Source organism: Halorubrum sp. F4 (assembly GCF_027257195.1).
In the GTDB taxonomy this organism is placed as follows: domain Archaea; phylum Halobacteriota; class Halobacteria; order Halobacteriales; family Haloferacaceae; genus Halorubrum.
In genome coordinates this window covers 409,085-457,017 of record NZ_JAPDFS010000003.1, presented here as the reverse complement: position 1 = coordinate 457,017, position 47,933 = coordinate 409,085, and the positions used below count along the sequence as shown (strand labels likewise).

The window sequence follows — 47,933 nt, the reverse complement described above, 5'->3', positions numbered from 1 at the left end:
CCGACGGAGCCGTCGAAGACGGCGGAGTCGGCTTTTTCCCTCCAGGGTTTTCGAGGAGTGATTCTCGAAGCGAACCCAGTGAGCGAGAGAACCCGACGTTCACGAGAGCAGAGCTCTCGTGCAGCCCATCAGAAATCGGAGATTTCTGAGGACGAGAAAAAGGTGGATATGCAGGCGGACTCCGACGGACGATTCACCGAAGTGGGCCCAGGAACGAACCGCTCGCGAATCTCTCGAAAACGGTCACGCCGTCGTGGACGAAACGAGATATGATCCGGCTCGACGGACCCGTATCAGGCGGTCTCCATCTCGCGTTCGAGGTCGCGGAGCCGCTCGATCCGCTTCTCCGTCGGCGGGTGCGTGGAGGCGACCCGGCTCAGGAATCCCGCACGGATCGGGATGATGAAGAAGGCGTTCATCTCGGCGCTGCCGTCGCGGAGGTCCTGATCCGGAACGCGGTCCATCCGACCGTCGATGCTGATCAGTGCGGACGCCAGCGCACCGGGCTGGCCGGTGATGACCGCCGCGCCGCGGTCGGCGGAGTACTCGCGGTACCGCGAGAGGGCGCGGATGAGCAGGAACGAGACGATCCAGACGACGATCGACACCGCGATGGCGACGATCACTGGCGCGCCGCCCTGTCGGTTGTTCCCGCCGAAGAGCCACCCCCACCGCACGATGAAGAAGGCGATGGTCGAGAGGAACGACGCGATGGTCATCACCATCACGTCGCGGTTCTTCACGTGGGCGAGCTCGTGGGCGAGCACGCCGTCGAGTTCGTCGGAGTCGAGGGTGCGGAGCAGGCCGGTCGTCACCGCGACGGTCGCGTTCTTCTTGTTCCGGCCGGTGGCGAACGCGTTCGGCACCTGCGTGTCGGAGACGGCCACCGTCGGCTTCGGCAGGTCCGCCTGCTGGGAGAGCCGCTCGATCCGGCGGTGGAGCTCGGGGTACTCCTCGGCGCTCACCTCGCGCGCGCCCATCCCCCGGAGCGCGAGCTTGTCGCTGAAGAAGTACTGGGCGATCGCGAACCCGCCGAGCATGATCAACGGGAACAGCCCACCCTCGAAGTAGAGGGTGAGGAAGCCGACGAACACGAGATAGAGGGCGAACAGGAGGAACATCGTGAACGCCATCCGTCCACGTAGTCCCCAGTCGGTGTCCCACTGCATACCCGCGAGTAACCGCTCGGCGCGTTAAAGGCTACCGGAGGCGGGCGGTTCCGGACGTCGAACCGCTCCCGATTCGGTCGCCCCGGACACCGTCGTCCTTTAGTCCGCCTCGATCGAGATTCCGCCATGGCAACGGTCCTGGTCACAGGTGGACGCGGGGCGTCGGGGCGATGGGTGGTGGACCGACTCGCCGGCGACCACGAGGTCGTCGTCGTCGACCGCGAGCATCCCGGGCTCGACGCCGATCCCGCGCCGAGCGTCTCGTTTCGGGCGGCCGACCTCGCGGATCGCGGCGAGGCGCTCGACGTCGTGAGTGCGGTCGATCCCGACGCGGTCGTCCACTGGGCCGCGATCCCCGTCGCGGGAACCCACCCGGAGGGGCGCGTCTTCGAGACGAACGCACTCGCCGCCCACAACGTCCTGACGGCGGCGGGCCGTGCGGACGCGCCGGTCGTCCAGGCGTCGAGCGACGGCGCGTACGGCTTCTTCTTCGCCGATCCCACCCCACTCCCGGACGAGCTCCCGGTGACGGAGGCGCACCCGCTGCGGCCCGAGGACCCCTACGGGCTCTCGAAGGTGACCGCGGAGGAGACCGCCGCGGCGGTCGCCCGCCGACACGCGGTCCCCGCGGTCTCGATCCGTCCCTCGTGGATCCAGTACCCCGGCGCGTACGCCTGCCGGGAGCCGGGGTACGTCGAGGACCTCGCGGCCGGCGCGGGCAACTTCTGGTCGTACGTCGACGTCCGGGACGTCGCCGACCTCGTCGCATGCGCGGTCGCCGACCTCTTCGGCGACGATCCGGCCGTGGAGCCGGGGACCCACGAGGCGGTAAACTGCGTCGCCGCCGACAACGCGCTCGGCCGTCCCCTCCTCGATCTCCTGCGGGAGGAATACGGCGAGACCCCCGACGACAACGCGGTGGAGGAGGGCGACGACCGGGGCGCGTACGCGATCTCGAAGGCGAACCGGCTGTTCGGCTGGACGCCCTCGCGCTCGTGGCGGGAGGAGGCCGACGCGACCGGCGTCACCGGTCCGGTCCTGTTCGAACGGTGACGACCGGGCGGTACCGAGGGGGAACGTTGATTTGTCATCGGGGAAAGATCACGCCACATGCCCTCCAGACGACAGCTGCTCGCCGCCGTCAGCGCCGCGACCGTCGCCGGCTTCGCCGGCTGTAGCGGGTCGGAGTCGGGCGGTTCCGACACGGTCGACTGCCACACGAGCGCCGTCGAACACGGTGAGGGGGGCGTTCTCGACGGCGGCGCGCAGGGGACGGTCGAGTCCGGCACCGTCCGGCTGGCGGTTCCGCTGTCCGTCGACGACGTCCGGGAGAACGATGTCGACGCGCTCGAGGTGTACGATGCGGCGGACGACCTCGCGCACGTGATCCCCGTGTCGCCGGCCGACGCCGGAGTGATGGCGAACAAGGTCGGGGTCGCCGAGGGGAATCTGCTGTACGAGCAGTCGCTCGGCGACCGGCCGTTACACGGTCGATACCGGGTCGCTGCGGTGACCGAGACCGGCGTCACCGTCGACTCCGTCACCGTCGAGTTCAACTGCTTTACCGACGTGAGCGACTGACCGCACGTCCCGCATCCGGACGGACGGCCTCCGGTGGCAGCGCGGTCGTCCGCCCGCGCTCAGATCGACAGGATCGCGTTCACGAGCGTCCGGGTCGCGACCGCGGTGGCCGCCCCGAGCCACGTCAGCAGGACGAAGTGGATGTAGCCGTTCGCCGGGTTGCCGCCGTCGATCTTGCGGATCATCTGCGAGGAGAGCGCGGCGTTGAACAACACCACCGTGAGAAGCAGGTACTCGATGAGCGGGATGTCGTACGCGCCGGGGTAGACGATCTGGCCGATGTCCATCTGGTCGATCTCGAAGTCGGCGGTCAACTCGGCGAGGATGGCGACGATCTCCAGCCCGATGAAGAAGGCGAACGTCGCCGCCGCCGTGATCCCGTAGAGGAGCCCGATGAACGTCACCGCCGACTGCCGGCGCTGCTCGCGGAGCTGGTTGACGGTGTTCATGTTCGTCGAGATCAGCTCGCCGAGCAGCTTCGGGTCGCCGCCCATCCGCCGGCCGACGAGGTACATCTCGGAGAACTTCTGGATGAGATACGACCGCGTGTCACGCGAGAACGCCCGCCACGCGCCCTCCGTGCTGATACGCATGTTGAGACGGCGGTAGAGCCGCTCGATCGACGGCGAGAGCGCGCCGAAGTCCTTGTCGCGAAGCGTCGTCAACACGTCCGAGGTCGTCGACTGCTTCGCGCTCTCGGTCGCGCCGAGCGCCCTGACGAACGAGGGGAACTCTCCGTCGCGGGCGGTGATCGCCCCCTCCTCGGCCCGGAGGATGACCCCGGTGAGAAAGAGCGGGGTGATCGGGACCGCGAGGTACAGCGGGAGCCGGACGTCGTCGAGGAAGAAGAGGAGGCCGGGTAGTCCCGGGCCGTACCCGAACATCCCGGCCGCCGTGAATCCGATGAGCAGAAGCGAGAGCCCGGCACCGACCCCGAGCGACGCCCACAGCTTGCGGTCGCCGGGCGCGCGCTCCTCGGGGTGATACCAGATCGGGTCGTACGGGGAGGTCGCTCGGATCATCGCGTAGAAACCGAGCTGAACGAAGACGAAGAGGACGATCACGGCCGAGACCGTCGCGGTCGGGTCGTTGCCCGTCAGGATGGGGAGCACGATGGCGAACACCAACGCGAACGTCATCGAGAGGATCATCGACATGTACAGGTCCTTCATCACCTCCAGGTTCGACAGCGACGACTCGTAGAGCGTCTCGTACTTCGCCAGCATCACGTCCTGCTCGGAGACGAGGAAGTCCTCGAGCGACTGACCGGCCCCGAGGGTGTAGCCGAGCCGGTCGAAGAAGTCGGCCATCGCGTCCGAGGGGACCTCCTTGGCGCGCCGGCGACACGCGTCGTCGAGGCTCTGATTCCAGGTGTCCACGAGGTGGACGACCCGGCCGATCTCCTCGGCTGCGGCCCCGTACTCCTCCTCTCTCGCCAGCGTCCGGAACACCTCCATGCGGTCGATGTTCGTCGTCGACAGCACGGTCATGTGCGTCATCACGAGGTGGAGCTGGTTGTCGATCCGGTTCTCGACGCCGCTGAGGTAGATCTTGGGATAGACGACCGCCGAGATCAGCGTGAGCGCGCCGAAGAGCGGGATCGGTGCCCGCGCCGCGGGCGGCAGCGGCAGCACGAACGCGCCGACGACGGTGACCGCGAACACCGCCACCGCCGGGAGGAGGACGTAGCCGACGTACTGCCGCTTGGTGATGTCGAGCTTCTCGTAGGAGTCGAGCACCTCCTCGGTCAGCCGCATCGCGACCGCGAGTCCGTCCCCCGCCGCTTTCACGTTCATCGGGGCACCCGGTTCATGGTCGTGTACTCGCCTGGCTCATGGTCGTGGACTCACCTGACGTTTCGGTGCATCTCGAAGGGAAGCCCCTCGACGCCGTCGCGCTGGAAGGCGTCTATCGCCTGGTTCACCTCGTGATAGCCCAGGATTCCCTCCCCGATCATCCGCTCTATCAGCTCCGCGCGGAAGTCGAGGTCGTCGTAGATGTCGCGGGTGTCCGCGTACCCCAGGAGCGTCGCGATCTGCTCCTCCAACACGTACGAGTTGTTCATCCCCTGAAAGACGATGTCGTCCTCGACGGGATCCCAGCTGAACACCTCGCGGGTGACGACGCCCTCCATCTCCTTCGAGTAGCCCTCGATCTCCTGGACGCTCGTCACCCGCCGGAGCACGTCGTCGCCCTGTTTCACCCGGTTCTGGAACAGCGCCACGTCGGCGTTGTCCATGAACGTCTCCGGGACGTTGATCGGCTCGGAGGTGAACCGCTGGATCATCGAGACGATGTCGGAGGCGTGGAACGTCAACATGACGGGGTGACCCGTCTGGGCCGCCTGGAACGCCATGCGACCCTCGGCGCCCCGAACCTCGCCCACGATGATGTAGTCGGGTCGCGACCGCAACGCGGCGGCGACCAGATCGAACATGTCGACGTCCGAGGACCCCTCTCCGCCGCCCTCCCGAGTGAGGAGCTGCTGCCAGGTGTTGTGCGGCGGGATCACCTCGGCGGTGTCCTCCGCGGTGTATATCTTCGAGTCCTGTGGAATGTACGAGAGGATCGCGTTCAGCGTCGTCGTCTTCCCCGAGGCCGTCTCCCCGACGACGAAGACGGTCTGTTCGTTCTCCAGACAGAGCCAGAGGTACGCAGCCAACTGCGGCGAGAGCGTTCCCCAGTTCGTGATCTGGTTGATCGAGAGGGGAACCTCCTCGCCCTGACGGATCGTGAGCGAGGACCCCTTGAGCGAGACGTCGTCCGAGTAGATGATGTTGATACGCGAGCCGTCGGGGAGCGTCGAGTCGACGATGGGGTCGGAGTCCGAGAGCGGGTCGCCGATCCGCTCGCCCATGTTGCGCAGCCAGTTGTCGAACTCCTTCGGGGTGCCGAAGTCGACGGTCGTCTCGAGCATCCCGAACGTGCCGTGGTCGACGTGGCACTCGTGGGGGCCGATCACGTGGATGTCCTCGTTGGCCGGGTCGCGCATCACGGGCTCGAGCGGCCCGAGTCCGACGATGTCGCGATTGAGCCGGTACCGGATGCTCTCGTAGGTCTCCTCGGTGACGGAGAGCTTGCCGACGTTGAGGAGCTTCGAGGCGGTCGCCTTCCAGCCGGTTCGTCCGTTCTGGATGTGTGTAACGTCCTCGAGCAGCTCCTCGATGAGGTCGTCGTACTCCGCCTCGGAGTCCGGCGCGGTGTGGCCGCCGCTGGCGGCGAGCAGCTTGTTCTTCACCTCGTTGAGGACGGTCGCCTGCGGCCCGGACATCTCCGGCTCGATGGCGTAGTACTTCGTCTCCTGGCCGAGGTCGCCGTACACGTGGCAGTAGATCGGCCCGCCGACCGGATAGAGCACGTTGGGGCGGGCCGACTCGTACTCGTCCTTCGGCTCCTCGATGAAGAGCGGGAACTCGCCCGTGATCTGTTTGAACTCCTTGAGGTGTTCCCTGAGGTGGGGCCGGCGCATGGCGGCCTTCCGGAGCTCGTCGGACGGTTTCGCTGTGCCGTGTTCGGTCATCGTTCGTGTCTCGTGCCGTCTCGTTCGTGTCTGGTGGTCTCGATCCTCGCCGAAGGCGTTCCCTCGGCGGTCGCCTCAGGCGACACTCCGGCTCTCGATGACGATCCCCGTCCCCGAGCGGACGGAGAAGCCGATGGTGTCGCCGACCTGTTCGCCCATGCCCGCGAAGCGTTTCACGTTGATCTGTCGGCGGATGTCGTTGCCGACCTCGATCATCTCGAGTTGAATGAAGACGTCGGCGATCGACCGGAACGGCCCGATCGCGTCGTCGTCGACCGCCGAGGGGTCGACGGTGAGCACGACGACCTTCCCCTGGGAGATGATCTCCCGGAAGAACGAGATGATCTCGAGTGCCGCCTGTCGTTCCTCGTTCTTCCGGACGAGCGCCTCGAACGTCGGGTCGTTCCGGAAGATCGCGTCGAACGTATCGAGGAAGATCACGTCCGACCGCCACATCGCGTCGGCGTTCATCAGCCGCTTGAGCAGCTCCTTTCGCTCGCCGTCGTCGTCGGAGAACGCCCCCCCGGAGTCGAAGTCGGCGTGTAAGAAGAGCAGCTCCTCGTTCAAGAGCGGCTTCACCATGTCGTACTCCAGCGAGTGCATCTGGTCGATGAAGCCGCGGACGGTGAGCTCCGTCGACATCAGCGTCACGGACGCCCCTTCCTCGACGAGTCCGTAGGAGAACCGCTGGGATATCGCGCTCTTCCCCGCGCCGTAATCGCCCTCGATGAGCACGATGCTCCCGCGGGGGATCCCGCCGCCGAGCTCCTTGTTCAGCCGGTCGCGCTCGCCCAGCCCGAGCGACAGCAGGTTGTCGGCGCGGGGCATCTACGCCTCCACCCGGAACCGGAAGGTCTCCTCGTCCCCGTTGACCGTGAGGTACACCCGGTGGTCCGTGGTCTCTCCGTCGCCGAGGCTCCCGACGTCGTCGACCGCGTCGAGGTCGATCGTGAGCTCGAGGACGTCGCCGCGGCTCCAGGCGGTCGCGCCGTCGACGGAGACGACCTCGCCGGTCGTCGCGTCCGGCCGGACGAACCGCCCGTCGAAGACGACGTCGAGGCCGGAACCGTCCGGAGCGAGCCGCTGGGTGCCGGTGTTCTTCACGAGAAGGGTCACGTTGTTCTCGGTTCCGTTGTACACCCCGCCGTTGGGGTCGGAGATCACCGTCACGTCCGTCCGGAGCTGTTGGGTCGCGTCGAGGCTGCCGTCCTCGACGGCCGCGCTCACCCGGTCGACGCCGGTGGTGACCGTGCCGACGACGCCGGCGGCGATCACGAGGCTGGCGACGAACAGGATGAGGTGGGAGACCGGAACGCTCGCCATTCAGGCGGTCACCTCCGCGGCGTCGCGAACGCCCGACTCAGTCACGACGACGACGCGGCCCGCGTTCGCGAGGTCGGCGTCGACCGACGCGTCCGGGATCGCGATCGAGAGGGTCTCGCCGTCGAGCCAGAGATCTGTGTCGGCCGTGCCGTCGACGCTCGTCCACGACTCGTCGGCCGCGATATCGACGTACTCGTTGTCGACGACGAGGGTCGTGTCGCTCACGACGAGTCCGACCGAGCCCCCGTTGGTCGCGTTCACGACGAGCTCGTCGTTCCCGCTCGCGTTGAACGTCGCGGAGTCGACGGTGACCGCCGTGTTCTGGCGTTCGAGCGCCCCCTCGTGGAGGTCGCGTTCGCCCTCGGTGACGCGCTCGAACCCGTTCGCCGCGACGGGGTAGAAGGCGGTGAACGCGAAGAACATCCCCGCGACGATGACCGCCGTCGACGCCGAGACGCTAACGCCCATCTCCCCACCCTCCGTCCGCCGGGTCGGCGCGGTCGGGCTGCGGATCCGGGTCGTTCATCGGACGGGGTGAGCTGCCGTTCCGGCCGTTACCGGCGTCGGATCGCGGGCGGCGGTCGCGACCGTCCCGTTGAGTCCCCCCGTTCGGCCGCTCGTGGGCGTGTTCGTCGTTCCCGTCGGACCGGGAGTTCCGTCGGCCGTGGCCGCGGTCGTGGGGGCCTCGAGCGGATGCCGGGGGTTCGCCGCCGACCAGCGACCCGCCGGCGAGGTCCTCCCACCGGTCTAGGAGGACGAGGTGCCCGCCCGTGCCGTTGAGCTGCGTGATGTACCGCAGACTCCGCGTGTGATGCTCCCGGACCAGTCGATCGGTTCCCGGACGGTCGACGAGGTTGCGGTCGATCGTCCCGAATCCCGAGAGGAAGTCTCGGAGCCGCGCGGCGGCGTCGGGACCGATCCACTCGATCCGCTCGTAGTAGTTCACCGCGCGCACCGCGTCGGTGACGTCGCTCTCGGCGACCAGGAACTCCAGCCACTCCATCACGAGCAGGTCGCCGACGTAGTCGCCGGGCAGCTCGGTGAGGTACGGCTTGCCGCGCCGACCCGCGAGGTCGTCGCGCCCGACGTACTCGAAGCCGTCCCCGTTCGCTTCGGCCGGATCGCCGCCGGGTGTCGGTCCCGGTTCCCCGGCCATGGGGGCCGGATCCGGCTCCTCGTGGTCGTTCCCCGTCGGGGCGGCAGCCGCCCCGACGGGGTCGTCCTCGAACCCCTCGCCGCCGGCACCGACGGCGTCATCGGGGCCGTCGCCGAGACCGTCATCGAAGGCGTCGTTCCCGAGCTCATCGTCGAGATCGTCGTCGAACGGCTCCGTTCCGTCCTCGAAGGCACCCCCCTCGGGTGCCGTCTCGTCGCCGGCGTCGTCGGCCCAGTCGGCCTCCCCGGCGTCGTACTCCTCTTTGAGTTCGCTGAAGCTCTTTCCGTCGTCGTTCATGTCGTCGTCTTCCGCCGCCGATTCGGTCTCGGACGCGGCGTCGGCGGGGTCGCCGTCGTCCGGTTCGTCGTTCGGTTCGTTCCCGTCGTCCGCCTCCTCGAGGTCGTCGAAGTCGTCGAGGCCCTCGTCGTCGAGTCCGTCCTCGTCGAGCAACTCCTCGTCGAAGAAGCCGTCCGCGTCCGCGCTCGCGACGTCGTCGTCGAGTTCCGCCTCGGCCTCGTCGCCGCCCTCGTCGTCGAAGAGACCGAAGGAACTGTCCGCGGCACCGCCGCCGTTGAAGCCGCTGGACTCGTCGACGAAGGGGTTGATCCCGCGGGTGACCATCTCGTAGATGTCGAGGAGGTTCCGAACGTCCTCCTCGATGTCATCGACCGCGGCGGAGATCTCCTCGTTTTCCGACCGCACCGTCGACACCGTCGAGGAGAGGGTGGCGACCTCGGCTTCGAGGTCGTCGAGTCGCTTCTCCAACTCGTCGGTGTCGGAACCGCCCCCGCCGTCATCGAAGCCGTCGTCCCACTCGTCCATGCCGTCGAACTCGTCGAAGCCGCCGTCTCCCATTCCACCGCCTAGACCGCCGCCGCCCATCTCACTGCCTCCTCCCATTCCACCGCCGCCACCCATTCCACCGCCGCCACCCATACCGTCACCGCCACTGCCGCCACCCATACCGTCACCGCCACCGCCGCCCATCCCGCCACCGCCTCCTCCCATTCCGCCGCCGAAGACGTCGTCGCCACCGTCCGTGTCGTCCCCGTCGTCATCGAGGAATCGGTCGAGAACGCTCGCACCGACGAGCCCCAGCGTGGTGACTGTCCAAGCGACCGCCGAGACGCCCCACACCGATAGTTCGAGGCCCATTGATCACAGCAATCCGCAGACGACACTTCAACCCACTCCTCAAAATATCAGGCGTGAGAACACCGGTTCCGACGGGATCCCGCCCGTCTCGGCGAGAACGTCACAGGGTGCGTTCGAAGCCGTCGGCCGCCCGCACGGCGAGGTCGCCGCCGGGCAGAAACCGGACCGTCCGGCCGACCGCGTCGCCGACGTCGCTGGCGACGACGGGAATTCCGGCAGCCCCCAGCCTTTCGCGAGCGCGCTCGACGTTTCGCGGGCCGACCGCGGCCGTGAGATCGAGCATCTCCGCGCCGCCGACGAGCCGCGCCTCGAGTCGACGGGGCGACGCGCCGGCCGACGCGAGCTCGTCGACGAGCGTTTCGAGTCCCGAATCGACGTACTTCGCCGGACGAGGGGATCGTGAGGCGCTCCCATCGGCGGACGGAAGCATGGCGTGTAGGAGTCCGCGGACCCCGGCCTCCCGGTCGACGAGCGCGATCGCGACACAGGAACCGAGCCCGCTCGTCGTCAACACTGCGCGATCGCTCACCACGGCGAGGTCTCCGACGCCGACCTTCACGCGCCGAGGGGTGTCGTTCCGGGCCGTATCGGATCGATCCGGATCGGTCCGACCCGAGGCGGGCCAGTCTCCCGACGGCGTGAGGTGGCTCATGTTTCGGAGAGTCGTTCCAGCGCCGCCGCCAACTCGCGCTCGTCGGGGAGCGCGTACACGTCACAGCGCGCCTGGACGCCCTCCGTCCGGATGGCGGCGTCGATGACGAACCCGTAGTCCTGGCGGCGGCTCAGCGAGGCGACGAGCGGGCTGACGGTCGCCGAGCCGATGTCGTGGACGAACTCCGGCGGCGAGTGTGAGATGGACGTCCCGAGCACGTTCGCCCAGCCGTCGATGAATCCGCTCGTCATCACGTTGCCGAGTTCACGGAGCGCGTTCTCGGCCATCCCGCCGAGCGGCTCGTCCGGCTCGGTCGGGAGCATCGCCTCGGCGACCGCGGCCCCCGACTCCTCCGAGAAGAGGATCGCGAGGTAGCCGCTCGGCTTCCCCTGGAGCTCGAAGACCGTCCCGACGTGCGGCTCCGTGCCCACCTCGCTCGGCACGTCCGCGAGCGGGACGAACCGGAGTCGACTCACGTCGACGGTGGTCTCGAGGCCGGTCATCATGCCGATGTTGTCGGCGGCGTTCGCCGAGCCGCGCTTCGCCAGCGACGCGAACGTCGAGAGCGACTCGTACGGGACCGCGGGCGCGTTCGTCCCCCCGCTCGCCCCTCCAGTCCCCACGGATCCGACGGCACCCTCCGCGCCCGCGGTCGCCGCCGTGGCGGTCTTGCCGACCACGAGGTCGCGAAACGGCCCGGAGTCGGGCAGCATGTAGATCGAGAAGTCGAGGTCGGTTCCCGTGGCGTCGAGCCGGCTCTCGAAGAGGAAGACGCCGTCGCCGGCGAGCGCGCCGTCCGGCAGCACCGCCGCGCCGTCGGCCTCGAAGTACCGCGGCGGGGTCATGTCGATCGCCCGACCGAGGTAGTTGGCCCAGCCGTCGAGGAAGCCGCCGAGCGCGATGTTGCCGACCTCCGTCACCGCGCTCCGGCCCGTCGACGCGCCGCCGGGCAGCACCGAGAGCAGCCCGTCGATCTGGTCGGCGTCGAACGCGAGCACGGCCGATCCTTCCAGGCCGCCGTCGAGTCCGACGCGCACGCCGATCGACTCGCGACCGGAGAAGGCCTTCGCGAGGTCCTCGCCGGTGGCGACGCTCGCGCCCGTCACCTCGACCGCGAGGTCCGACCCCGTCAGCTCGCCCAGCGCGTTTGCGGCGCGCTCCGCGCCGCGTTCGGCGAGCCGGTTACACGCGCCGAGCGCCCGAACGTCGACGCGCATCAGACCGCCGACCCGATGGCGTCGAGGACGTTCGGCTTCTGGAACGGCTTCGTGATGTACCCCTCCGCGCCGGCCTTGATCGCCGCCTTCATCTTCTCCTCCTGGCCGACGCTGGTACACATGATCACCGTCGCCTCCGGGTCGTCGCCCTTGATCTCCGTCGTCGCCTCGATCCCGTCGCGGATCGGCATCACGATGTCCATCATCACGAGGTCGGGTCCGTGTTCGTCGTACATGTTCACCGCTTCCACCCCGTTTTCCGCCTCGCCGACGACCTCGAACTCGCCCTCGAGTATCTCACGGAGCAGGTTCCGCATGAACTCCGAATCGTCCGCGATGAGCACGCGCTTCGCCATATACACGAACCCGGAGCGGGCGTCCACTTAACCGCTCGCCCGCGGTTCTCATCGCTGAGAACGGAGTGGGCGAGGGTAAAAACGAGATTAGACCCAGTGGCCGAGCAGGTACGTCGCACCCACGACGACCGTCCCGCCGAACGCCTCGCGGGTTCCGACGGGAACCAGACCCGGAGTCGCCGAAGCCGCGGGAGTCTCCGGGTCGTCACCGTCGCTCCCGTTGGGGGCGGATCCATTCCCGGCGTCGGTTCCGTTCCCCGGTTCCCCGACGCTTCCGGTTCCGGTCCCGTTCGCCGTCTCCGCGTCGTTTTCGCCGTCCGTGCCGTTTTCAGGCTCGGTTTCGGTTCCGGCTCCCGTGTCGTCGGGCTCCGTCCCGTTGGCGACCCCGGTTCCGTTCGTCGTCTCCGTCTCGTTCGCCCCCTCGACGCCGTTTCCGGTCTCACCCGCGTCGTCCCCGCTACCGTCGCTGCCGTCGTCGTTCGTTCCACCGTCGTCGCCGTCCGTCCCACCGTCGTCGCCGTCCGTCCCACCGTCGTCCGTCCCGTCGTCGATCTGGGTCACTGCGGGGTCCGGTTCGACCGTGAGCGTACCCGTCGTCTCGTCGCCGTCGATTGCCAGCGTGTACGAGTACGTGCCGGGATCGAGGTCGACCGTCGTCCCGTTGAACGTCTCGTTTTTCGGCTCGTCCGGGGCGACGGTCACGTACCGTTCTTCGTATAGTTCCCCGCCAGCAACGTCGAGCGACAACGATTCCCGCCCCTCGACGGCGCCGGCGTTGCGAACCGTCACGGACAGCTCGGAGAGCGTGTCACCGCGAGTCACGTTGAGTTCGATCGGTTCGTTAGCGAGCCGCAGCCGGTCGGGGTCCGCGGCGTCCGAGACGACGATCGCCGTCCGGCTATCGTAGGGTCCCGAACCGGCGTACAGATCGAACGTCAGTCGATCGCCGGGTTGTGCCTCGCCGATCCCGGGATCGACGCTGAAGGTCCCGTCGTCGTCGATCCGGACCGTCGACTCGGAGGCCCGCGGCGTCTCGCCGCCGTCGTAGGCGAACGTGGCCGTCAGCTCGTTCGCGGGCAACAGCGTCGTCGTCCCGGTCACTCCGCTGCCGTCGACGAGGACCTCGCCGTCGTCGGTGACGTGGTCGTACCGGAGGTAGCGCTCGCTGACGGAGAACGTCGCGTTGACCGTGACGCCCGTCTCGTCGGTCGACAGGTACGGGAACTGCTCGGGCGTCCCGTCGTCGCCGACGGAGGCGGCCGCGAACGGAGCGTCGGCGTCGACGGCGGCCGGATCGTCGGCGAACCGATACCGCTCGCCGTCCGTGCCGTCGAGCCCGAACTCGACGCGGTACTCCTCGCCGGGGTCGAGCCGGTCGCCGATCGCGTTCCCGTCGCTCGTGTCGATCACGAGGTAGAGTCGGCCCGCAGTCGGGTCGTCGGGCGCGCTCTCGAGCTCGCTCGCCGACTCGAAGATCAGCGTGGCGTCCTCGAGCTGGTCGGGGCCGATCCGCGTCGGAGCGTTGTTCCGGCGAGGGTTCGTCTGTTCGATCCGGAGGTGAACTCCCCCCTCCTCGGTCAGTAGGTCGCCGAGCACCGCGCCGGTCGCGTTCTCGCCCGCCTCGACCGGTCCCGCGTCCCGCTCGGCGGCGAGGTGCGAGAACGCGCCCCAGATCCCGGCTGCCTCGACGCCGATCACGAGGCGGTCGCCCTTCGTGACGGCCGAGCGGTCGAGCCCGTCGCTTCGTAGCGATCCGACCGCCTCGCCCCCGTCCGATCCGCCCGGCATCGTCGTGAACACCTCCACCTCCTCTGCCACGCGGCGCTCGGGCTCGGTCAAGACGAGTTTCGATCGCTCGGATTCGCCCGCAGGAGCGACGGTACCATCGCCGTCGACGGTGAACGTCGCGTTGTCGACGAGCGAGAGCCGGTAGCGCTGGGGGACGAGCGGGCGAACCGGACCGTCCGCGCCCGTGCTCGACGGGAGCCCGGCGAGACTGCTCGCGACTGGCTCGCCGTCCTCGTCTACGAAGTCGAGCGAGCAGCCCGACACCGCACAGCTGGTGGCACTACCCTCCTCGCTCGTGACGGAGACGTAGTCCACTCCCGTCCCCGCCGTGCGGGTGTTGAGGGCCACCGTGACCGAACCCTCGCCGTTGACCTCGATGACGTCGACGAACCCCACCGGCGCGTTCGGATCGGTCAGGCGGTTTCCGCCGACGAGGAGGTACTTCGTGCCGCCCTCCTCGATGTTGACCGTGAGTTCGGCGAGGTCGCCGGCGGTCGTCGTGTACGTGTCGGATCCGAAGGAGGCGTTCACCGCGGCGGGAGCATCGCCAGCGGGAGCCGTGGTAACGCTCGCGGTGGCCGCACCGACTGCGGGAGACGTGCCCGCGAGGAGGAATCCGACGAGCGCGATCCCGAGGAGCCACGCGACTGCCCGGCGGGCACGGGTCGTCCGGTCCACGCAGGCCCTATGGTCGGTACGGACCGTTGGAGGGAGGGAAGCGTTCGTCGAGGGCGGCGGGGAGTGCTGTGGCATCGTGTGGGTCGTCCGCGAGGCCCGTCGAGGGACGGACCGTCGTCGTTCGGTCTCGACTCCACCGCAGGTCGACTAAAACGTGCGCCCCCGATTATCAACTGAGAAAACGATCGGAACGGCGACGATCCGGCCGGAGGAGACTCGTGAGGCACGATACGGATATCGAGATCCGGGACGAACCGGGCGACGGACCGAAGAGTTAAGCCCGACCGCGGTGCCGTTCCGATGAGGATGAAGTCCTGTCCCCGCTGTGAGGCGTCGATCGACGACTCCGCCCGGTTCTGCTCGGAGTGCGGTGCGCCGCAGAACGAGGAGGCCGCCGAGGAGCTGGACCAGTACGTACAGCGCCAGGCGAAGCAGGTGGCCGCACGGTCCGGCGGAGCCAGGGGTGACGGCGGGTCGGCGGGCGGCGGAACCGGGACCGGCGACGTGACCGCCGCCGATCTCTTCGGCGTCGCGGCCGAGGAGCTGACCGAGCGCGAGCAGCTGTGGCGGCGCGGAACCTACGTGATCGGGTACGCCACGATCGTGATCGCCCTCACGCAGATCACGAATCCGGGAGCGTGGTTCCTCCTCCTGGGAGGGATCGCGATCCTGCCGCCGACCCGGCGGCTGCTCGGCCTGCCCGTCGGCGGGACGTTCAAGCGGGAGGCGATGGCGGGGCTGTACGCGATCTTGGTGGTACTCGGCGCGGTTCTGTTCTTCGTGTTGTAGCGGGGGAACCGCCGGGCTCCGTCGATCCGTCGGCGATCCCGTTCGTTCGACTGCGGTGGCGTGCGCCGGTGAGTGCCCGTTAGGACACGAACCGATCGTATGAGGGAGTCGAGCGGTCGAAGCGAAGCGGAGACCGATCGACAGGGCGAGAGCGATGCTCTCGCTTGAAACCGGACGCAGTCCGGTGACGAGGCTGGGGAGGCGTGAGGTGCGGGGCTGTGCGGTTGGGTGGGGCTCAAAGGGGCAGTCGCGAGGACGACGCACGGCGCAGCAAGCACCGCAACGAGGGAGCGATAGCGACCGAGTGAGGAGCACAGCGAGCCGCGCGAATCGTCGCGGCTGGGGCTTTGAAGACATGGTCCGCGGTCACGAACGTACCGAACTCTTCGGCTCCAAACGATACATGTCTCTCACTCGATCCGGAAGCCGCCGGCGTCCTCGGCGGCGCGGATCAGGTCCGCGATGGAGTCGTTCGCGGAGAGGCCCTGGCTCGCAGCGAAGCGTTTGATCGCCACCGGCGGCACGTCGACCGGGCTGTCGGCGGCGACGAGGAGGAGCCCGAGCGCCTCGGCGGGGTCCGTTCCCGGGCCGGCGTTGGAGACGAACCACGAGAGGGTGTTGTCGAAGGTGGCGGTCACGTCGTTCGAGACCATGCGGTTGCGCGCGGTCGAGCCCTTCGCGTGGAGCGTCACGTCCACTCCATAGTCGAAGCCGTCGTCGTCGAAGGAGTCCGCCAGCCACTGGCTCACGGCTCGTCGGTCGACGTCGCCGGATCCACCGCTTCCGCCGTCACCACCCGCACCGTCCCGGTCGCCGGCGACCGGCTCGCGATCGGTCGCAGGCGCGGGATCCGCCGGCGACTGAAACCCCGACCCGTCGGCCGGTCCGGGATCCGGCGCGGACGCCCGTGACCGCCGCCGGACGTTCGGGCGGCCGTCGGTCCCGACGACGTACCGGCCCTCCCCGATCTCGACGACGCTCTCGTCGTCGGTAAAATCGAGGTCGTCGGGATCGGCCGGCGGTGCGTCGTGGTCACTCATGGGGAAAGCGTGGTCGCGCGAGAAAATAGGTGTTCCGGGCGGATCGATTCCGTCGGAAAGTGGTTAGCGGGTGGTTCGTGGCTCGTTAGAGCCTGACGGCTTCGCCCTGTGAATTGAACAGGTCGGGTGCGCGGAGTTCGACCTGTGTCGCCGCGCCTGCGGGCGAGACGATGTCGAGAGTTGCCTGCTCTCCTTCGCCGAAGGCCGTTCCTCCGTTTTTGAAGGCGCCAGCATCAGGATTCAAGAGAATCTGGAACTGTGACTCACTGTCAAGTACGGCACTTTCTTGAATTGTCCCGTCGTCACGGACGGCGAACTCGCCACCATTAAGATCGCTGAGTGTGCCCACGTCGTCGACGACATCAGTAGTCGTCGTGCCCTCGGTGGTTTCATCCGTGTCATCCTCGTAGAATTCCACGTCAAGTTGGTCACCCGTGGTGAACTGACTGTTGTCAACATCAATCGAGACAACCTCTCCGGCACTGAACTCGGAGCCGGAGAGCGTTCCGACTTCAGTCTCCCCGTTGGTGACGACGATTTCACCACTGTCCTGAAGGGAGTGGCCACCACCAACGGACACACTAATTGAGCTGTCGCGATCGCCGATGTTCGCTTGCGACTCGATCTCGCTGCCCGCGGTCGCAATACTGGTGTCGGGCGAGTCAGACACGATTTCGATACTTGCGGTGCCCTGATTGGTGTCCCCACCATCTTTTAGTTCCACAGAGAGGGTATTAGCGGTAGCCGCGCTATCCAACTCAGCAGGATCAACGCTGACCGTCACTACTTCACCAGAATCGAATTCGCTACCAGCAAGGCTCCCGGCTTCATTGCTTGTCTCATCTGCGGTTACGACGAGTGAGTAATCGTCTGCGATGTCGTAGCCATCACCGACTGACACGTCGACTGTATCGGCAGTTTCGTCGACTTGTAACTGTGCTTCGATCTCGCTATCGGCCGTATTAATGCTTGTGTCGAAGTCCAACGACTTCGGTACGGCGAAGACTAAGTTCTCCTGTCCACCCGGTCCGACCGCTTGGATCGTCGTCTCACTCAGATCGATGTTATCGGAGCCAGGTGCCCCGGAGACCGACACTCGAATCTCGTTGAGGGTGTCGTCCCCCGAAGCGACGATACCGACGGAGCTACCGACCTCAATACGTTCGGACACGAGGTCCGTACTCTCTTGACCCGTTGCTTCTGCCTGTGACTGAAGGAACCCAGCGGTGTTGATCAGAACGCCGGCGGCGATCGCTGCCACCAGCACCATCGCGATGAACACGATGAGCGTCCCGATCCCCACCTGGCCGCGATCCTCGGGGTTAGTGATGAATTCGAACATTGTTACAGCCTCACCGAGCTATCTTCGCTCGTGATGGTCGTCGGGACTCGGATCTCTTTGGTAGTCGTCGCGCCCGTAGCTGTCGTGAACGTCACCGTTAGACGCTCACCCTCGCTGAGCACGTTGTAATCAACGTCTGTGTTGGTAGTAAGGTCAACATTCACGTTAACTCGGTCACTGTTGTCAGTAAGAACCTGACCGCTGTCAGTCCCGATAATATTACTTGTCGTAACCTCGTCCACGTCATTTTCATTTAGATCGAAGGTTACCTGGCCGTCTTGACCAATGAATTCTGCCGTTGTCTGCTGAAGGTCAATCGGGCTCGACCCCGGCGCTATTGCTACGACGAAATTGAGTGAGGTGATCTCATCGTTATTTGCTTGATTCACCTCACCAGAGGTACTCACGACCTGTAGCCGATCACTCACTTGACTCGTACTCTCCTCGCCCGTCGCCTCCGCCTGCGTCTGGAGGAAGCCGGCCGTGTTGATCAGGACGCCGGCGGCGATCGCCGCCACCAGCACCATCGCGATGAACACGATGAGCGTCCCGATCCCCACTTGACCGCGCTCTTCCTCGTCGAATATGGTTTCGAACATTGGTTTGTTGTGTGGGCCCGCGGCCTGCCCGGCGGGCGTTATCGCTACGGAGCGGGAATTCCCTATTAAAGACACGGGGCGGGTTATCTATGTTGATAAACGACTGCAGTCATGCGTTTTTCGGGATTTATTCTAGCGATTAGTTACAGAATACAACAACGACGAGCCATCCTGACTATCAGATATGGATCCGAGAGATCACCGCTCGCGAAGCTCGCCCACGTCGACCTCGGAGATCACGAACTCCCGAGTGCCGGGCTCGTAGACCGCGAGGCTCCCCGCGACGAGCGCCATCGACCCGGCGAGCAGGCCGGTGTTGACGAGGAGGATCGCCCGGGGGTTCGCGAACGCGGTCCGGAACGCTGCGAGCGGGGTGGCGAGCGCGGCGACGACGACCAGCCCGAACCCGACGGCGAGATACGCCATCGCGGTCCGCCCGGAGGAACGGTACGCCGCCACCGCGAACGCCGACAGCGTCGCGCCCGCCCCCGCGAGCACGGCGGTCGTCACGAGGTACAGCCCTTCGATGAGGTCCATACCCGATCTGCCCGACCGGACAGGATAAAGATCCGGTGTGGGGTATCAATAGCGATAACATCCGGGTTCGCCCGGACACACGGCCGATCCCGAGGGGGAAGCGCGTCAGACGCCCCGAAAGTCGCGTTCGTCGCGCCGTCGACGCGAGAGAGTCCGAGCGTCGGCACGCCTTACCGATATCTTTTTGGGCGAAAGACTCATATTTGATAACGATAATGGCGGGGGACGACCTGATCACGGTACTCGGGAACAAATACAACACGGACATCCTGAGCGCGACGGGGGACGCCAAATCGGCTCAGGACCTGAGCGAGGAGCTGGAAGTCCCCATCGCGACGTGTTACCGCCGGATCAACGAGCTGGAGGAGGCGGACTTGCTCGAGCTCCACGACCGGCCCCTCTCGGACGAGCATCGCCGCGTGAAGGTGTACCGCCGGAAGGTCGACGGCGTCGACGTCGACTTCCGCGACGGGCTCACCGTCGAGATCAAGGAGCGATCCGCGGTCAAGAACCGACTCGACGACGTCTGGCGCGACCTCTCCGCGAGGGGCGATTGACCGTTAAAAGGACGGCTCGTCCGACCGGCTCATCATCGAGAACCCGCCCGCGCGCTCGTGGACCGTGATCCCCCCCTGCCCGATGTCCATCGGGAAGATGTCCGTGTCGATGTCCTGTTTGCGCATCTTGGCGACCCAGACGTAGCGGTTGACCCCCGAGTCCGTCGGCGTCTGGATGAAGTAGATGTTGCCGTCGGTGAGGAAGTTCTCCAAGCCGACCTCGGTGTCGGGGAACACCGCGCCCTGCTCGTTGATCAGCAGGGAGGTGAGCCCGTTCGCCTTGAGGATGTCGGAGAACTTCAGCAGGTACGTCCGCTTCTCCTGTTCGTCGTCGAAGAACAGCTGGAACATCGACAGCGAGTCGAGCACGAGCCGGTCGAACTCCTCGCCCTCGATCGTGTCGAGCAGTTTGTCGACGGCCGTCGAGAAGTCGGTCTCTCGAAGCATCTGGCGCTTGTCGAGGATCACGATCTCGCCGTCGTCGACTAACTCGCCGAAGTCGTCGAACCCGACCGACTCGGCGGCGGCGCGGATGTCGGCTTCGTCCTCCTCGAAGGAGACGTACACGCCGCGCTGGTCGTGGTCGGTGACGCCCGCGTAGAGGTACTGGATCCCGAAAATGCTCTTTCCGGTGCCGGGGTTCCCGGAGATCAGGACGGTCGACCGCTCCGTGATGCCGCCGGTGAGGATCGAATCGAGCCCCTCGACTCCGGTAGAGACGAGTTCTGACATTCGCCTTGGCCTTCGCGTCGGGAACATATAAAAGACGATCCGTTCGAACCGCCGTGTCGAACGCGAGGACGACCGGATCTCCGTGAGGAGAGGACGGCGATAGCTTTATTCGTCGACACGCCGCCACGTCCAGTATGCTCGGTGAAACGTACCCCGTCGCTCTCGACGGTGATCGACGGTGAGCGAAGCGACGGTCCTCGTCGTGGAGGACGAGCCGGACATCTCGGCGTTGTACGCCGGCTTCCTCGAGGAGCGCTACGACGTTACCGTCGCCGAGACCGCCGCCGAGGCGATGGACACCGTCGACGAGACCGTCGACGCCGTCCTCCTCGACCGACGGCTCCCGGACGGAAGCGGTGACGAGGTTCTCGAATACATCCGGGAGAACGGTCTCGATTGTCGGATCGCGATGGTGACCGCCGTCGAACCCGACTTCGACATCATCGGAATGGGCTTCGACCTCTACTTGACCAAGCCGGTGAGCCGAGAGAACCTGCTCGCCGCGCTCGAGACGCTCTTGACCCGCGACGAGTACGACGAGCTCCTCCAGGAGGCCGCGGCCCTGGCGAGCAAACGCGCGGTCCTCAGAGCACAGAAACCGACCGCCCAACTCGACGGCAACGAGGCGTTCGACGAACTCGTCTCCCGGCTCGACGAGCTCGACGCCGACATGGACGCCATCACCGAGTCGCTCTCCCCGGACGACTACCGCGCGATGTTCCGGGACATCGGCGAAGCTTGACGTCCTCCCCTCCTCACGAGAGCTGATCGCCGACCAGCGCGTCCGCCGCCGCGAGGAACGCGTCGCGTTCGTCGATCGGGATCGTCGCGCCGGCGGCGACGTCGTGGCCACCGCCGTCGCCGCCCACGGACCGGCTCGCTTCCCGCATCACGGCCGAGAGGTCGAGTCCCTGCCGAACCAGCCGCCCGGTCCCGCGCGAGGAGACCTTCAGTTCCTCCGCGTTCTTCTCCGCGAACGCGATCACGGGCTTCGAGCGGTCGACGGCGGGCGATCCGGCAGCCATCCCAGCGACGATCCCCACGATGGTCTCGCGGATCCGCGAGCCGGCGTCGAACCACTGGAGGTGCTCCTCGTGGGTCACGCCCTCGGATTTCACCCACTGGAGTCCCTCCGAGAGGTTCCGTCTGTGGTTCCGGAGCAGCCGTCGTGCCTCCGCGAGCGCCGCGTCGCGGTCGCCGAGACAGACCGCCAGTCCCACGTCCGCACGCTCGTACCGGGCGGTCGCGTTGAGCAGCGTCGAGAACTCGCTGACGTCCCGAAGCTCGGTACCCGATTCCTCTCCGAGCAGCGTGTAGGAGGTGCCGACGAGCGTCTCGATCCGATCGGCCGGAACGCCCGAGGCGACGGCACGCTGCATCAGCGCGGAGACGAGCGTCCGGCGCTCGTCGCCGTCGAGGTCGACCCAGCGCCGCCACTCGCCGTCGCGTTTCACGTCGACGTCGAGGTCCCGAAGGAACCCGATCGCGCCCGCCTCGTCGTTGGAGATCCCCGGGATCCGAACGTCCGAGGCGTACTCCAGCAGCTTCGGGAGCGGGCGGGTCTGTCGACCGTAGAGGTCGAGGTCGGTGCGCTCCTCGAGGACGCCCGCGTCGACGCCGTCGGCGACGATCGCCTCGTTCGCACCGACGAGCCCGCCCCCGCCGTCCTGCATGTCGCCGACCGCGCCGACGACCGCCAGCCCCGCCAGGTCGCGGTTGTCGCCGTCGGCGTCCTCGAGCGCCCGGGCGAGGACGTAGCTCGCGCCGGCCCCCGAGAGCTCGCTCGCGCCGTCTATCCCCTCGAGGAGCGGGTTGAGATGGAACTCCGTGTCGGCGTCGGCGGGCCGGTGATGGTCGGCGATCACGGGAATGAAGTCGCCGCGGGCCTCGTGGTCGGCGATCACGTCGAGCTGTCCGGAGCCGAAGTCGGTGAAGAGCACGACCTCGAACTCGCGGGCGGCGATCCCCGCGACCGACTCGTGGTCGAGCCCCTTCTCGAAGACGACCTCGTGGTCGATCCCCGCTCGCGCGAGCGCCGACGACGCGACGGCGGCGCTCGTGAGGCCGTCGGCGTCGATGTGTGAGACGAGCAGGACGCGGTCGGCCTCGCGTAGCCGGTCGGCGCAGGCGCGGGCCCGATCGCCGAGGGCGGGAACCGGAATGTCGGCGGCTGCCATTACCGGCCGATGGGTCGTCATGGGGGATAAACGCACGTTTCGGTCGACGCGTTGCCGGGTGGATCCGCCCCGGTTTCCCCGAACCTCACCGTTCCACCGTCAGGAACCTCACCGTTCCACCGTCAGCTCGAGCCGGGCGTCCCGTGCGGAACGTCCGACCTCGACGACGTACTCCCCGGCGTCGACGGTCCAGCCGTCCTCGGGGTCGTACCGTGAGAACGCGAGGTCGTCGAGCCGAACGGTGACGGTTTCGCGCTCGCCGGCGGCGACGGCGACGCTCTCGGCTCCGGCGAACTCGCGGGCGGGGCGGTCGACGCCCGCCACGTCCGGCGGACGGACGTACGTCTGGACCACCTCGCGGCCGTCGCGGTCGGCGACGTTCGCCAGGGTGGCCGTGACGGCGACGTCGTCCCCGTCGTCGCCGTCGCCCCTCCGGACGCCCTCGAGGCTCGCGTCGCGGTACTCGAACTCCGCGTACGAGCGGCCGTGGCCGAACGGGTAGGTGGGTTCGAGGTCGCGGGCGTCGAACCAGCGGTAGCCGACGAGGACGCCCTCGTCGTGGCTGACGCGCCCGTCGACGCCCGGGAAGCGCCGGCGGTCGGCCGTCGGGTACGCTGACGCCGGCGCGAACGTGACCGGGAGCCGACCGCCCGGGTCGACGTCCCCGTAAAGGAGCGCCGCGAGCGCGTCGCCGTGGACCTGCCCGGGGTACCAGTTGACGAGGACCGCATCGACCGCGCCGCGCCACGGGAGTTCCACCGGGCCGCTCGCGGCGACCGTGACGACGGTCCGGTCCGCGGCCGCGGCGACCGCCTCGATCAGTTCGTCCTGACTGCCGGGGAGACCGAGTCCGTCCCGATCGAGCGCCTCCGTCGTGGTGTCGCGAACGACGACGACGGCGACGTCCGCGGCCTCGGCGGCCGCGACAGCCGAGTCGACGTCGACGGCGAGGTCGTCGCTCGCGGCATCGCCGTCGCTATCGGTGTCAGTCGCGTCGACGGCGTCGGCCGCGTCGGTGTCGGTCGCGTCGACGTTATCCTTCTCTCCCTCCTCGTCCGTCAGGAGGTCGAGCATCGAGACGCCCTCGATCGGCGGGTGACCGGGGACGACGGTCACGGCTCCGTCGGCGCGCGCCTCGAGACCCTCCCGCGGCGCGGTGCTCGTCTCGGGTGTCGTCTCCGCGGAGCCGCCCCCGCCGAGGACCGCCTCGTCCACCGCGGGGCCGACGAGCGCGACGTCGGCGGCGGCCGGAAGCGGGAGGGCACCCTCGTTCTTCAGCAGGACGGACCCGCGCGTCGCGACCTCGAACGCGGTCCGGCGGTGGGCCTCCGCGTCGGCCTCGACGGGGGAGCGGTCGCCGTCCAGCACCCCGGCCCGGTCCATCGTCCGAAGGACGCGCGTTGCCATGTCGTCGAGCCGCTCCCGCGGGAGCGACCCGTTCCGGACCGCGGCGGGGAGCGCCTCGTCGAACGGTTCGCACGTCTCCGGATCGGGCATCCCGCGAGCGATCTCGGGAGGGATCGGATCGTCGGAGGCGGGGGCGTCGTCATCGTCCCCGTCGCCCGCCGTCGCGTCCGACGTCTCCGCCATCGGGACGCCCGGCATCTCGACGTCGAGGCCGGCGGTCGCCGCGTCGACTGCGCTCTCGGTCCCGTACCAGTCGGAGACGACGTAGCCGTCGAACCCCCACTCCTCCTTCAACACGTCCGTCAGCAGTCGCCGGTGGTCGCTCATCCGGGTCCCGTTCACGCGGTTGTACGCCGACATCACCGATCCGGCACCGGCCGCGACCGCGGCGCGGAACGACGGGAGGTATAGCTCACGGAGCGCCCGCTCGTCGACCTCGGCACTGACCGCCGCACGGTCCGTCTCCTGGCCGTTCGCGACGTAGTGTTTCGGCGTCGCGATCACGCCCTCGGACTCGATCCCCTCGACGACGCTCGCGGCGGTCGCGGCGGACGACACGGGGTCCTCGGAGAAGTACTCGAAGTTCCGGCCGCCCTGTGGGACGCGGATCAGGTTCGTCCCCGGCGCGAGCAGGACGTCGGCCCCGGCCGCCCGAGTCTCGCGACCGAGCGCGGCTCCGTGTTCGCGGGCCAACTCGTCGTCGAACGTCGCTGCCAGCGCGATCGGAGCGGGGAACGCGGTCGCCGATTCGTCGGGGATCCGGACGCCGAGCGGCCCGTCGACCATGCAAAGTGGGGGGACGTCGAGCCGTTCGACGCCCGCGAGATATCCCGTCGCGCGCCCGGTCGGGTCCGTCGTTCCGGAGACGAGACGGGCGGTCTCCTCGAGCGTGAGCGCCTCGACCAGCCCGCGAACCGGCGTGTCCTCGGTCATGACTGACCGTCGGTCGCCCGACGCAAAGGCGTTCGGTCGACGGCAGACGGCAGACCGTAGCCACCAGAACGCGAACCGCGCTCGACCGCGGCCGGGTCCGGCAGACCTTGCCGTAACTGACAGTTATAGACGGATAAAGATATATGCGCTACATACATGACACGTGGGTTCGACACCCGGAGTCTCCACGCCGGATCGTCCGCCGATCCGGCGACCGGGGCTCGCGCGACGCCGATCCATCAGACGACGTCCTACGAGTTCGAGGACGCCGACGCGGCGGCCGATCTGTACGCGCTCCGGGCGGACGGGGACGTCTACTCCCGCGTCTCGAACCCGACCGTGCGTGCGCTCGAGAACCGCCTCGCCGACCTGGAGGGCGGGTCGGGGGCGGTCGCGACCGCCTCCGGGATGGGAGCGTTCGACGCGATCACCACGGTCCTCGCGAGCGCGGGCGACAACGTCGTCGCCAGCGAGGAGATGTACGGCGGCACCACGACCCACCTCACCAGCGTCGCGAACCGCCGCGGGGTGGAAGCCCGGCTCGTCGGCACGACCGACTACGGGGCGTACGCCGATGCCATCGACGACGACACCGCCTTCGTCCACGTGGAGACGATCGCGAACCCCTCCCTCGTCACGCCCGACTTCGAGCGTCTCGCGGGGATCGCCCACGCGAACGCGGTCCCGCTCGTCGTCGACAACACGTTCGCGACGCCGTACCTCTGTCGGCCGATCGAGCACGGCGCGGACGTCGTCTGGGAGTCGACGACCAAGTGGCTCACCGGGAACGGCACCACCGTCGGCGGGGTCGTCGTCGACGGCGGCACCTTCCCGTGGGACCACCCCGAGGCGGAGTACGCGGAACTGTCGGGCGAGTCGCCGGCGTTCCCGATCGACTTCGTGGAGCGGTTCGGCGACGCCGCGTTCGCGAACGTCGTCCGCCAGCGGGCGGTCCGTCCGACGGGGAGCCAGCAGTCCCCCTTCGACGCCTGGCAGACGCTTCAAGGGGTCGGGACGCTTCCCCTCCGGATGGAGCGCCACTGCGAGAACGCCCGACGAGTCGCCGAGTTCCTCCGCGAGGACGACCGGGTCGACTGGGTGACCTACCCCGGGTTCGAGGAGCACCCGACTCACGCGAACGCGAGCGAGTACCTCGACGGCGAAGACGACCCCGACGACGGCGACGACCCCGGGTCCGGCTACGGCGGGATGATCACCTTCGGGGCCGCGGGGGGTTACGCGGCCGCGAAGACGCTCTGTGAGTCGGTCGACCTCGCGAGCTTCCTCGCGAACATCGGCGACGCGAAGACGCTGATCATCCATCCCGCCTCCACCACGCACGCACAGCTCGACGCGGAGGCGCGGGCGGCGGCGGGCGTCCGGGAGGACATGGTCCGACTCTCGGTCGGCATCGAGGACCCGGACGACGTGATCGCCGACCTCGACGCGGCGCTGTCGGCGGCGGTGAACGCGTCGGGGACGGGGAACGGAACGGGGAGGGAGTGAGGATGGCGGCCACGCCCACCGACGCCGGCGTCGCGACCCTCGGGGAGTTCACCTTCGAGTGCGGGCAGTCGATCCCCGAGCTGCACGTCGGCTACGAGACGTACGGCGAGTTCGACGGGGACAACGTCGTCCTCGTGTGTCACGCGCTCACCGGCAGCCAGAACGTCGCCCGGACGCCCGGGCGCGACGCGGACGCCGGACAGGCCGGCCAGGCACGCGCGTGGTGGGACGACGTGGTCGGCCCGGGAAAGGCGATAGACACGACCGAGTACTACGTCGTCTGTGCGAACGTTCCCGGCTCCTGTTACGGCACCTCGGGGCCGGCCAGCGAGCGCCCGACCGATCTGGATCTCCCCGGCGACGAGCCCGACCACGACCGCTGGGGGACGGCGTTCCCGCCGGTTCAAGTCGAGGACTGGACGCGCGCACAGCGCCGCCTGCTCGACCACCTCGGCGTCGGCCGGCTCCGGGCGGTCGTCGGCGGGAGCGTCGGCGGGATGAACGTCCTCGAGTGGGCGAAACGGTACCCCGACGACGTCGACCGTATCGTCCCCATCGCCGCCGCGGCCAGACTCGACGCGCAGTGTCTCGCGCTCGACGCCATCGCCCGCCGGGCGATCCGGGCGGACCCGAACTGGAACGGCGGCGACTACTACGGCGAGGACCGCGAGTCGCCCGACACCGGGCTGGCGATGGCCCGGCAGATCGGCCACGTGATGTACCTCTCGAAGGCGTCGATGGAGCGGAAGTTCGGCCGACGTTCGGCCGGCCGCGACTCGCTGAGCCGCGAGCAGGGCGACCTCGGACTGGCGGCCGACCCCGCGGCCGCCTTCTTCCCGTACCGCGAGGTGGAGTCGTACCTCGACTATCAGGCGGAGGGGTTCGCGGAGCGGTTCGACGCCAACAGCTACCTCTACCTCACGCGCGCGATGGACGAGTACGACCTCGCCGCCGGCTACGGCTCCGACGCCGACGCGCTCGCCGCCTTCGAGGGCGAGGCGCTCGTGACCAGCTTCACCGGCGACTGGCACTTCACCGTCGAGCAGGCCGCCTCCGTCGCGACCGCCTTCCGCGAGCGCGACGTCCCCGTCGCTCACCACGTGATCGACTCCGACCACGGCCACGACGCGTTCCTCGTCGAGCCCGAACACGTCGGCCCGCCGCTGCGCGACTTCCTCGCGGACGGGGTCGAGGGGCGCGCGGTCGACGACCAGGGTGGCGACGGCCCCGCGAGAGAGGAGTCCGACCGAGACCCCGACCACGCTCCCGTTCACTCCAGCCTGTTCGGCGGGTGAGGGTGAATCGATCCTTCAGAAGGATGAACACTGGAGCACACCGGGGAGGGGTGCCTCGATCTAAGCGGTGGCGCGCCGGTGAGCGCCCAGCAGGGCGCGAACCCGACCGCGAGGGACGCGACGACCGGAGGGAGTCGCGAGGCTGGGGAGGCGTGAGGTGCGGGGCGGTGCGGTTCGGGCGGGGCTTTGGAGACGTTCGCCGCACCGGCGACGATCGCGGGCCCGTCGATCCGACTTCTCTCGGAACGGACGTGTTGGGGCGGGTTCGAACCAGGGAGCGGGAGGTGAGCGAGCGCAGCGAGCGAATGGGAGCGACCGGGGTTCGAACCCGCTCCATACCTGCGGCTCGCAGAGTTGCTCGCCACAGGTATGGGCTCGGGCGGGTTCGAACCGCCGACCTCAGCCTTGTAAAGGCCGCGTCATAACCAGCTAGACCACGAGCCCCGTCGGTGGAAGCCGCCGCGAGCGGAAAACGGTTTCTGTCTCGGCCGCGAACTCCGACCGTGAACCCCCGATTCCGCGCGCCGCTCACCGTTCTCATCGTCGTCTTCGTCTTCGCCGCGCTCGTGATCGCCACCGCCCCGTCGATCCTGATCTCGAGCTACGAGACGACCACGGTCGAGGCGACCGACGCCGAGACGGCCGAGACGCTCGCGACCGCCGAGGTCCGGATCGCGGACGGTCCGATGAAACGCTACGTCGGGCTCTCGACGACCGAGGAACTCGCCGCCGACGAGGGAATGTTGTTCGTCCATCCCGACCCCGGCGAGTACGATTACGTGATGCGCGACATGGCCTTCGCCATCGACATCGTGTTCGTCGCCGCCGACGGGGAGATCACGTCGATACGGGAGGCCGAACCCGAGTCGCGCCCGCTCACGACCTATGAAGGGACGGGGAGATACGTCCTCGAAGTGCCGAGAGGGTGGAGCGCCGACAACGGCGTCGAACCCGGGGACACGCTCGAGTTCGACCTTCCGTGAACCGCCGATCCCCCCGACGAAACCCTTTCACGCTTCCCTTCCGTCGAACCGGATATGACCGGTCCCCTCCGACGCGTCGCCTGGAACCTCCGACATCGCTGGCGGCGGGTGTTCGCGCTCTGTGTCGTCGGTGGCGGCGTCCTCGCACCGCTCGTCACGAGCCTCTGGTGGAGCCTTCCGCTCGTCTGGTTCCTCGGGCTGTTCGTCGTCCTCCCCGTGCTTCACACGCTCGCGAAGCCGCTTCCCGATCGCGACGACGGGAACGACGGCGACCGCGGCCGCGAGAGCGATCCCGCACTCGATGCGCTGCGCGAGCGGTACGCCCGCGGTGAGATCGACGAACGGGAGTTCGAACGGAAGCTCGACCGTCTGCTCGAGACCGAGGACGCGGAAGTCGCCGACCGCGACCGCGACCGCGACGTGGCCGCCCGGATCCGCGGGACCGTCGAGCGCGAACTCGAGCGAGTCCGGGAGTGACCGCGTTCCGTTCACGGACGGTGTGGAAACACGGCGCTTCTGGGGATCTCACTCCACTCTGACGGTTCGGCTCGCACGCACGGGCATCAGCGGCAGGTCGGGAAAGACCACCTCGACGACGAACTCCAACTCGTCGGCGTCGGTCGGGCCGAACACGCCGACCGGCATCGTCGTCTCCCCGTCGAGATACGTCGCGGTCTCGGTCATCTCCACGTCGTTGACGGTGACGCGGATCCCGACGCGCGCGCCGCCGTTCGCGGTCGAGACGCCGACCTCACACAGGTCGTTCTCGCCGACGGCGATGGCCTCGGGGAACGCGCCCCAGTCGACCTCGATCCGCGGGCACTCGCGGGCGGCGTCGACGATCCGCTCGGCGACGGAGGCGCTCATCCCGGAGTTCTCCAGGGTTTCGACGCCCGCCTCGACGACCGCGGCCGGCGAGGTGAGTCCGGCGTTCGCGAGCCGCTCGGCGCGGCCGGAGCCGACGCCGTCGATCGCGGTGAGCGCGACCGCCTCGCGGGAGACGCCGTGCTCGACCCGGGCCTCGACGCGGCACGCGAGGTTGGCCGCCCGCGGCCCGGCGAACCGGTCGAGGAACTCCGAGAGCGCGGCGAGCAGCCGGAGAGCGTTCTGCCGGATCACCCAGGCGTCCGAGCGGAGATCCGTGGGCATCGAATCGGCCATTCCCGCGAGCAGGATGGCGAACACCTTGCGGTGGCCGTCCTCGAGATCCGTGTCGTGACTCTCGAGGACCCGATCGATGGCGTCGGACTCCGCGGCACGCGCCGAGACCGAGTCGAACTCGCCGGCGGCGGCGACCGTCTCGAGCACCGCGTCGACGGTGAGCCGATCGCGCTCGGCGAGGTCGCGGAACTGCCGGGCGGTCTCGAGGCGCATGTAGTACTTCGAGGCGAGCCGACCCAGCGTCGTCGGCTCGACCGCGAGGTCGTCGTCGGCCGCGACGAACCCCTCGTCGACGAGCGAGTCGAGGGTGTCGCGGACGCGGTCGCGGATCCCCTCGAACCCGTACTCCGCGGGCTCCGAGCGTGCGCGCACGTAGTAGAACGTCGTCTCCAGCCACTCCATCACGTCCTCGAGTCCGCGGATCGTCCCCATCGCGACCTCGGCGTTGAGGTGTGACTCCAACTCCGCCGCCAGCCGCGACTCGATCTCCTTGCCCTCACGGAGGAGCCGCCGGTACTTGTCGGCGTCCGCGCGGTCACACACCACCCAGCCGTAGCCCACGTCGTCGTAGCCGGGGCGTCCCGCCCGGCCGAGCATCTGGAGGACGTCGAGCGGCGAGATGTCCGTCTCGCCCTCCAGGGGATCGTGATACTTGGTGTCTCGGATCACGACACAGCGCGCCGGGAGGTTCACCCCCCACGCGAGCGTGGACGTCGAGAAGAGCAGCTTGATCTTCCCCTGTTTGAACCACTCTTCGACACGGTCGCGGTCGCCCTTCGCGAGCCCGGCGTGGTGGAAGCCGACCCCGTCGAGAACCGACTGGCGGAGGGTGTCGTTCGAGAGCTCCGTCGCCTCGTTGTGGAAGTCGTAGTCGCCCCGCGAGTCGATCGGAACGTCCCGTTCCGTGATCTCGTCGCGCGCCTTCTTCGCGGCCTGGACCGTGTCCTGTCGCGAGGAGACGAACACGAGCGCCTGGCCGTCCTCGCGGACGTGCGGTTCGGCCAGGTCGATCGCGCGGTAGAGTCGGCGGTACTTGTCCGCGAAGGCGTTCGAGCCGTGACTATACGTCTTGACGCCGGTCTCGAGGTCGACCGGGCGGTACTCGTCGCCGAACGAGTAGGTGGTCTCGGGGGGCGCGTCGAGCCACTCGGCCACGTCGTCGACGTTCGGCATCGTCGCCGAGAGCGCGACGACCCGCGGGTCCTGGAGTCGTCGAAGGCGCGAGACGGTGACCTCCAGCACCGCGCCGCGCTTCTCCGAGTCGAGCAGGTGGACCTCGTCGATCACGACGCAGTCGACGTCGGTGATGAAGCTGTACCGCGCGGAGTCGTGTTTGCGGGTCGCGCTGTCGGCCTTCTCGGGCGTCGTGACGAGCACGTCGGCGCGCTCGGCCCGCCGCGGGTTGAGGTCGCGCTCGCCGGAGACGACGTACACGGAGTAGCCCAGGTCCTCGAACCGCTCCCACTCGCTCTCCTTCTCGTTCGTGAGCGCGCGAAGCGGGGCGATGAACAGCGCGGTCCCGCCCGCGGCGAGCGTCTTACAGATCGCGAGTTCGGCGAGCGCGGTCTTCCCCGAGGCGGTCGGCGCGGACGCGACGACGTTGTGGTCGGTCTCGAAGATCCCGGGGAGCGCCTCGCGTTGCATCCGGTTGAACTCCTCGAACCCGAAGGCGTCGGCGAACTCCGGAACCGCGTCCGCGACCTTCACGCCGCACCACATCCGGGGACGGAACCACGTCCGGGGACGAATCGATCGCGCTCGCGGCTGTGTCGCATTGGATCGAACCCGGGGCTTCGAGAGCAAAGGCGTTTCTCATGCGAGCGGAAGAGTAGTGGTTCACATCGACTACAACTCGCAGTCCCCGGACGCCTCGAGAGCTGCTTCTCCGGCATCGACCCTCGCCTCGAAGGTATCCCAGTCCTCTTCGTCGGCCGCGTTTGCGGCGTCCCGGTAGTGTCTAGCGGCGTCCGAGAAGTGACCGCTCATGCAGGTGAGATCGATGAAGTCGCTCCGCATCTCGACTGGGGCGGTCTCCTCACCGTCTCGAAACCGATCCTCGGCGCTTCCAAACCGAGTACTCGCCTCGTCAAGGTCGCTCGCGGCCGTGTTCCACCGTTCTTCGACGAACTCGTCTAAACCCGTAAAGAGCGCTTGGAACCCCCGGGACATCTCTCTGGTCCCCGCGAGCAACGGGGCCAATCCCGTGATCGCATCGTCGAGGTCGGCCATATCCGATCTGGCATCATCGATCAGTTCGAGATCGATCTCCGTCTCGTCAACTCGTTCGAATCGGTCAACTGCGACGGTATGATGATCCCTGGCGTCCTCAAGTGCCGATTCCGCATCCTTGATCCGTTCGGTCGCGTCCTCGTATCGCTCGACGTCCCAGTAGTCCATCGCCGTCTCGAAGTCGTCGAGAGCGGTCCCGAGGGAGTCGAGTGTATCCGTCAGAGCACGGATCCACGAGATCGTATCTCGGATCGCGTCGATCCGTTCCTGTTGATCCGGACCTGCGTCGATCTCGGCATCGTCAAGTGCGTCCTCGGCGTCGTCGAGGTCCCGATCGATAGCATCCGTCCGGAAATCGACGTGATCGGTCGCACCATCGAACCCCTCGACCTCCTCGCCGAGAGTCGACTCCGCGTTTTGAAGCGCATCAAGTGCGGTCTCGATGTGATCTTCCACGGTCGTCTCGTCATCCATCTCCCCGTCATCGGATTCCATTCCATCGTCGCTGGTTTCTTGCCCGTCGTCATCGGAATCCGTTCCGTCATCGGTCGTATCGTCGGTCTCTGTCGGTGAATCGTCCATACAGCCCGCGATACCGGAGATTCCAACACTAACAAGGAACGCTCGTCGTCCGGTGTCGTGGGATGACATACGAGGATTTCAATATCAATACAGATAATGGTATATCCGAGAATATACACTCTGATAACTCAGTCGTCCGTTGTAGTCCGTTCTCATCGGTATTTCACTCGGATTTTAGTAGCCACCCGCCCGAGCGGCGTCTATGACACCTAACGATCCCGTAGTGGGAATCGGCATTGCCATCCTCGTCCTACTCCTCCTGCTCGGCGTCTTTCGCCGCCTCCGCGGCCCCTCGGACGAGGCCCGCGAATCGAAGCAGGCCCACGAGGCGGCCCGGGAACGCGACCCGCCCGTCGAGATCGGCGAGACGTACGAGTTCGGCGTGACGGAACTCACGGACCACCACTCCGGAAGCGAGGTCGCCGTCGGCAAGGTCGAGGGATTCGTCGTCTTCACGGAGGACGTCCCGAGCGACCTCGCGAAGGGCGACGTGATCCGCGCGAAGGTGCTCTCGTTCAACGAGGGCCGGACCTCCGCGGACGCGACGTTCGTGACGAAGGCCTGAGGACGGCCAGTCGGACCACCTCCGCTCCGAGCAGGAGGTTCATACGTGATGCCGACCAAGGGGTGCCGTAATGGCTCAGGCCGGGAATCAGGACCTCACCGAACGGTTCATCCAGTTCTACCGGAACTACTACCGCGAGGAGATAGGCACCCTCGCACAGAAGTATCCCAACGAACAGCGCTCGCTGTACGTCGAGTACGACGACCTCTTCCAGTTCGACCGCGACCTCGCCGAGGACTTCCTCACGAAGCCCGACCAGATGCGCGAGTACGCCGAGGAGGCGCTGCGGCTGTACGACCTCCCCGCGGACGTCAGTCTCGGGCGCGCACACGTACGACTCCGAAACCTCCCGGAGAACATCGACATCCGCGGGATCCGCGTTCACGACGACCACATCGGCAAGCTCGTCTCGGTCCAGGGGATCGTCCGCAAGGCGACCGACGTCCGTCCGAAGGTGACGGAGGCGGCCTTCGAGTGCCAGCGCTGCGGGACGATGACGTACATCCCCCAGAGCGACGGCGGCTTCCAGGAGCCCCACGAGTGCCAGGGATGTGAACGGCAGGGCCCCTTCCGCGTCAACTTCGACCAGTCGGAGTTCATCGACTCCCAGAAGCTCCGGATCCAGGAGTCGCCCGAGGGACTCCGCGGCGGCGAGACGCCCCAGTCGCTTGACGTCGACATCGTCGACGACATCACCGGCGAGGTGAGCCCCGGCGACCACGTCACCTGCGTCGGCGTCCTCCACATCGAGCAGGTCGAACAGGGCAACGAGAAGTCCGCCATCTTCGACCTCTACATGGACGGCGTCTCCATCGCCATCGAGGACGAGGAGTTCGAGGACATGGACATCACCGACGCGGACCGCCGGGAGATCATCGAGCTCTCGAACCGCGAGGACATCTACGACGCGATGGTCGACTCCATCGCGCCCGCCATCTACGGCTACGAGGAGGAGAAGCTCGCGATGATCCTCCAGCTCTTCTCCGGCGTGACGAAGCACCTCCCCGACGGCTCGCGGATCCGGGGGGACCTCCACATGCTTCTTATCGGAGATCCGGGAACTGGAAAAAGTCAGATGATCAGTTATGTAGAAAATATTGCTCCAAGATCAGTATATACCTCTGGAAAAGGATCATCTGCTGCGGGGCTTACGGCTGCAGCTGTAAGAGATGACTTCGGCGACGGCCAGCAGTGGTCACTCGAGGCCGGCGCGCTCGTCCTCGCCGACAAGGGGATCGCCGCTGTCGACGAACTTGACAAGATGGACTGCGTAACGGGTGACACGCTGGTCATGCTCGCTGACGGCCGCGTGGAGCGGATCGACGAGCTGGCACGGAAGGCCGCCGAGGACGGCGAGATCGAGGATCTCTCGAACGGTCGCCGCATCCGTGACGTCGACCTCGACGTCTGGTCGATGGACGACGACGGGAGGCTCGTCGAGCGTCCCGTGTGCTCCGTCCACGAGTACGACGCGCCGTCGGAGCTGAATCGGGTGACGATGGAGACCGGAGAGTCGCTGACGGCGACGGCCGATCACCCGTTCTTCGTCCTCGACGACGGGGAGCGCGTCGAGCGAGAGGCGGCCGCGCTCGACGACGGCGACTGGGTATACGTCCCCCGTGAGATCCCGACCAAAGCAACGGACGGCGGTGGAGCGGTAGCGGCGGCCGGCGGCGACGCCGGAGGCGCGTCCGCGGCTGCCGACGGCGGGATCGACGACACGATGGCGAGCGTCCTCGGCTACCTCTCCGGCGATGGCAACGTCTACTACGACCGTGACGAGGGGGTGTACGGCGTTCGGTTCACGAACACCAATGAGGAACTCCTGGCCGACTTCGAGCGGGCGGCACGAGGGGCGTTCGGCACGGAGCCGGCTCGGCCGCCGAGCGAGAAGCGGGACGGAGGCGTCAAGACCGTTCGTGTCCACGGAAAACGGCACGCCGACGCCGTCCTCGACGCCGGGATGAACCTCGGACGATACGACGGAAAGTGTTTCCCGACCGCGGTGTCGACGGGGAACCGTGTGGCGAAGGCCGCGTTCGTCCGCGCGCTGGCCGACAGCGAGGGACACGTCGACGAGTCGGCGGGTAACGTTCGGGTTGCGTCCGCGAGTCGGGACCTGCTGCGAGGGACACGGAACCTCCTCCTACAGTTCGGCGTGTCGAGCCAGATGCAGCGTCGCGCCCGCGACGACGGTCGGGACGTGTACTACCTCACGGTGACCGACGCGGACTCGCTCGCGGCGTTCCGCCGGCTCATCGGCTTCACCGCCACTCGAAAGGCCGAAGCACTCGACCGTATCGTCGATTCCGCTGACGGCGACCGTACGATCCTCGACGTGATCCCGGAGGTCGACGACGTGCTCGAGAGGTGTCGCGATTCGCTCCGACTGTATCAGAGCGAGTGCGGACTCAACGCCGGCACGTATCACGACTTCGAGAACGGGACCGCGAACCTGTCGCTCCACCGCGCCGAACGGGTGCTCTCCGCGTTCGAGGACAGACTGGAGGCGGCGATCGAGGACCGTCGCGTGCTCGACGGAGAGCCGACGTGGAAAACGCTCGGCGAGATACGCGATCGGTACCACGTCGCTCAGTCCGAACTCGCCGAGGGGACGGCGTTGTCACAACAGCAGATCTCCCGGGAGTGGGGCGAAAGCGACGACGTTCGCCGAACCGTTGCGGACCGGCTTCGGGACGTCCTCGCCGCGGTCGCTGAGACTGACCTCGATGGGCTGAGAGCGTTCGTCCGCGGGGACGTGAAATGGCGACGGGTTGGATCGGTCGAGACGGTCCCGCCGGAATCGACCGAACACCGCCGGGAAGTGCTTCGACAGCGGCTCGCAGACGTCATCGGCGGTCCAGTCGAGACGGTCGAACGACGCGCGCGCGACCTCCTCGAAGGCGGTCCGGTCGGGAAAACGCGGGACGAACTGGCAGCGGCGCTCGACGAGTACGGCGTCAGCCAAGCCGATGTCGCGTCGTTGCTCGGTGTGGATCAGGCGACCATCTCTCGGTGGCTGTCCGGTACCGTGGAAACGGACCGGCTCGCCGACCTCCGGGAGGCGGTCCTAAGCGAAGTGGAAACCGTCGAAAAGGAACTGCGGTCGATCCTCGCCCGGATCGAGGACGGACGGCAGCCGAAAGTGTACGACTTGACGGTCGACGAGACGCACAACTTCATCGCGAACGGACTCGTCGTCCATAACTCGTCGGACCGCTCCGCCATGCACGAGGGGCTCGAACAGCAGAAGATCTCGGTGTCGAAGGCGGGCATCAACGCGACGCTGAAGGCCCGGTGTTCGCTGCTCGGCGCGGCGAACCCCAAGTACGGACGGTTCGACCAGTACGAGCCGATCGGCGAGCAGATCGATCTCGAACCCGCGCTCATCTCGCGGTTCGACCTGATCTTCACGGTGACGGACAGCCCGGACCCCGAACACGACTCGCGGCTGGCGAAACACATCATCAAGACGAACTACGCGGGCGAGCTCAACACCCAGCGCGAGGAGCTCGCGACGTCGGAGTTCACCTCGGACCAGGTCGCGGAGGTCACCCAGGAGGTCGCCCCGGCGATCGACGCCGAGCTGCTCAGGAAGTACGTCGCACACGCGAAACGCTCCTGTTACCCGACGATGACGGAGGAGGCAAAGGAACTCATCGAGGAGTTCTACGTCGACCTCCGCTCGAAGGGGGCCGACGAGGACGCGCCCGTTCCCGTCACCGCCCGGAAGCTCGAGGCGATAGTGCGGCTCTCGGAGGCGAGCGCGCGGGTTCGGCTCTCGGACACGGTCGAACGCGAGGACGCCGACCGCGCGACCGACATCGTCGAGTCGTGTCTCAAGGACATCGGCGTCGACCCGGAGACGGGCCAGTTCGACGCCGACGTGGTCGAGACGGGGACCTCGAAGAGCCAGCGCGACCGGATCAAGAACATCAAGGGGCTCATCGCGGACATCGAGGAGGAGTACGAGGAGGGCGCGCCCGTCGACGAGGTCCTGGATCGTGCGGGCGAGATCGGGATGGACCCGGGGAAGGCCGAAGCGGAGATCGAGAAGCTCCGGACGAAGGGCGAAGTGTACGAGCCGAAGCAGGGACACCTGCGGACGACGTAGATGGACCGGATCTCCGCGTTACGGAACGTCGAGGACGCGCTCCGTGCGTTCGAGAACGGCGAGGAGGACCTGTCGGGAACCGAGCGGCGCGTCGCAGCCGTGTTGCGGACGTACGCGACGGATTTCGACGGCGAGGACGACGTCTTCCGCGCCGTCGGCGACCCGCCGATCGACGGACGCGTCGTCGTCGCCCCCTCGAAGCCGGCGGCGCGAGAACGGGTGCTGGCGGCCGCCGGGATCGATCCCGCGACGGACGACGACCCCCCGGCGTTCGACCTCGAACGCGTCTGAGTTCGACGCGTTTTCGACGGTCGATGACGCCGACCGTCACGCTGACCGCCTACTCTCGCCGATCACCACGCCGATCATCACGCCGACCACCTCCCGCCGCCGATCGCCGGTCGCGTTCGGAACCGATTTATTTCCCACCCGAGCACCGACGCTCGTGTTACTGGTCGTAACGTACTCGGAGGCTGCCCGGACCGGGCTCCGCAACGCGTGTCGCCGTCACGACGATCAGGTCGTCCGGCGGTTCGGCCGCGCGGCGTTGTTCGAATCGACGGCGTACGGCGCGTTCCTGGCGTTGCGGCTGCGCGAGACGCACGGTGACGCCGTCCAGATCGAGCGGACGGAGCCGTTCAACGAGTTCTCCCTCGTCGACGACGCCGTCAGGGAGGCCGCGAGCGCCTACGCCGACCGCGAGACACGATCGACGCCGTACGCGTCGTTCGCCGCCGGGACGGACCATCCCGACCCGGAGACGATGAAGCGCCGAGAGCTGTGACCGCGCCCGAATCCGGCGACGTCGACGACGCACCCGTGGCGGGAGGCGCAGGCACGTCGATCGCGTCGACCGGTCACGACCGCCTCGACTGCGAGTCGACGCCGCTCCCCGACGACGAACCGGTACCGGACCCGGTGGACGTGTTGGGCCGACTTCCGACGGGGACGAGCCTTCGGCGGGAGCTCGCCGCCGCGGCACGCTCTCGCGGGCTGGTGTCCTCCCTTGCGGACGAGATCTCGACGATCCACGCGGAGCTGACGGCGATCGAGATCCCGGCGGTCGACCTCGAGAGCGCCCGGCGGCGGCTCGCTGACGCCACCGGCGAGGAGGGTCGACTGAAGGAACGCGTCGCGACGGTCCGCGGCGACGTTCGGGCTCGCCGGGCGATCGACGCCGATCCCACGGAGGCCCTCGCCGACCTCGAGGCGGCCGCGGCGGAGCTGGCCGAGGCACAGACCGCACGGATCGCCGCCGAACAGGCGCTCGAGCGGGAACGTGAACGGGCGGCCGCGGCGCGCGACGAGCGCGAGCGTCGGCTCGCCCTCCACGATCGGCTGGAGAATCGAAAGCGCGACGCACGCGAGGAGCTCGCGCTCGCGGCGTACGCCGAGTTCCGCGAGGCGCTGTCGACGGTTCCGGGAGGCGATCCCGTGGACGCCGGGAGGCGTCCAAGCGAGTACGAGGGTTCCGACCTCGCCGCCTCGTTCGCGGCGATACGGATCGCGGAGATCGAGGGGCCGGTGGCCCTGGACCCGTCGGTCGCCTCCGTCCTCGAGGCGGCGGAGGGGACGCGCCCGGAAGCGGTCCTCGACGTTCCCGTGACCCGTCCCGACCTTTAGATACGATGCGGCGTCAGTCGGCGCATGAGCGTGGACCTCTCCTGGAGCGTCGAACGCGAGGAGGGCGTGCGGTTCGTCGCCTGTCGCGTCCACAACGCCGCCGCCGTTACCCGACGCGTGCGCGTTCGGAGCCGGAGCGAAGAGCCGGTCCTCCCGCCGCGACGGGCCGGCGTGCCGGAGGAAGGGTGGGACTCGACGGGCGTGACTCTCCGGCTCGACCCGGAGGAGCGCCGCGGCGTCGGATTCGCCGTCGTCGCGCCGGCGGGCGAGCCGGTCCGCGAACCGCCGGTCGAGATCGCTGATGCGACCCCGATCGATGACTCCGACCCGGTCACCGACGCCGACTCGCCCGCCGTCACGGCCGATGAGGCGGTCCGATCCCTCGGCGATCACCGTCCGCCTCGCGACGCGCTCGTCGGTTCCGAACGGGCGGGTCCCTCCGTCGTCGACGGTGAAGACGTGGAGACGCGGACGACCGGAGAACGCCGGCGGATCGAGGATGCCGACGCGGGCGTGGACGACGAGTCCGTCGAAAGGGATACCGAACCGTCGAGCGACGAGGATGTGGCACCACCGGCCGACGACGACGCGTCCCCACTACTGGCCGACGACGACTCGGACGACGTGGCGGAACGTCGCGCTCTGCGATCACAATCCGGGAATCCGAACGTCGTTTCGGCCGAACCGGACGCTCTCGAGGACCGGCTCGAACGGGTGGAGCGTCGTCTCGAGCGGGCGGAGCGATTGACTGACGCCGACCTCGGGACGGCCACGGCGGAATTGGAGCGTCTCGACGGCGTGAGCGCGGCCTCGACCCTCGCGGATCGGATCGCGAAAGACGCGACGGCGCTTCGGCGGCTGAGCGAGCGCGCGTCGTCGCTGGCGGCCCGCGCGGAGGCGACGGACGTGCCGACCGACGCGCTGGAGCGGCTCGCGTGATCCTCGCCGCCGCGGGCGGCAAGGGCGGCGTCGGGAAGACGACGCTCGCGTACAACGTCGCCGCCGCGCTCGACGCGGTCGTCGTCGACGCCGACCTCGGCATGGCAGACCTCCCGGCCGGCCGGGGCCCGGACCTCCACGACGTGCTCGCCGGGCGCGCGTCCGTCACGGAGACGATCCGTCCCGGTCCGGTCGACGTGGTCCCCTGCGGCCGGACGCTCGCCGGCGCGCGGGCGTCGGACCTCACCCGGCTCGCCGACGCCGTCGAGGCCGTCGAACGGACGCACGGGACGGTCGTGATCGACTGTCCCGCGGGCCGGCGCGCCGACGCGGGCGTTCCGCTGGCGGTCGCGGACGCCTGCCTCGTCGTCGTCTCCCCGCGGGCGTTCGCACTGGCCGACGCGATCCGGACGCGGGAGCTGGCGCGAGAGCTCGACGCCGGGCTCGTCGCGTGCGCGGTCAACCGGGTCGTCGAGGAGCCGCCCGCGGACGCCATCTCCGACGCGCTCGGCGCGCCGACGGCGGTCGTCCCCGCGGACCCCCGCGTCAGGCGCTCGGTCGTCGAGGAGCGCCCCGTCGTGGAGGCGGCCCCCGATAGCGCGGCCACCGACGCGATCCGGGAACTCGCGCGTCGGGTACCACGATAGCGGGACGGATCGCGGCGCGGCTCCGTCGAGACCGCGCCCTTTTAGCCTCGGCGCGCCCGACGACGGAGCGATGCTCACGGTCGCGCTCCTCCTCGGCGTCGTCGCCCTGGCGTTCCTCGCCGTCGAGGTCGGCCCGCTCTACGCGGCCGACCGGTTTCGAGAGCTCCGCGAGCCGACCGGTCCCGAGCGCGCGGCGCTCGACGAGCTCCGCCGCGAGGCCGGCCTCGGCGTCGACCGGGTCGCGATCGTGGAGGCCGCCGATCCGGACTCGATCGACGTCGCGGTGAAGGGCCCGCCCCGCCGGCAGGTGCTCTTTCTCACCGAGGCCGTCCTCACGGATCTCGACGAGGACGTCGCGGTCGGCCTGCTCGCGGCCGAGGCCGGACGGGTCGGGACGTACTACGGCGAGTTCCGGGCGGTCGCGGTCGCCGTCGTGGTCGGACTTCTCGCCGCGATCGTGACGGCGACCGTCGCGTTCGACGCCGGGTTCCTCGCGCTCGTCACGATCGGCGTGGCCTCCTTCTGGGTCGGGCGACGCGTCCAGTACGCCGCCGACGACCGCGCCGCCGACGCGGTAGGAGCGACACGGGTCGCGGACGCCTTCGAACGCGTCGCGGAGCTCCGCGGCGTCGAACCCGAGACCGGCGACTGGTCGACGTGGTTCGAGGTCCAGCCCCCGCTCGGCGACCGGGTCGCGGCGTTGCGCGAACGAGCGGCATCGGACGGGGCCTGACGGCGACCGCTACTCGGCGGTTCGGGCCGAACGGATCGAGCGAAACGTATACTTAGTCGTAGGATCCACGCGGGTACATGGCACCCGAACACGCCACGGACGGGATCGTCCCGACGACCGACGGCGGCGCGTTCGGGCCGTTCTTCGCGTGAACCGCGCGCGGTGGAGCCGTCCCGCGGCGGGGCGGTGAAACCGCGCGGTTCGGTCGGCGGCGAGGAGGAAGGAAAGCGCGGTCCGCTCGGGCCACGATCCCGTCCGCCCCCGCCGCCAGGCACCGCGCCGGCGACGTGCCGGAACCGTTACCACCCAGCCACACACGTATCCACACAACCGAATGCGACTCCCGGAACGACAGCTCGCGGTCCTCGAGGCCGCGAGCGCGACGGACGAACGGACGATGGACGAGATCGCGGCCGAGACGGGCCTGAAACCCGAGACGGTCACCGGTGCGGCCTTCGACCTCCGTGACGAGGGACTGCTCGCCGTGACGGAGACGACGACCGAGGTCGCCGAACTCACCGACGAGGGGCGCGACTACGTCGCCGACGGCCTCCCGGAGATCCGGCTCTACCGGGCGGCGGTCGACGCCGGCGCTGCCGACGGGGCCGTCCCGATGGGCGAGGTCATCGGTCGCGCCGACCTGGCGGGCCCCGAGGTCGACATCGCGCTCGCGAACCTCCCGCGGAAGGGGTTCGGAGGGATCGATTCGGGCGAGCTCACGGTCGACTCGGACGCCGATCCGGACGCCGACCCCGAGGCGGCGGCTCTGGCGACGCTCGCCGACGGCGGGAGCGTCGACGACGATGGCGTCCTCGCCCGGCTCGCCTCTCGCGGGCTAGTCGACCTCGTGGAACGTACCACCCGGGCGGTCCGGCTCACCGACGACGGCGTCGACGCGCTCATGGAGGGCGTCGAGGCGGCCGAGACGGTCGGACAGGTCACGCCGGAGCTGCTCGCGAGCGGCGAGTGGGCCGACGTCGAGTTCGCCGAGTACAACGTCGAGGCGGACGCGCCGGCGGTCGAGGGCGGCCGGAAACACGTGCTCCGGCGGACCGCCGACCGCGTGAAGGACGTGCTCGTCGGCATGGGTTTCCAGGAGATGGAGGGTCCCCACGCCGACAGCGACTTCTGGATCAACGACTGCCTGTTCATGCCCCAGGACCACCCGGCGCGGACCCACTGGGACCGGTTCGCGCTCGACGTCGACCCGATGGAGGAGATCCCTCCTGCGCTCCTCGATCGTGTCGAGACCGCCCACCGCGACGGGTGGGGCGAGGACGGCGACGGCTACCACTCGCCGTGGTCCGAGGAGTTCGCCCGCGAGGTCGCCCTCCGGGGACACACCACCTCGCTGTCGATGCGGTACCTCTCCGGCTACGCCGGCGCGGAGCTGGAGCCGCCCCAGCGCTACTTCTCCGTCGAGAAGGTGTACCGCAACGACACGCTCGACCCGACGCACCTCCTCGAGTTCTTCCAGATCGAGGGATGGGTGATGGCCGAGGACCTCTCCGTCCGCGACCTGATGGGCACCTTCGAGGAGTTCTACCGCCAGTTCGGGATCACGGACATCCGATTCAAGCCGCACTACAACCCCTACACCGAGCCCTCCTTCGAGCTGTTCGGCGACCACCCCGAGACCGGCGAGGAGATCGAGATCGGCAACTCCGGCATCTTCCGCGAGGAGGTCACCGGCCCGCTCGGCGTCGACTGCGACGTGATGGCGTGGGGGCTCGCCCTCGAGCGGCTCGCGATGCTGACCACCGGCGCGGAGGACATACGCGACCTCCACGGGACGCTCGCCGACATCGACTTCCTGCGGACCGCGGAGGTGAGCTACTGATGCCCGTCGTGGACGTCGACCCCGACGCGCTCCGGGGGCTCACCGGCCGGACGGAGAAGACGGACGAGGAGTTCAAGGAGGACCTCTTCGGGCTCGGGTTGGAGTTCGAGGGCGAGACCGACGACGGCGAGCTGCAGTTCGAGTTCGCGCCCGACCGGCTCGACCGGCTGAGCGTCGAGGGCGTCGCCCGGTCGCTTCGCTACCACTACGGCGACGACCGCGGGGTGTACGTCCCCGAGACCAACGACGCCGAGTGGACGATCGAGGTCGACGAGTCGGTGCCCGACGAGCGCCCGTACGTCACGGGCGCGGTGGTCCGCGGCGTCGACCTCGACGAGTCGGCCCTGGAGTCGCTGATCCAGCTGCAGGAGAAGCTCCACGCCACGATGGGTCGCGGCCGCGCGAAGGGCGCGATCGGGATCCACGACCTGGCGATGGTGAAGGGCGCGCCGCTCCGGGAGGGCGCGGAGCGCTCGATCACCTATCGAGGGATCGAGCCCGACGGCGAGACGTTCGTCCCGCTCGATTCGAACGACGAGCTGACGCCCGCCGAGGTGCTGGAGGAGCACGACACCGGGCGGACGTACGCCGACCTCGTGAGCGAGTACGACCGATACCCCGCGATCTACGACGAACTCGGGCTGTTCTCGTTCCCGCCCGTGATCAACGGGAGGCGAACCGAGGTCGACACCGAGTCGCGCGAGCTGCTCGTCGAACTCACCGGCACGGACCAGTGGACGATCGACAAGATGTGTACGATCGTCTGTTACGCGCTCTCCGCGCGCGGCGCGACGATAGAGGAGGTCGAGGTCGCGTACGCGGACGGCGCGACCCATCCCGAGGAGTACGGCTCCGACCTCCTCCGCCCGAACCTCGAGATCGACGGGAAGTCGGTGTCTCACGACCGGATCGAGACGCTGCTCGGCGTCGATTTCGAGCCCGAGGACGTCGTCGACTGCTTCGAGCGCTCGGGGCTGGACGCCAGCTACACGCTCGACGAGGCGGTGACCTACGAGGTGGAGATCCCGCCGTACCGCGTGGACGTGCTCCACCCGCTCGACCTCGTCGACGACGTGGGACGCGCGCACGGCTTCGACGAGCTGGAGCCGCGCTACCCGGACGTGGGAACCGTCGGGGGGCGTCACGAGCGCACCCGGCTCGAGGACGCCGTCCGGACGAGCCTCGTCGGGCTCGGCTTCGAGGACCTGCTCAACTTCCACATGACGAGCGGCGAGGAGAACTACGACCGCATGCGGGTCGAGCCGGGGACCGCCGTCCTCGGCGGGGGCGAACCCGTCCGGATCACGGAGCCGTACAGCGAGGAGTACACCCAGCTCCGGACGTGGGCGCTCCCGTCGCTCCTGCTCCTGCTCGAGGGCAACACCCACAACGCCTATCCGCAGGACGTCGCCGAGGTCGGCTTCGTCGCCGAGCGCGACGAGGCGGAGAACACGAACGTTTCCGAGGCCCGCCACGTCGCCGGCGCGGTCGCGCGCCGCGACGCCTCCTACGAGGCCGCGAAGGGTCGGCTCCAGGCGGTGTGTGACGACTTCGGCGCCGAGCTCGAGACTCCACGGACCGACCATCCGACGTTCATCGACGGTCGGACCGCGAGCGTCACCATCGACGGCGAGTCCGTCGGCGTGATCGGCGAGGTCCACCCGGCGGTCCTCGTCGACCACGACCTCGAGGTACCCGTCGCCGCCTTCGAGTTCGACCTCGACGCGCTGCGGTGAGGCGGACGGCGGCGTAGTTCGGCCTCGCTTTTCGTGCCGGTGCGGGAGGGAAACGCCCATTAGGCCGTTTAGTGAACTGATAGCACATGTCAACGGAACCGCTCTCGACCTTCGAGTCGTCGCTTACCGAGATCGGGGTCGAACTCGTTCGGACGAGCACTGAGGAATTCGAGTCGACGCTCGCCCCGCTTCTCGACGCGCCCGCGGTCGGCACGCCGCTCCCGTTCGCGGACGTCTCCCTGCCGGCCGACGTGGAGACGAACCCGACGGTGGCGGACCTCGAGGCCGCGAGGACCGGCGTCACCGCCGCCGGGTACGGGATCGCCGACTACGGCTCCGTGGTCGTTCAGGGCGGACCCGCCGGCGAGGAACCGGTGAGCCTCTACGCCGACGAACACGTCGCCGTCGTCGCCGCGAGCGACGTCCTCCCGGACATGGACGCGGCGTTCGATCGATTGGCCGAGGACATCCGCGGCGGCACCGGACGGGCCGTCATCGCGACCGGACCGAGCGCCACCGCCGACATGGGCTCGCTCGTGACGGGGGCCCACGGGCCGATGGCGGTCACGGTCGTGCTCCTGGAGGACGCGTAGATGAGCGTCGACGACCGCCGGCGGAAGGCCGAGCGCATCCGCCACCTCCTCGACACCGAGGGCGACAGCGTCCACGAGAACACGCGGGTGTTCAACGAGGGGCGATACGAGTCGGTCGCGAAGCTCGACGACTACGAATCCCTCAAGGACGAGGCGAGATCGATCAAGGAGGACGCGATCGAACGGCTCCCGGAACTCCTCGACCGGCTCACCGAGACGATCGAGGCCAACGGCGGCACCGTCTACGTCGCCGAGGACGCCGCCGACGCGAACCGATACGTCTCGGAGGTCGTCGACGGCCGGAACGTGGTGAAATCGAAGTCGATGACCACGGAGGAGATCGAGGTGAACGACGCGCTCGAGGCGAGCGGCGCGGAGGTCTGGGAGACCGACCTCGCCGAGTTCGTCCTCCAGATCGCGGAGGAGGCTCCCTCGCACATCGTCGCCCCTGCCATCCACAAGTCCCGCGAGGAGATCGCCGACCTGTTCAACGAGGTGTTCGACCCCGACGAGCCCCTCGAGACCGCCGAGGAGCTGACGCGGTTCGCCCGCGAGTACCTCGGCGAGCGGATCCTGGACGCCGAGGTCGGCATGACCGGCGCGAACTTCGTCACGGCGGACACCGGCACGCTCGCGTTGGTCACGAGCGAGGGAAACGCCCGCAAGTGCGTGCAGGCCACGAACACCCACGTCGCGGTCGCGGGCGTCGAGAAGGTCGTTCCCCGCGTCGAGGACCTCCAGCCGTTCGTCGAACTCATCGGCCGGTCGGGGACCGGACAGGACGTCACCTCCTACCTCTCGCTTCTCACGCCGCCGGGCGACTCGCCGACCTTCGGCAGCGGAGGCGGCGGAGGTGGTGGAGGCAGCGGCGGCTCCGACCCCCTCGACGGCCGCGAACTCGAGTCGGGCGGCGACCGCGAGTTCCACCTCGTGCTCATCGACAACGGCCGCATGGCGATGCGCGAGGACGACGACCTCAGGGAGACGCTGTACTGTATCCGGTGTTCGGCGTGTGCGAACTCGTGTGCGAACTTCCAGCACGTCGGCGGGCATGCCTTCGGCGGCGAGACGTACTCCGGCGGCATCGCCACCGGCTGGGAGGCGGGCGTCCACGGGCAGGAGAGCGCCGCCGAGTTCAACGACCTCTGTACGGGGTGTAGCCGGTGTGTGAACGGGTGTCCGGTGAAGATCGACATCCCGTGGATCAACACCGTCGTCCGCGACCGCATCAATCGAGGAACGGACGGCGACCTCGACTTCCTCGTCGAGGGGCTCACCCCGGACGAGGAGCCCGGCGGGATCGACCTCCAGAAGCGGCTGTTCGGCAACTTCGACGCGCTCGCGAGACTCGGGTCGGCGTTCGCGCCGCTCTCGAACCGGGTCGCCCGAACCGACGTCGCCCGCTCGGTGATGGAGCGAACCCTCGGCGTCGACGCCCGTCGCGAGCTCCCGGCGTTCGAGCGCGAGTCGCTCGTCGAGTGGTTCGAGACGCGCGGGTCGCGCGTGGACCCCGAGGAGGCGCGTCGCCGGGTCGCGCTCTACCCCGACGCGTACACGAACTACGTGCGGACCGAACGGGGGAAGGCGGCTGTCCGAGTCCTCGAGTCGATCGACGTCCACGTCGACGTCCCATCCGCCGGCGAGAGCGGGCGAGCGCCGCTCTCACAGGGGATGGTGGCGACCGCCCGAGCCAACGCCGAGGCCGTCTACGAGGCGCTCTCGCCCGCCGTCGCCGCGGGCCGCGACGTCGTCGTGATCGAGCCGTCGGACCTCGCTATGTTCCATCGGGAGTACGAACGGCTCCTCCCCGAGGACGAGTACACGGCGCTGAAGGAGGACAGCTACGAGGTCATGGAGTACGTCTACGGGTTGCTGGAGAACGGCGCGAGCGTCGACGTGCTCGCCGACGGGAACGGCGAGCGGATCGCCTATCACAGCCACTGCCAGCAGCGCACGCTCGACCTCGAACCCTACACGCTGGCGGTCCTGGAGGACTGCGGGTTCGACGTCGCGACCTCGGACGTGGAGTGTTGTGGCATGGCCGGGAGCTTCGGCTACAAGTCGGAGTACTACGAGCTCAGCGTCGACGTGGGCGGGACGCTCGCCGACCAGTTCACGACGGACGACGCCGCGGACCGAACCGTCGTCGCCAGCGGCACGTCGTGTCTCGAACAGCTCGACGCGCTGCTGGCACGCCGACCGACACACCCGGTTCGGCTGCTCGACGCGCGGTAGTCGCCCGGCTCCACTTCGGATTGGCACCCGATTCGGTCCCCGAATCCCGCGTTATCCCTCGAAGCCGTCCTCCCACCGGAAGGTCCCGTCGCGCTGGACGACCTCGCCGTCGACGCTCATCGTCGACTCCGCGCTCACGTCGCTTATCATGTCGACGTGGACCGCGCTCTCGTTGCCCGATTCCCCGTCGGGCAGGCAGGCGTCGTAGGCGCGGCCGAGCGCGAGGTGGACCGTGTCCCCCATCTTCTCGTCGAAGAGGATCGAGTCGGTGAACCGGTCGATCCCGCGGTTCATCCCGATCCCTAACTCACCGAGCCGCCGCGCGCCGGGGTCCGTCTCGAGCACGCTCGCGAGCGCGTCCTCACCCGCCTCCGCGGCGAAGTCGACCACCTCGCCGTCCTCGAAGACGAGGCGGACGTTTCGGACGCGGGTCGCGTCGATCGT

At 68.3% G+C, this 47,933-nt stretch carries 41 protein-coding genes, 1 tRNA gene and 1 pseudogene (1 of these 43 cut by a window edge); 21 read left to right on the top strand and 22 right to left on the bottom strand.

Translation table 11 applies throughout. The features are described from left to right. Positions 1 to 293 precede the first annotated feature (293 nt). Positions 294 to 1,169, bottom strand: coding sequence for a zinc metalloprotease HtpX (htpX, locus tag OKW78_RS10675; RefSeq protein WP_281195146.1), 876 nt, complete (start codon positions 1,167 to 1,169; stop codon positions 294 to 296). A 126-nt stretch (positions 1,170 to 1,295) separates the two neighbouring features. Here htpX and OKW78_RS10670 point away from each other — a divergent pair, with 126 nt between their 5' ends. Together OKW78_RS10670 and OKW78_RS10665 are read left to right on the top strand one after the other, a co-directional pair. Then, positions 1,296 to 2,222: an NAD(P)-dependent oxidoreductase gene (locus tag OKW78_RS10670; protein WP_281195145.1), complete on the top strand. Its 927-nt coding sequence runs from the start codon at positions 1,296 to 1,298 to the stop codon at positions 2,220 to 2,222. Positions 2,223 to 2,279: 57 nt separating this feature from the next. Next, complete coding sequence (locus OKW78_RS10665; protein WP_281195144.1) at positions 2,280 to 2,750, top strand: hypothetical protein; 471 nt, start codon at positions 2,280 to 2,282, stop codon at positions 2,748 to 2,750. A 59-nt stretch (positions 2,751 to 2,809) separates the two neighbouring features. Here the strand turns inward: OKW78_RS10665 and flaJ are convergent, their stop codons facing one another. The 10 genes from flaJ to OKW78_RS10615 all read right to left on the bottom strand — a co-directional run bounded on the left by flaJ (position 2,810) and on the right by OKW78_RS10615 (position 14,595). After that, the gene (gene flaJ, locus OKW78_RS10660; RefSeq protein ID WP_281195143.1) at positions 2,810 to 4,546 is read right to left on the bottom strand and encodes an archaellar assembly protein FlaJ; all 1,737 of its coding nucleotides are present in this window, start codon (positions 4,544 to 4,546) and stop codon (positions 2,810 to 2,812) included. A gap of 50 nt (positions 4,547 to 4,596) precedes the next feature. After that, on the bottom strand, positions 4,597 to 6,270 hold the full coding sequence (locus OKW78_RS10655; protein ID WP_281195142.1) for a type II/IV secretion system ATPase subunit: 1,674 nt from the start codon (positions 6,268 to 6,270) through the stop codon (positions 4,597 to 4,599). 75 nt (positions 6,271 to 6,345) lie between these two features. Then, positions 6,346 to 7,098 carry an ATPase domain-containing protein gene (locus tag OKW78_RS10650; protein WP_281195141.1) on the bottom strand — a complete coding sequence of 251 codons (753 nt, stop codon included), beginning with the start codon at positions 7,096 to 7,098 and terminating at the stop codon, positions 6,346 to 6,348. Beyond that, the gene (locus OKW78_RS10645) at positions 7,099 to 7,593 is read right to left on the bottom strand and encodes a flagellar protein G (RefSeq protein ID WP_281195140.1); all 495 of its coding nucleotides are present in this window, start codon (positions 7,591 to 7,593) and stop codon (positions 7,099 to 7,101) included. Continuing rightward, complete coding sequence (locus OKW78_RS10640) at positions 7,594 to 8,061, bottom strand: flagellin (protein ID WP_281195139.1); 468 nt, start codon at positions 8,059 to 8,061, stop codon at positions 7,594 to 7,596. After that, entirely contained in the window at positions 8,051 to 9,904 is a 1,854-nt protein-coding gene (locus tag OKW78_RS10635; protein WP_281195138.1) for a FlaD/FlaE family flagellar protein, read from the bottom strand. The genes OKW78_RS10640 and OKW78_RS10635 overlap by 11 nt, the downstream gene beginning before the upstream one ends. Positions 9,905 to 10,004: 100 nt before the next feature. Next, positions 10,005 to 10,556 (bottom strand): chemotaxis protein CheD, encoded by a 552-nt coding sequence (locus tag OKW78_RS10630; protein WP_281195137.1) that lies wholly within the window; start codon positions 10,554 to 10,556, stop codon positions 10,005 to 10,007. Beyond that, positions 10,553 to 11,773, bottom strand: a complete 1,221-nt coding sequence (locus tag OKW78_RS10625; protein WP_281195136.1) for a chemotaxis protein CheC — start codon at positions 11,771 to 11,773, stop codon at positions 10,553 to 10,555. The genes OKW78_RS10630 and OKW78_RS10625 overlap by 4 nt, the downstream gene beginning before the upstream one ends. Then, positions 11,773 to 12,129, bottom strand: a complete 357-nt coding sequence (gene cheY / locus OKW78_RS10620) for a chemotaxis protein CheY (RefSeq protein WP_122106556.1) — start codon at positions 12,127 to 12,129, stop codon at positions 11,773 to 11,775. The genes OKW78_RS10625 and cheY overlap by 1 nt, the downstream gene beginning before the upstream one ends. Positions 12,130 to 12,216: 87 nt before the next feature. Further along, positions 12,217 to 14,595 (bottom strand): BGTF surface domain-containing protein, encoded by a 2,379-nt coding sequence (locus OKW78_RS10615; protein WP_281195135.1) that lies wholly within the window; start codon positions 14,593 to 14,595, stop codon positions 12,217 to 12,219. A gap of 306 nt (positions 14,596 to 14,901) precedes the next feature. Here OKW78_RS10615 and OKW78_RS10610 point away from each other — a divergent pair, with 306 nt between their 5' ends. Further along, on the top strand, positions 14,902 to 15,384 hold the full coding sequence (locus tag OKW78_RS10610) for a zinc ribbon domain-containing protein (protein WP_281195134.1): 483 nt from the start codon (positions 14,902 to 14,904) through the stop codon (positions 15,382 to 15,384). A gap of 410 nt (positions 15,385 to 15,794) precedes the next feature. Here the strand turns inward: OKW78_RS10610 and OKW78_RS10605 are convergent, their stop codons facing one another. The 4 genes and pseudogenes from OKW78_RS10605 to OKW78_RS10590 all read right to left on the bottom strand — a co-directional run bounded on the left by OKW78_RS10605 (position 15,795) and on the right by OKW78_RS10590 (position 18,902). Next, positions 15,795 to 16,424 (bottom strand): hypothetical protein, encoded by a 630-nt coding sequence (locus tag OKW78_RS10605; protein WP_281195133.1) that lies wholly within the window; start codon positions 16,422 to 16,424, stop codon positions 15,795 to 15,797. Between the two features lie 766 nt (positions 16,425 to 17,190). Continuing rightward, positions 17,191 to 17,766: pseudogene (locus OKW78_RS10600) on the bottom strand (archaellin/type IV pilin N-terminal domain-containing protein); the annotation flags it as partial. A 2-nt stretch (positions 17,767 to 17,768) separates the two neighbouring features. Further along, positions 17,769 to 18,365, bottom strand: coding sequence for an archaellin/type IV pilin N-terminal domain-containing protein (locus OKW78_RS10595; protein ID WP_281195132.1), 597 nt, complete (start codon positions 18,363 to 18,365; stop codon positions 17,769 to 17,771). Positions 18,366 to 18,563: 198 nt separating this feature from the next. Further along, the gene (locus OKW78_RS10590; RefSeq protein ID WP_281195131.1) at positions 18,564 to 18,902 is read right to left on the bottom strand and encodes a hypothetical protein; all 339 of its coding nucleotides are present in this window, start codon (positions 18,900 to 18,902) and stop codon (positions 18,564 to 18,566) included. A gap of 215 nt (positions 18,903 to 19,117) precedes the next feature. Here OKW78_RS10590 and OKW78_RS10585 point away from each other — a divergent pair, with 215 nt between their 5' ends. After that, a complete protein-coding gene (locus OKW78_RS10585) occupies positions 19,118 to 19,459 on the top strand; it encodes a helix-turn-helix domain-containing protein (RefSeq protein ID WP_122106563.1) in 342 nt (113 codons plus the stop codon). 3 nt (positions 19,460 to 19,462) lie between these two features. On the opposite strand, the gene OKW78_RS10580 is transcribed toward OKW78_RS10585, so the two are convergent. Next, positions 19,463 to 20,191, bottom strand: coding sequence for an ATPase domain-containing protein (locus tag OKW78_RS10580; RefSeq protein ID WP_281195130.1), 729 nt, complete (start codon positions 20,189 to 20,191; stop codon positions 19,463 to 19,465). Between the two features lie 178 nt (positions 20,192 to 20,369). On the opposite strand from OKW78_RS10580, the gene OKW78_RS10575 reads away from it, so the two are divergent. Then, on the top strand, positions 20,370 to 20,933 hold the full coding sequence (locus tag OKW78_RS10575; RefSeq protein WP_281195129.1) for a HalX domain-containing protein: 564 nt from the start codon (positions 20,370 to 20,372) through the stop codon (positions 20,931 to 20,933). A gap of 13 nt (positions 20,934 to 20,946) precedes the next feature. Here OKW78_RS10575 and OKW78_RS10570 read toward each other — a convergent pair whose 3' ends face one another. Next, positions 20,947 to 22,368: a DHH family phosphoesterase gene (locus OKW78_RS10570; protein ID WP_281195128.1), complete on the bottom strand. Its 1,422-nt coding sequence runs from the start codon at positions 22,366 to 22,368 to the stop codon at positions 20,947 to 20,949. A gap of 108 nt (positions 22,369 to 22,476) precedes the next feature. Next, positions 22,477 to 24,708: a beta-glucosidase gene (locus tag OKW78_RS10565; RefSeq protein ID WP_281195127.1), complete on the bottom strand. Its 2,232-nt coding sequence runs from the start codon at positions 24,706 to 24,708 to the stop codon at positions 22,477 to 22,479. 156 nt (positions 24,709 to 24,864) lie between these two features. Here OKW78_RS10565 and OKW78_RS10560 point away from each other — a divergent pair, with 156 nt between their 5' ends. Together OKW78_RS10560 and metX are read left to right on the top strand one after the other, a co-directional pair. Then, the gene (locus tag OKW78_RS10560) at positions 24,865 to 26,214 is read left to right on the top strand and encodes an O-acetylhomoserine aminocarboxypropyltransferase/cysteine synthase family protein (RefSeq protein ID WP_281195126.1); all 1,350 of its coding nucleotides are present in this window, start codon (positions 24,865 to 24,867) and stop codon (positions 26,212 to 26,214) included. 2 nt (positions 26,215 to 26,216) lie between these two features. Continuing rightward, a complete protein-coding gene (metX, locus tag OKW78_RS10555) occupies positions 26,217 to 27,509 on the top strand; it encodes a homoserine O-acetyltransferase (RefSeq protein ID WP_281195125.1) in 1,293 nt (430 codons plus the stop codon). 370 nt (positions 27,510 to 27,879) lie between these two features. Here the strand turns inward: metX and OKW78_RS10550 are convergent. Beyond that, positions 27,880 to 27,953: transfer RNA gene (locus OKW78_RS10550), tRNA-Val, on the bottom strand. 59 nt (positions 27,954 to 28,012) lie between these two features. Here OKW78_RS10550 and OKW78_RS10545 point away from each other — a divergent pair. Together OKW78_RS10545 and OKW78_RS10540 are read left to right on the top strand one after the other, a co-directional pair. Continuing rightward, positions 28,013 to 28,492 (top strand): DUF192 domain-containing protein, encoded by a 480-nt coding sequence (locus tag OKW78_RS10545; RefSeq protein WP_281195124.1) that lies wholly within the window; start codon positions 28,013 to 28,015, stop codon positions 28,490 to 28,492. Between the two features lie 54 nt (positions 28,493 to 28,546). Continuing rightward, the gene (locus OKW78_RS10540; protein WP_281195123.1) at positions 28,547 to 28,969 is read left to right on the top strand and encodes an SHOCT domain-containing protein; all 423 of its coding nucleotides are present in this window, start codon (positions 28,547 to 28,549) and stop codon (positions 28,967 to 28,969) included. 48 nt (positions 28,970 to 29,017) lie between these two features. On the opposite strand, the gene OKW78_RS10535 is transcribed toward OKW78_RS10540, so the two are convergent. Continuing rightward, positions 29,018 to 31,360, bottom strand: a complete 2,343-nt coding sequence (locus OKW78_RS10535) for a DEAD/DEAH box helicase (RefSeq protein ID WP_281195122.1) — start codon at positions 31,358 to 31,360, stop codon at positions 29,018 to 29,020. A 138-nt stretch (positions 31,361 to 31,498) separates the two neighbouring features. Continuing rightward, positions 31,499 to 32,050, bottom strand: a complete 552-nt coding sequence (locus OKW78_RS10530) for a hypothetical protein (RefSeq protein WP_281195121.1) — start codon at positions 32,048 to 32,050, stop codon at positions 31,499 to 31,501. A gap of 616 nt (positions 32,051 to 32,666) precedes the next feature. Between OKW78_RS10530 and OKW78_RS10525 the strand changes: the two genes are divergently transcribed. From OKW78_RS10525 to OKW78_RS10470, 12 genes are all read left to right on the top strand, one after another. Further along, positions 32,667 to 33,029 (top strand): hypothetical protein, encoded by a 363-nt coding sequence (locus OKW78_RS10525; RefSeq protein ID WP_281195120.1) that lies wholly within the window; start codon positions 32,667 to 32,669, stop codon positions 33,027 to 33,029. 70 nt (positions 33,030 to 33,099) lie between these two features. Beyond that, positions 33,100 to 37,143: an LAGLIDADG family homing endonuclease gene (locus OKW78_RS10520; protein ID WP_281195119.1), complete on the top strand. Its 4,044-nt coding sequence runs from the start codon at positions 33,100 to 33,102 to the stop codon at positions 37,141 to 37,143. After that, on the top strand, positions 37,144 to 37,434 hold the full coding sequence (locus OKW78_RS10515) for a hypothetical protein (protein ID WP_281195118.1): 291 nt from the start codon (positions 37,144 to 37,146) through the stop codon (positions 37,432 to 37,434). It begins immediately after the preceding gene. A 154-nt stretch (positions 37,435 to 37,588) separates the two neighbouring features. Beyond that, on the top strand, positions 37,589 to 37,927 hold the full coding sequence (locus OKW78_RS10510) for a hypothetical protein (RefSeq protein WP_281195117.1): 339 nt from the start codon (positions 37,589 to 37,591) through the stop codon (positions 37,925 to 37,927). Then, positions 37,924 to 38,766 (top strand): hypothetical protein, encoded by an 843-nt coding sequence (locus OKW78_RS10505; RefSeq protein WP_281195116.1) that lies wholly within the window; start codon positions 37,924 to 37,926, stop codon positions 38,764 to 38,766. The genes OKW78_RS10510 and OKW78_RS10505 overlap by 4 nt, the downstream gene beginning before the upstream one ends. 24 nt (positions 38,767 to 38,790) lie before the next feature. Next, on the top strand, positions 38,791 to 39,705 hold the full coding sequence (locus OKW78_RS10500) for a hypothetical protein (RefSeq protein WP_281195115.1): 915 nt from the start codon (positions 38,791 to 38,793) through the stop codon (positions 39,703 to 39,705). Next, complete coding sequence (locus tag OKW78_RS10495) at positions 39,702 to 40,352, top strand: AAA family ATPase (RefSeq protein ID WP_281195114.1); 651 nt, start codon at positions 39,702 to 39,704, stop codon at positions 40,350 to 40,352. Before OKW78_RS10500 ends, OKW78_RS10495 begins: the two co-directional genes overlap by 4 nt. A gap of 70 nt (positions 40,353 to 40,422) precedes the next feature. Further along, on the top strand, positions 40,423 to 41,085 hold the full coding sequence (locus tag OKW78_RS10490; protein ID WP_281195113.1) for a peptidase: 663 nt from the start codon (positions 40,423 to 40,425) through the stop codon (positions 41,083 to 41,085). 334 nt (positions 41,086 to 41,419) lie between these two features. Next, positions 41,420 to 42,925: a phenylalanine--tRNA ligase subunit alpha gene (locus OKW78_RS10485; RefSeq protein ID WP_281195112.1), complete on the top strand. Its 1,506-nt coding sequence runs from the start codon at positions 41,420 to 41,422 to the stop codon at positions 42,923 to 42,925. Continuing rightward, positions 42,925 to 44,661: a phenylalanine--tRNA ligase subunit beta gene (pheT, locus tag OKW78_RS10480; RefSeq protein WP_281195111.1), complete on the top strand. Its 1,737-nt coding sequence runs from the start codon at positions 42,925 to 42,927 to the stop codon at positions 44,659 to 44,661. Before OKW78_RS10485 ends, pheT begins: the two co-directional genes overlap by 1 nt. Before the next feature lie 86 nt (positions 44,662 to 44,747). Then, positions 44,748 to 45,254, top strand: coding sequence for a lactate utilization protein C (locus tag OKW78_RS10475; protein WP_281195110.1), 507 nt, complete (start codon positions 44,748 to 44,750; stop codon positions 45,252 to 45,254). Continuing rightward, positions 45,255 to 47,489 (top strand): LUD domain-containing protein, encoded by a 2,235-nt coding sequence (locus tag OKW78_RS10470; protein ID WP_281195109.1) that lies wholly within the window; start codon positions 45,255 to 45,257, stop codon positions 47,487 to 47,489. Between the two features lie 51 nt (positions 47,490 to 47,540). Here OKW78_RS10470 and OKW78_RS10465 read toward each other — a convergent pair whose 3' ends face one another. After that, on the bottom strand, positions 47,541 to 47,933 hold the final stretch of the coding sequence (locus OKW78_RS10465) for an aminopeptidase (protein WP_281195108.1). 741 nt of this gene lie beyond the right edge of the window; only the last 393 of its 1,134 coding nucleotides appear in the window; its start codon lies off the right edge, out of view; the stop codon is at positions 47,541 to 47,543.

Excerpts from the sequence above, each read along its gene's own strand:
- OKW78_RS10470 (WP_281195109.1), top strand. The coding sequence starts at position 45,255 with ATGAGCGTCGACGACCGCCGGCGGAAGGCCGAGCGCATCCGCCACCTC.
- OKW78_RS10515 (WP_281195118.1), top strand. The coding sequence starts at position 37,144 with ATGGACCGGATCTCCGCGTTACGGAACGTCGAGGACGCGCTCCGTGCG.
- OKW78_RS10525 (WP_281195120.1), top strand. The coding sequence starts at position 32,667 with ATGACACCTAACGATCCCGTAGTGGGAATCGGCATTGCCATCCTCGTC.
- OKW78_RS10500 (WP_281195115.1), top strand. The coding sequence starts at position 38,791 with ATGAGCGTGGACCTCTCCTGGAGCGTCGAACGCGAGGAGGGCGTGCGG.
- OKW78_RS10585 (WP_122106563.1), top strand. The coding sequence starts at position 19,118 with ATGGCGGGGGACGACCTGATCACGGTACTCGGGAACAAATACAACACG.
- OKW78_RS10635 (WP_281195138.1), bottom strand. The coding sequence starts at position 9,904 with ATGGGCCTCGAACTATCGGTGTGGGGCGTCTCGGCGGTCGCTTGGACA.
- OKW78_RS10485 (WP_281195112.1), top strand. The coding sequence starts at position 41,420 with ATGCGACTCCCGGAACGACAGCTCGCGGTCCTCGAGGCCGCGAGCGCG.
- pheT (WP_281195111.1), top strand. The coding sequence starts at position 42,925 with ATGCCCGTCGTGGACGTCGACCCCGACGCGCTCCGGGGGCTCACCGGC.
- OKW78_RS10605 (WP_281195133.1), bottom strand. The coding sequence starts at position 16,424 with ATGAGTGACCACGACGCACCGCCGGCCGATCCCGACGACCTCGATTTT.
- cheY (WP_122106556.1), bottom strand. The coding sequence starts at position 12,129 with ATGGCGAAGCGCGTGCTCATCGCGGACGATTCGGAGTTCATGCGGAAC.
- OKW78_RS10640 (WP_281195139.1), bottom strand. The coding sequence starts at position 8,061 with ATGGGCGTTAGCGTCTCGGCGTCGACGGCGGTCATCGTCGCGGGGATG.
- flaJ (WP_281195143.1), bottom strand. The coding sequence starts at position 4,546 with ATGAACGTGAAAGCGGCGGGGGACGGACTCGCGGTCGCGATGCGGCTG.
- OKW78_RS10475 (WP_281195110.1), top strand. The coding sequence starts at position 44,748 with ATGTCAACGGAACCGCTCTCGACCTTCGAGTCGTCGCTTACCGAGATC.
- OKW78_RS10570 (WP_281195128.1), bottom strand. The coding sequence starts at position 22,368 with ATGGCAGCCGCCGACATTCCGGTTCCCGCCCTCGGCGATCGGGCCCGC.
- OKW78_RS10630 (WP_281195137.1), bottom strand. The coding sequence starts at position 10,556 with ATGAGCCACCTCACGCCGTCGGGAGACTGGCCCGCCTCGGGTCGGACC.
- OKW78_RS10645 (WP_281195140.1), bottom strand. The coding sequence starts at position 7,593 with ATGGCGAGCGTTCCGGTCTCCCACCTCATCCTGTTCGTCGCCAGCCTC.
- OKW78_RS10565 (WP_281195127.1), bottom strand. The coding sequence starts at position 24,708 with ATGACCGAGGACACGCCGGTTCGCGGGCTGGTCGAGGCGCTCACGCTC.
- OKW78_RS10655 (WP_281195142.1), bottom strand. The coding sequence starts at position 6,270 with ATGACCGAACACGGCACAGCGAAACCGTCCGACGAGCTCCGGAAGGCC.
- OKW78_RS10670 (WP_281195145.1), top strand. The coding sequence starts at position 1,296 with ATGGCAACGGTCCTGGTCACAGGTGGACGCGGGGCGTCGGGGCGATGG.
- OKW78_RS10540 (WP_281195123.1), top strand. The coding sequence starts at position 28,547 with ATGACCGGTCCCCTCCGACGCGTCGCCTGGAACCTCCGACATCGCTGG.
- OKW78_RS10520 (WP_281195119.1), top strand. The coding sequence starts at position 33,100 with ATGGCTCAGGCCGGGAATCAGGACCTCACCGAACGGTTCATCCAGTTC.
- OKW78_RS10610 (WP_281195134.1), top strand. The coding sequence starts at position 14,902 with ATGAAGTCCTGTCCCCGCTGTGAGGCGTCGATCGACGACTCCGCCCGG.
- OKW78_RS10665 (WP_281195144.1), top strand. The coding sequence starts at position 2,280 with ATGCCCTCCAGACGACAGCTGCTCGCCGCCGTCAGCGCCGCGACCGTC.
- OKW78_RS10560 (WP_281195126.1), top strand. The coding sequence starts at position 24,865 with ATGACACGTGGGTTCGACACCCGGAGTCTCCACGCCGGATCGTCCGCC.
- OKW78_RS10490 (WP_281195113.1), top strand. The coding sequence starts at position 40,423 with ATGCTCACGGTCGCGCTCCTCCTCGGCGTCGTCGCCCTGGCGTTCCTC.
- OKW78_RS10590 (WP_281195131.1), bottom strand. The coding sequence starts at position 18,902 with ATGGACCTCATCGAAGGGCTGTACCTCGTGACGACCGCCGTGCTCGCG.
- OKW78_RS10650 (WP_281195141.1), bottom strand. The coding sequence starts at position 7,098 with ATGCCCCGCGCCGACAACCTGCTGTCGCTCGGGCTGGGCGAGCGCGAC.
- htpX (WP_281195146.1), bottom strand. The coding sequence starts at position 1,169 with ATGCAGTGGGACACCGACTGGGGACTACGTGGACGGATGGCGTTCACG.
- OKW78_RS10625 (WP_281195136.1), bottom strand. The coding sequence starts at position 11,773 with ATGCGCGTCGACGTTCGGGCGCTCGGCGCGTGTAACCGGCTCGCCGAA.
- OKW78_RS10595 (WP_281195132.1), bottom strand. The coding sequence starts at position 18,365 with ATGTTCGAAACCATATTCGACGAGGAAGAGCGCGGTCAAGTGGGGATC.
- OKW78_RS10580 (WP_281195130.1), bottom strand. The coding sequence starts at position 20,191 with ATGTCAGAACTCGTCTCTACCGGAGTCGAGGGGCTCGATTCGATCCTC.
- OKW78_RS10530 (WP_281195121.1), bottom strand. The coding sequence starts at position 32,050 with ATGGACTACTGGGACGTCGAGCGATACGAGGACGCGACCGAACGGATC.
- metX (WP_281195125.1), top strand. The coding sequence starts at position 26,217 with ATGGCGGCCACGCCCACCGACGCCGGCGTCGCGACCCTCGGGGAGTTC.